Raw genomic sequence first — 55,484 nt, forward strand, 5'->3', positions numbered from 1 at the left:
GCAGCGCAGTGCGCTGCCGGCGTCGTCGTTGTTTCGGCTCAGCCGTTTCGGCTCACCCGATCGCGCTGCCGTGCACAGTCAGCGGCATGATCTCGATCTTCATGTAGGGGAACAGCGGCAGGTTCCACAGGATCTCGTGCAGCTCGTCGGCGGACTCGACGTCGAAGATACTGATGTTGCTGTACTGCCCGACGATTCGCCAGATGTGCCGCCACTTGCCGCGCCGCTGCAGATCCTGGGAGTACGCCTTCTCGGTCGCGATGGTCTCGTCCCGAACGGTCGGGTCGAGGTCACGCGGAATGTCGACGTCCATGCGGACGTGGAAGAGTGCCATTGCCTCGAGTTCCTTCTGTCAGTTCCGGGTCCAGGTCTTCACGGCGTCCATGTTGAGCTCGACGCCGAGTCCCGGCCCCTCGGGCAGGTGAAGCTGCCCGTCGGCGTAGTGCAACGGCTCCTGCAACAGTTCCTCGCTGAACAGCAGTGGCCCGAAAAGTTCGGAACCGTAGTTGATTCCGGGTTCCGCACACGCGAAGTGCAGCGAGGCCGCGGTGCCGATCGGACCCTCGATCGACGTCGCCCCGTGGCAGGCGATGCCGGCCGCCTTGGCGATCGCCACGACCTCCCGGCTGCGGCGGAGTCCGCCGCACTTGGTGGTCTTGAGGGCGATGACGTCGGCGGCCCCGCGCCGGGCGACCTCGAGCGCGTCGTGCGGGGTTCGCACGCTCTCGTCGGCCATGACGGGGATCGGCAGCAGCCGGTTGAGCTCGGCGAGTACCTCGAGCTGCTCACCGGGAGTGGGCTGCTCGATCAGTTCGACCCCGCCGTCGGCGAGCCGGGGCAGGTACCGCAGCGCTGTGAGCCGGTCCCACCGCGCATTGATGTCGACGCGGACGCCCGCCTTGCCCTGCAGCGCCTGTGCGATCTCGACAATCCGCCGGGTGTCGGTCTCGGGATCGAGCGCCCCCATCTTCAGCTTGAAGCTGAAGTTCATTCGGGCATCGAGCTTCCCCGCCGCCTCCTCGATGATCTCCTCGGCCGGCGCTGCACCGAGCGCCCAGGTGACGTCGATGCTGCGGCGGAAGGCTCCGCCGAGCAGCGTGTGCACGGGTACCCCCAGGTTTCGGGCCCAGGCATCGTGCAACGCCACGTCGACGGCGGCCTTCGCGAACCGCGCATCGGCGACTACCCGTTCGAGGTCGAGCATGATGCCGGTGACATCGTCGACCTTGCGTCCCAAAAGGACCGGGGCGAGGTAGCGCTCGACGATCGCCTGCATCGTCTCCACCGATTCGCCGCCCCACCACGGACCGCCCGGGACCACGCCCTCCCCGTATCCGACGACGCCGGACTCGGTGCGGACCGCAACGAGCAGCAGCGGCTGCGCGTCCATCGAGGTGGTGGCGAACTTGTGCGGGCGTACCAGCGGAACGTCGAGGATCGTCGTATCGACGGAGACGATCGTCAGGTCAGTCATCGAGTTACTTTCTCGGGGAACGGGTTTACTGAGCGGCCGGATCGAGGACGAAGTCGTAGGTGACGTGGTTGACTCCGTCGGCACCGGGCTTCGGGTCGAGCATCAGTTCCGGCTTGGTGGCCGTCGCGACGTCGTTGTCCGTCCACTCGCCGCCGGTGAAGTACAGCTGGGTGGTGATGGTCCGCTTGCCCGGCGCCTTGACCATCAGATGCAGGTGCGCGGGCCGCCACGGGTGCCAGCCGGCCTTCTCGATGAACCATCCGGTGGGACCGTCGGTCGGAATCTGGTACGGCGCAGGCGCAATCGTGGTGATCTCGAACCGGCCCTCGGAGTCGACCTCGACGGTTCCACGGAGGTTGCCGTCCGGGATGTGCGGAGCGAAGTGCGAGTAGTAGCCCTGGTCGTCGGCGTGCCACAGCTCCACGGTCGCGCCGGCGAGGCCGGTGCCGTCGAGGCCCCTGACCTGGCCCTCGAAGACGAGCCGGGTGCCGACCTCGTCGGCCCGCATCGGCAACGTGCACTTCGCGGGCAGCGTCGCCGTGTCGGCGACGTAGTAGGGGCCTTCGATGCTGCCCTTGGTGCCGCTCTGGCCCCGGTAGGCGACCTCCTCGACGTTGTGCTCGACGAAGACGTCCAGCCACAACGGCCACTCGCCGTACTGCCCCACGTCGATGAGCCACTGCTTGAGCACGCGGTACTCGGCGTAGGTGATGCCGTGCTTGTCGACGATCTCGGCGAAGGCACCGAGCACGTCCTTGGCGATCGCCGAGAGCCGCTCCGGCGTCGTGTCGGCGCTGACCCGCTCCTTGCTGAACTTCTCGGTGGCTGCGTTGCCCGATCCGGCGGCGGTGGGGCTCGCGGTCGTTGTCATGGGTCCTCCTCGAGGCGGCGATGGCCGACGGTTTCTCAGTGCGCCTGGCGCGGGCTGCGCGCGGGACGCCGTAAACAATGTGTACGCTGTGCGTACTACACTTACGCTGTGCGTACGCTGATACTGTGCGCCCAGTCACAGGCTTTGTCAACCAGCGCCGTGACGCGCACCGAAATACGCAGGCGGAGGACACTTGTGACGGAAAACGATCGCGACTACATCCAGAGCATCGAGCGCGGCTTCGCGGTGCTGCTCGCCTTCGACGCGAACCAGCCCAATCCGACGCTCGCCGAACTGGCGACCGCGACCGACCTGTCCCGGCCCGCCGTCCGACGCATTCTGCTGACCCTGCAGAAGCTCGGCTACGTGAGCGGCCACGACGGGCGCTGGTCGCTGACCCCACGTGTGCTGAGCATCGGCCAGCACTACTCGGCATCGAACGCCCTGATCGACGCCGCGCTACCGCGACTGGTGGAGATCTCCGAGGCCACCCACGAGTCCGCTTCGCTGGGCGTCCTCGACGGGACCGACGTCGTGTACGCGGCCCGCGTCCCGGTGCGGCGGATCATGAGCATCAACGTCTCCGTCGGTACCCGGATCCCCGCGTACGCCACGTCGATGGGGCGGGCGTTGCTCGCGTGGGCGCCGGCCGCAACCGTCGACTGGGTGATCGAGAACTCGTCGTTCGAACGGCTCACCGCGGGCACCGTCACCACCGAACGGGGGCTCCGGGCATGCCTCGAGGCGGTCCGCCGTGAGGGATTCGCGCTCACCGCCGAGGAACTCGAGCAGGGCCTGATATCCCTGGCCGCACCCGTCCGGGACGCCACCGGCGAGGTCGTGGGCGTCGCCGCGTGCTCCACTTCCGCGGGCAGGTCCACACCGGAGCGCTTCCGCACAGACGTCGCTCCCCTGCTGGTGGAGAAGGCGAACGCGCTCAGCGCCGATCTCGGATTCCGCCCCTGAGCGAGTGACCCCCGACGGACCTCCCTCGCCTCCCGCCGACATCCGTCGGACTCGCTGTAGCTCTGTGTCCTCACAACCGGAAACGCCGTCCTGGCCTGTTGCGGGAGAAGGCCGCAGGCGGTGTGACGAGCGGCGATGCCGGGTCCGGACCGGCTGACGGGTCGACCGACCGTCAGACCGGTTCCCCGGCAAGCAGTCTCGTGATCGGAGCCATGTCGAAGTAGTCCCGCCAGGCGACGATCTTGCCGTCCTCGATCTCGAAGACGCCCATGACCGGGAGTTCGACGTGCTTGTCGCCGAGGTCGAAGCGGTCGGTGCGCTCGTTGAGGACGACGCCCCCGTTCGCCGACTGATGGTGGACGGTGAACTCGATCCCGCCGAACGCGGCGACGAAGCCGTGCAGGAAGTCGGCGATGGCCGCGCGTCCGACCAGCGGTTCCATCGGGATGTTGTGGTAGACGGCGTCGTCGCTGAAGTAGGCGGCGATGGTGGCCGGATCGCCCGTCTTCCACTCGGCGCAGAACGCGGTGACGAGCTCGCTGGGACTCTCGAAGTCGGTCATCGAATCTTCCTTTCCGTCAGGTGATCTGGGGCACCCACCGGCCAGTGGAACTTGTGTCGGACGGAGACGGTTCACGGTCGAAAGTTCGAAGTCAAGGGCCTCGGGACAAGTGAGAACGGCATTGCCTGCCTCGCCGTACCCCTGTCTCATCGAGCTCTCACGGCTCGACGCTCTTGCCAGTTGAGGAAGCATCCATCGGGTGAACTCGTTGTAGGTGATTCACACGTCTTGTCTCAGGGTGAGATGTTCACATCCGAAGATTCTCTGCGCCCGACGCGACCGCGCTCGGCGACCGGCCGTCCCACGACCCGTGCAGCTGCCACAATCGACCCGTGACCGCACCGAAGGACGTCGCACCGGACCGTCGTACCGCAGTCCTGCGGACGCCCCGCTTCTGGCTGGCCCCGATTGTCGTCGTCGCCCTGCTGATGTCGCTGCTTGCCGCCCTGTACATGGGCGGCATCCTCGACCCCAAGAAACACCTCCACGACTTCCCGATCGCGATCGTCAACCAGGACGAGGGCGACACCGTCACGACCGCCGAGGGCGACAAGCCGGAGAACTTCGGCAACCAGATCACCGACGCGTTGGTCGCGAACGTGCCCGCCGACAAGGTCGACCTGCAGCAGATCGGGATCGGGCAGGCGCGGTCGAAGCTCGACAGCGGTGAGCTGTACGGCGCGATCGTCATCCCCAGCGACTTCACCAAGCGACTGCTGATCCTGGCGAAGGCCAGCGTCGTCCCCGGCGACGTCGAGAAGCCGGTGATCACCGTGTTCACCAACCCACGGGCGGGCACCTTCGGCGTCGGCCTCGTCACCGCGATCACCGGCCCCGCGCTCGCGACGGTCGACACGAAGGTCGGAGAGCAGCTCACCGCACAGGTCGACGCCCAACTGGGCGGCAACACGCAGGTGTCGGGCGCGGCGCGGCTCAGCCTGGCCGCACCGATCAACGTGCTGACCACGCCGCACAACCCGCTGCCCGACGGCACCGGCAACGGGCTGTCCGCGTTCTACTACGCGCTACTGCTGCTGCTCGCCGGTTTCACAGGCGGCATGATCGTGCACTCACTGATCGACGGCATGCTCGGCTTCGCCCCGACGGAGTTCGGCCCGCGGTACGTGCACAACCCGGCCGTCGAGATCTCCCGATTCCGGACGCTGCTGGTCAAATGGGCCGTGATGCTCGTCCTGGCACCTCTCGTGTCCGGGCTCTACCTGGCCATCAGCACGGCCATCGGGATGCCCGCACCGCACGCCCTGGCGTTGTGGATGTACGGGGCCTTCGCGATCTCCGCCGTCGGCATCACGGCACTGGCCGTGCTGGCCGCGTTCGGCACCGCCGGGCTGCTGGTCAACCTGGTCCTGTTCGTGATCCTGGGCCTGCCGTCGTCCGGCGCCACCATCCCGATCGAGGCGACGCCGACCGTCTACGCCTGGCTTGCCAACTTCGAGCCGATGCACCAGGTGTTCCTCGGCGTGCGGGCGCTGCTCTACCTGGGCGGCGGCGGGTCCGGCGACCTCGGACACGCGGTGCTGATGACCGCGGTGGGACTGCTGATCGGGCTGGTTCTCGGCGTCACCGTGACGACGCTCTACGACCGGAAGGGCTTCCACCGCGGAACCGTGCGACCCGAGACGGCCGCCGTCTGACCCCTCCGCGGTTTCGCACTCGCGGTAGCGACGGATAGACTGCGCAACGGTGTGCGCGTCCGGCACCGCGCCTTCGTAGCTCAGGGGATAGAGCAACCCTCTCCTAAAGGGTAGGTCGCAGGTTCGAATCCTGCCGAGGGCACCGTCACACTGCCGACCTCCGGTCGGGGTGCGCCAGCGAACTAGGATTCAGCGGTGACCGACTCCCTGCCGCCGTGCCCACAGTGTTCCTGCGAATACACCTACGAAATGGGTGCGCTGCTGGTCTGCCCCGAGTGCGCACACGAGTGGACTCCCGTTACCGAGGACGTCGCGTCGACGGGAGACGGGGTGATCAGGGACGCCGTCGGCAACGTCCTCGCGGACGGCGACACCGTCACCGTGGTCAAGAGCCTCAAGGTCAAGGGCAGTCCGACCGGGATCAAGGCCGGCACCAAGGTCCGCAACATCCGTCTGGTCAGCGGCGTGGGCGACCACGACATCGACTGCAAGGTCGACGGCATCGGCCCGATGCAGCTCAAGTCGAGCGTAGTCAAGAAGGCCTGACTCCCGGCTCGCGCCGTCGGTCAGGACTGGGCAGCGGCAGCGATGACGTCGGCCACCACCCCGGGCTGCGAGACCAGGGCCACGTGCGAGGCCTGGACCTCGCTGGTGTGGGCCCCGATCCGACCGGCCATGAACCGTTGCGCGGCAGGCGGAATCACGGTGTCGTTCGCGGAGACCAGGTACCAACTCGGCGTCCCCGACCACGAGACGGGCCCGGACGGCTCGAGATTCGCCCACACCGCGAGCGACTTCTGGTGCGCGAGCATCACCGCCGCCGTCGCGTCGCTGACATCGGGCGCGAAGACCTTGTGGAACGACGCGTCGGCGATGTACGCGTCGAGGTTCTTGCCGCCGATCGCGTGGGCATCGTCGACGATCTTCATCTGCAACGCCGGCGGCACCAGTTGACTGCCCGGGAACCGGATCGGGTCGAGCGCGAGCGCCACGGGCTCACCCTGCGCAGGCGCGAACGCCGCGACGTAGACCAGCGCCTTCACGTTCGGGTTGTGGGTGTTGGTGATGACCGCGCCGCCGTACGAGTGCCCGACGAGCACGACGGGCCCGGAGATTCCGGCGAGCGTCTTCTCGACGGCAGCGGCGTCGTAGGACGGACCGCGCAACGGATTGTCCGGCACCACCACCGGGTAGCCCCGCGCCCGCAGGTCGGCAGCGACGCCGTCCCAGCTCGTGGCGTCGGCGAACGCGCCGTGGACCAGCACGACCGTCGGCAACGGTTTCGCGACCGCCGGGCCGGCCGTCACCATCGCGGCAACGGTGGCAAGTGCCAGCACGACAACGGCGGCCCTGGCGAACCGGATGATTCTCATGACATGTCCCTTCGTCCCCCGAGGAACTTCCCGTCGTCACCGCGCCCGAGACGAGCGCCGACGGAAGGCACAGCACAGGCACAAGCCTAACCAGGTACGAACGGACGCGAGCGCGAATCGGCCCTGTACGGGAAATCGGCGCGCGGGAGGGCCGCCAACCTTGCCTGCCCTCCACCTTCTCGGCAGTATGTCCGAGTGCCTCGCATAGGTCGCAAACCCGTCGCCCTGCTGTCGCTGACCACCGCCGCGGTGCTCACGGCCGGGGGATGTTCCGCCACAGGCGGCGACGCGGATGCCGCACCGCCCCCGACCACGGCGCCCAGTGCCGTCAGCAAGGTGCCGCGATCAGCGGCCGTCGGCGACTGCGGGCCGGACAGCGACTCGACCGTCACGCCTGGCACCCTCACCATCGCCACCGACTCCCCCGCGTACGAGCCGTGGTTCGCCGGCAACGACCCCGCCAACGGCAAGGGATTCGAGGGCGCCGTCGCCATGGCGGTCTACCGGAAGCTGGGATACCGGTCCGACCAGGTGCGCTTCGTCCAGGTGCCGTGGGCGGACGCGATCAAACCCGGCACCAAGAGCTTCGACTTCGACATCAACCAGGTCACCATCGTCGACGAGCGCCGCGACGCCGTCGACTTCTCCTCGCCGTACTACGCGGTGGCCCAGTCGATCGTGGCGATGGCGGGCGCCCCCGCCGCGAGCGCCCGCAACCTCAACGACCTGACCACCTACCGTCTCGGCGCCGCCGCCAACTCGACCAGCCTCGCCGCGATCGCCGGGACCATCCGACCCGTCACCGCGCCGACGGCATTCGCGACGAACGACGAGGCCAAGGCCGCACTGGCCGCGGGCACCATCGACGCACTGGTCGTGGACATTCCGACCGGCTACCAGATCACCAAGGCCGACCTGCCGAACAGTGTTCTCGTCGGCCAGTTCCCACGCCCGAACACCGTCACCGAGTTCTTCGGCCTGGTGCTCGAGAAGAACAGCCCGCTGACCCGGTGCACGTCGGCCGCACTCGACGGGCTGTACACCGACGGCACCCTGGACGAGTTGTCCCAGACCTGGCTGATCGACTCGACCCGGGTACCGATCCTCGCGTAACCGCTCAGGCGTAGAGGCTGACGAACTTCTGCAGCGAACCCTCGATGTCGCCCTTGAGCGCCCGGGCGACGCCGGACCCGATCGGACCGAAGAGCGGCGCCCCGCCGAGTTCGACGTTCAGGCCCACCACGGAACCATCGCCCTTCGGGGCCACCGACAGGGTGAGCTTGACCTTGACCCCGCCCTTGCCGTCGCCCTTCAGGACCAGGCTGCGCGGCGGCTGGTAGTCGGTGATGACCCACTTGACGCGGTTCCGCATGCCCTTGACGGACACCACGGACTCCGCGATGGTCCCGGTGGACAGTCGCGTGGGGATCTCGCAGCGCCAGCCGTCGTGGATCGAGAGCCAGTTGTCGAATTCGTCCAGCGCGCTTGCCTTTTCCCAGGCCTCCTGGGGCGGAAGCGGGACAGCGATCGACACCTCGAGCTTTGCCATTGACGAATGGTAGCGAACCGCCGACGCAAGCGTCCCGCACCTGGGTCGGGGGCACCAGGTGCGGGACACGTTCTGCGGGCGAGGCGGATCTCGCTAGTGCGCCACGGCCTTCTCCACACCGACACCGGTCAGCGAGCGGACCTCCATCTCGGCCTGCTTGGCCGGGTCCTCGAGCTTCCGACGACCGACGTAGGTACCGACGATGCCGAGGACGAAGGCCAGCGGGATCGAGACGATGCCGGGGTTGGCCAGGGGGAACCAGGCGAAGTCGCTACCGGGGAACATCGACGACGGCTTGCCCGAGACCGCGGGCGAGAAGACGATGAGCACCAGGCAGCTGATCAAGCCGCCGTAGATGCTCCACAGCGCGCCGGTGGTGTTGAACCTCTTCCAGAACAGCGAGTACAGCAGGGTCGGCAGGTTCGCCGAGGCGGCGACCGCGAAGGCCAGCGCGACCAGGAACGCGATGTTCTGGCCCATCGCCAGGATCCCGAGCACGATGGCCACCACGCCGATCACCACCACCGTGATCCGCGAGACGCGCACCTGCTCCTCCTCGGAAGCCTTGCCGCGCTTGATGACACTGGCGTAGATGTCGTGGGCGAAGGAGGCCGACGCGGTGATCGCCAGGCCCGCGACGACCGCGAGGATGGTGGCAAATGCGACCGCCGAGATGACCGCGAGGAAGACGGTGCCGCCGAGCTCGAAGGCGAGCAGCGGCGCCGCGGAGTTCTCCTTGCCGGGGGCGGCCAGGATCTCGTCGGGGCCGACCATCTTCGCGGCACCGTAGCCGAGCACGAGGGTGAACAGGTAGAAGGCGCCGATCAGGCCGATCGCCCAGGTCACCGACCGACGGGCCTCCTTCGCGGTGGGCACGGTGTAGAACCGCATCAGCACGTGCGGCAGACCCGCGGTGCCGAGGACCAGAGCGATGCCGAGCGAGACGAAGTCGAGACGCGACATCGAGCTGATGCCGTACTTCGCGCCGGGCGCGAGCAGGTCGCGACCGGCGACCGCGTCGTTCGCCGAGCCGGCGACCGTCTGCTGGGCGTCGGCGAGCAACTGCGAGAAGTTGCCCTTGACGGCCAGCAGCACCAGCACGCACATCACCCCGGCGCCGAGCACCAGCAGCACCGCCTTGACCATCTGCACGTACGTGGTGCCCTTCATGCCGCCGATGAGCACGTAGACGATCATCAGCACGCCGACCACCGCGACGACAAGGGCCTGGCCGGCCTTGTCGTGGATGTCGAGCAGCAGCGCGACGAGTCCGCCGGCGCCGGCCATCTGGGCGAGCAGGTAGAACAACGAGACCACCAGGGTGGACAGGGCCGCGGCCATCCGGACCGGACGCTGCGAGAGCCGGAAGCTGAGCACGTCGGCCATGGTGAATCTGCCCGTGTTGCGTAGCAGTTCGGCCACCAACAGCAGCGCCACCAGCCAGGCGACGAGGAATCCGATCGAGTACAGGAACCCGTCGTAGCCGTAGACCGCAATGGCGCCGGCGATGCCGAGGAAGGACGCCGCCGACAGGTAGTCGCCCGCGATGGCGAAGCCGTTCTGCGGCCCCGAGAACTGGGCGCCGCCGGTGTAGAAGTCGGAGGCCTTCTTCGTGGTGCGGCTCGCCCGGATCACGATGCCCATCGTGATGACGACGAACGCGACGAAGATGGCGATGTTGAGGGCGGGGTTGCCGACATCGGTACCCGATGCCGCGAGGATCTCGGTCACTGCTGCGGTCCTTCCAGATCTTCGCGGATCGCCGAGGACCGCGGGTCCAGCTCGCGGTTCGCGAAACGCACGTACAGCCCGGTGATCACGAATGTGGTCACGAACTGACCGAGACCCAGGATCAGGCCCAGGTTGATGTTGCCGACCACCTTGGTGGCCATGAGGTCACTCGCGTAGACGGCGAGCAGCACGTAGAGGCCGTACCAGGCGAGGAAGAACGCCGTCATCGGGAAAACGAAGCGGCGCAACCTGCTTCGCAGTTCCTGAAACTGCGGGCTGGCCTGCATGTCGATGAAGGCCTGCTCATCCGGCGCAGGCCGTCCCGGTTTCAGGTCTGCTGTGGTCACTGCGGACTCCTCGGTCTCAGGTGGCGGCCAGTGATCCTGACCGTGCTCAGACCGTATTGAGACACCCGTCACAGCAACAGCCTGTGGCGGCGGTCACACGCCGAGAAGTCGATCTGCGCGCCGGACGGTCATCCGGGCACGACGAGCGGCTCCACCGCCCGTGCGCGATCGGTGCCCCTCCCGGGGTGAAGATCACGCACAGCGCGGCGAAGCCGCGACTTCACGGTTCGCGGTCGGCGCCGACGCCGAGCCGCTCGGGCACGTGCATGCGGGTGAAGATCCGGCCGACATCGGCGGGCACCGACGCACGGGTGAGCCGGCTGACGACGACCATCACGGCGAATGCGAGCGGCACGCTGACCGCGGCCGGATAGCCGAGCACCGCCGACGGCCAGTCTCCCCAGCCGCCGCCGGGGAACGCGCCCAGCGCGGTCGCGGTCGCCGCCGCGCCCGACAGCAAGCCGCCAGTGACCAGCCCCGCGGCCGCCCCGGCCGCGGTGAGCCCGCGCCACCAGATACCAAGCACCAGCAGCGGGCACAGCGTCGAGGCCGCCACCGCGAACACCATGCCGACGGTGCGGGACAGGTCAAGCGAGGCCGCGCCGAGTGCGAACAGCAGCGCCACGGCCCCGGCCGCCGCCGCCGCGAGCCGGAAGTCCCGGACCCGCCCGCGCAGCACGTCGGTGCTGAGCACGCCGGCGACGCTGACCAGCAGGCCCGACGAGGTGGCCAGGAATGCCGCGATCACGCCGGCCGCGACCAGACCGGCGAGCAGCTGCCCGCCGATCCCGGACAGCACCGAGCCGGGCAGCAGCAGCACCGCCGCGTCGGACGTGCCGGTGATGAGCAGTTGCGGCACCCACAGCCGGGCGAACACCCCGAGCAGCGTGGGAAACAGGTAGAACAGCCCGAGCAGCGCGATCACCACCAGCGAGGTGGCTCTGGCCGCGCGGCCGTCCGGGTTCGTGTAGAAGCGCACCAGCACATGCGGTAATCCCATGGTGCCCAGGAAGATCCCGATGATCAGCGAGTACACCTGGAACAGCGGGTGCGCGCCGCCGAAGCCCCAGCCCGGTTGCAGCCACTGCTCGCCGGTGGCCGGCGCGCCCGCGACCACCGGCACCGGCGCGCCGGGGTCGAGCACCAGAGCGGTGCCGGCGCCGAGCACGTGCTCGCCGGGGGCGAGGGCGGGGGCGCCGTGCACGGCGGCGCCGTCGAGGGTGCCCCGCAGCTCCACACCCAGCGGCTCGGACACCTGGACGACGACGTCCGTGGTGACGTCGACGGTGGTGCGCTCGCCGACGGTCGGCGGCGCCGGCGACCCGAGCTCGTGGTGGTCGCCGAGCAGGTGCAGCCCGAGCACCACCGCCGGCACCGCGACCGCGGTCAGCTTGAGCCAGTACTGGAAGCCCTGCACGAACGTGATCGAGCGCATCCCGCCGCCGACCACGTTCCCGATCACGATCGCCGCCACCACGACGGCGCCCACCCACGCCGGGGTGCCGAGCAGGATGCCGAGGGCCAGGCCCGCGCCCTGGAACTGCGGGACCATGTACAGCACGCAGATCACCGCCACCACCAGCATGGTGAGCCGGCGCAGCCGGGTCGATCCCAACCGGAACTCGGCGAAGTCCGGCACCGTGTACGCGCCCGAGCGGCGCAGCGGCGCGGCCACGAACAGCAGCAGACCCAGGTAGCCGGCGGTGAAGCCGACCGGGTACCACAGGGCGTCCGCCCCGTACTTGGCGATCAGCCCGGCCACGCCGAGAAACGAAGCCGCCGAGAGGTATTCACCGGAGATCGCGGCCGCGTTCCAGCGCGGCCCCACGCTGCGGGAGGCGACCAGGAAGTCGGAGGTGGTGCGCGCCAGTCGCACGCCGTAGGCGCCGATCGCGACGGTGGCGACCGCCGCGACGAGCAGTCCCGCCACGGTGATCCACGGAATGGGTTGTCCGGACACGGCGTTCGCTCCCCACTCAGTCCTCGGCCAGGTCGGCGAACTCCTGCTCGGTCCGCTCGGCGCGCCGGATGTACCAGCGCCCGACGGCCAGCAGCACCGGATACACCGCGACCCCGAGGACCAGCCACGGCAGCCGGATGCCGAGGACACTCACCTCGGCGAGGCCGGGGAACGCGACCAGCAGCAGGGGCACCGCACCGACGACGGTCGCCGCGACCAGCGCCAGCCGCAAGGCCAGGCCCAGCTGCGCGCGGATCAGCGCCCGCACCAGGGCCTCGCCCACCTCGGTCTGCTCCTGCACCTCCGTCCGGGTGCGCACCTGCCGGGCCCCCCGGCGTTGCGCGAGCACCACCCGCTCCCGCGGGCGCGGTGTCGCGGCGTCGGACCCGCTCATCGCGTGGTCCAGCTCTGCCGGGGCGCGCGCACCAGTCGGTCCTTGAGCTCGCGGGTGTGCCGCCGACTGACCGGCAGCTCCACCGCGGGGCCGTCGCCGACCGCCTTCAGACACACCACGGTGCCGGTGCCCACGCTGCGGATGCCGGTGACCAGCGGTAGCGACACCAGGTACGAGCGGTGCACCCGCAGGAATCCCGCCTCCTGCCAACGCGACTCGAGCGTGGAGATCGGGATCCGCACCAGGTGCGAGCCCGTGGCCGTGTGCAGCCGGGCGTAGTCGCCGTCCGCCTCCACCCACGCCACCGTGGACCGGGGCACCAGGGTGGTCACCCCCGCCAGTTCGACCGGGATCACCTCGTCGGCCTCGGTGTCGGCCGGCGCCGACGCGGACTCCCGACGGCGACGCAACAGGGCGATGCGGCGCACGGATTCGGTGAGCCGCTCCTCGCGCAGCGGCTTGAGCAGGTAGTCGACGGCGCCGAGGTCGAACGCCGCGACGGCGCGGTCGTCGTGGGCGGTGACGAACACGACCGCGGGCGGCTGCGCGAACGCGGCCAGCACGCCGGCCAGGTCGAGCCCGTCGAGCCCGGGCATGTTGATGTCGAGGAACACCGCGTCGATGGCTGCGGCGGCGCCGAGCCTGTCCTTGATGATCCGCAGCGCCGTGGTGGCGTCGGAGGCGGTGAGGATCTCCCCCACCGCGTCCTGCGCGCGCAGCAAATACGCCAGCTCGTCGAGAGCGGGCCGCTCATCGTCGACGGCCAGCACGGTCAGTGGGGCGTCCGGTGTCACAACGCACCTATCGTGCCACGCGCCCCGTATCCGGGACGCGATCGGAAATCCGCCCGCCTCACGCTCGGATGCCCGGCCGGAACTTGGGCACCCTCAGGCTCACCTTTGTGCCTGCGCCGGGCGCGGTCTCGACCACCAGCCCGTAGTCGTCGCCGAACGCGGCCCTCAGTCGATCGTCCACGTTGGCCAGGCCGACGTGCGCGGCCTCGCTCGAGCTGGGGCCGCCCGCGCCGGTGGCGACCGCGTCCAGGGACCCGGACCGCAGCAGCTCCGGATCCATGCCGACGCCGTCGTCCTCCACGCTGATGACGCAGTCGGTGCCCTCGTCGGCGGCGACGATGCTCACCGTGCCGCCCTCCGGCTTGCCCGAGAGTCCGTGCCGCACGGCGTTTTCCACCAGCGGTTGCAGCGAGAGGAAGGGCAGCACCACCCCGAGCACCTCGGGCGCCACCTGCAGCCGCACCTCGAGGGCGTTGCCGAAACGGGCCCGCTCGAGGGTGAGGTAGCGGTCGATGTTGCGCAGCTCGTCGGCCAGCACCGTGAACTCACCCGCCGAGCGGAACGAGTACCGGGTGAAGTCCGCGAACTCGAGGATCAGTTCCCGGGCCCGGTCCGGGTCGGTGCGCACGAACGAGGCCACCGTGTTCAGCGCGTTGTAGATGAAGTGCGGGCTGATCTGTGCCCGCAGCGCCCGCACCTCCGCGCGATCGAGCCGGGCGCGCGAGGCGTCGAGGTCGGCGAGTTCGATCTGGCCGGCCGCGTACCGGGCGACCTCGGTGACGGCGCCGAGCGTGCCCGGCCCGGGCTCACGAGTGGTCACCACCCCGAGCACTCCCACCACCCCGGCCCCCTCGACGAGCACCGGCTGCGCGATCAGCGCGCGGACCTCGGTGGTGCGCAGCTCGCCCGCGGTGACGAGCACCGGGCGCTGCCCGTCGACGGCACGCCGGGCGGCGCTGCGGAACTGCTCGCCCAGCGCCTCGTGCGGGCCGTGCCACGCCAGCAGGGCGCCGTCCGCGGACGCCAGCGCCACCGCATCGGCGCCGGTCAGCGTGCGCAGGTGCGGCGCGGCCTCCGCGGCGGAGTCGGCATCGAGCCCGCGGCGCAACTCCCGCGCCGCAAGCGAGGCCGTGTGCAGGGTCGCGTGCACCGCGCGCTCCTCCGGGGTGGTGAGCACGGGCCGCCGGATCCGCAGCCACGCCGCGGCGGCCCCGAGCGCGGCCACCACTACCACCAGGAGGGCGAGGACGGCGGCGCCGGTCACCGGCCGCCGCCCGCCTCGTCGAGGCGCGCGAGAAGGGTGCGCGGAGCCACCGTCCGGTAGGCGTCCTCGACGATGTCGGCGATCTCGTCCCAGTCTTGCGGCACGTCCAGGTACACCCCGATCCATCCCCGACCGCCCACGTACGGCGGCACGAAGAACCGCTCCGCGTCGCGCGCCACCCAATCCTGTTGCGCCCCGGCGGGAGCGGCCGCCCAGAATCCGACGCGGTCGTCGTGGTGGTGATCCGACAGCGTCACGAACTGCGGCGCCCGGCGCACGAACCAGGCCGGCTCGCCGTGGCTGACCCGCTCGGTGGCCTCGGGAAGGGCCAGGCACAGCGTCCGGAGGCGTTCCAGCGGGCGGGGCTCGGTCATGCCGCACACGCTAACAACGCGAAGCCTGGGGTGACGAGCGTCACGGCGAGATGTCGAAGGCCGGGAATTGATTGCAATGCAGTCACGTTAGTTGAGTCAGTATCACTCAACTTCCGCAGGAGGCTTCGGAATGCCAGCATTCTTCGGGCCCGAGGGTCCCGGCCGTATCGACATCAGCCGGCTCATGAGCCGATCCACCCAGGAGCTCGTGGGCGCTGCCGCACGTTTCGCGGCCGGTCGCGGCGACGCCGAGCTCGACGCGCTGCACGTTCTCCGCGTGATGGCCGAGCAGGATCCCATCCGGGGCCTGATGCAGCGCGCCGGCGCCGAGCCGTCGGCCGTTGCCGAGGCGGCCGAGTCGCGGCTGCCGGAGGGACGCGGTCCCATCGGCTTCGGCGCCTCCCCCGCGCTCAGCGGCGCGCTCAAGTCCGCGCTGCTCGAGGCCCACCAGCTCTCGCAGGCGCTCGGCGAGACGTACATCGACCCGGAGCACCTGTTCGTCGCGTTCGCGGCCGACAAGGAGCACGCGACCGGGCGGCTGCTCGCCCGGCAGGGCCTGACCGCCGAGTCGCTGCAGACCGCCGTCCGCGGCGGGACCGCCGCGCCGGCGCAGGCCTCCGACACCCCGACACTGGACCAGTACGGCATCGACCTCACCGAGCGCGCCCGCTCCGGCGGGATCGACCCGGTGATCGGCCGCGCGCTCGAGATCGAGCAGACCGTCGAGATCCTCTCGCGCCGAACCAAGAACAACCCTGTCCTCATCGGCGAGGCCGGTGTGGGCAAGACCGCGATCGTGGAGGGTCTGGCCCAGCGGATCGTCGACGGGGACGTCCCGGAGCGGCTGCTCGGCAAGCGGGTGGTGCAGCTCGAGATGTCGTCGATGGTCTCCGGCACCCGCTACCGCGGCGACTTCGAGGAGCGCCTGACCACGCTCGTCGACGAGATCACCGCGCACAAGGACCACCTCGTCGTGTTCATCGACGAGATCCACACCATCGCCGGCGCGGGAGCAGGCGCGGACGGTGCCATGGACGCCGGGAACATCCTCAAGCCCAAGCTTGCCCGCGGCGACCTGCACGTCGTCGGGGCGACCACCCTCGACGAGTACCGCAAGTACATCGAGAAGGACTCCGCCCTCGAACGCCGGTTCCAGCCGGTGACCGTGGACGAGCCCAGCCCCGCCGACGCCGTCACCATCCTGTCCGGACTCAAGGGCCGGTACGAGGAGCACCACGGCGTGCGCTACACCGACGAGGCGATCGTCGCGGCCGTCGAACTGTCGGCCCGGTACATCGGCGACCGGCAGCTGCCGGACAAGGCCATCGACCTGATCGACCAGGCCGGTGCCCGCCTGAGCCTGCGCGCGCCGCGCGTGGACACCGAGGCCCTGACGGCACAGCTCGGGCGGCTCGAGCAGGACAAGGAACGGGCCGTCGCGGACGAGGACTACGAGCGGGCGTCCACACTGCGCGACCAGATCGGCTCCGTGCAGCGGCGGATCGACGGCGCGGACGGCGGCGCGGCGGCGGACACACCCACCGTCACCGCCGAGCTGATCGCCGAGGTCGTCTCGCGGGCCACCGGCATCCCGGCGACCCAGATGACCCAGGAGGAGAAGGCCCGGCTGCGCACCCTCGAGGGGGATCTGCACCGGCGGGTGGTCGGCCAGGACGACGCGGTGCGCGCCATCGCCCGGGCCGTCCGGCGCTCCCGTGTCGGCATGGGCGACCCGGACCGTCCGGTGGGCAGCTTCCTGTTCCTCGGCCCGACCGGCGTCGGCAAGACGGAGCTCGCCAAGGCCCTCGCGGCCGCGCTGTTCGGCGACGAGAACAAGATGCTCCGGTTCGACATGAGCGAGTTCGGCGAGCGGCACACCGTGTCCCGACTGGTCGGCGCCCCGCCCGGGTACGTCGGCTACGACGAGGCCGGCCAGCTCACCGAGCAGGTACGGCGCAACCCGTACTCGGTGGTCCTGCTCGACGAGATCGAGAAGGCGCACCCGGACGTGTTCAACACGCTGCTACAGGTGCTCGACGACGGCCGGCTCACCGACGGTCACGGGCGCACAGTCGATTTCACGAACACAGTGCTGATCATGACCAGCAACCTCGGCTCGGACATCATCTCCAGCAAGGGCGGTGCGCTCGGCTTCACCACCGGTGACGCGGCGGCGGCCGAGAAGCCGTTGCGGGACCGGGTGATGGCCCGACTGCGCGAGTCGATGCGGCCCGAGTTCCTCAACCGCATCGACGAGATCGTGACGTTCCGCAAGCTGGACGCCGAGCAACTGCATCGGATCACCGATCTGCTGCTCGAGGACAGCCGAAAGCGTCTGGGCGCCAAGGGCATCGACATCACGTTCAGCGACGAGGCGGTCGACTGGATCGCCGAGCACGGCTACCAGCCGGAGTTCGGTGCGCGCCCGCTGCGCCGGGCCATCTCGAAGGTGGTCGACGACAAGATCGCCGACCTGCTGCTCGACGACCTGCTCGTCGAGGGCGGCACGGTCACGGTCGACGTGGCCGGCGGCGAACTCGACCTGCAGGCCGCGTAGGTCACGCTCCGAGGGCGGGGACACAGGACAGCACCTGCGGCCCCGCCCGTCGTGCGCCGGGAGCCCCGCCGTCCACCGGGGTCCTACCAGCGCTGGCGCTGCACCCGCGCCTCCGCTGCCGCCTCCTCCATGTCCAGGCCCTCGAGCACCCGGCGCAGGACCTCGTCGTCCAGCTCGCCCGCGTCGCGGGCGGCGATCAACGCGCTGCGCTGGGCCTTGAGCACCCGGTTGCGCAACCCGTTGAACAGCGCACTCGCGTCGCGGAGCTTGGCGTCGTGCTCCCCGAGATCCTCCTGCTGCTCGGCGGCGATCCTCGCCTCCGTCGTGCGTCGCGCCCGCTCGGCAAGCTCAGCCAGCTCGGCGGCCGACACCCCGGGCGGCGGGTCGTGCAGCACCTCGAGCAACGCGGCGTCGGCGGCGGACCGCGAGACCTGCCGGGCCAGTGCCGTCTGCTGCGCGGCGAGCAGCTCCTCGTCGGGATCGGCGACGTCGAGCAGCCGGATGAGCGTCGGCAGCGTGGAACCCTGGATGAGCAAAGTTCCGACGGCCACCGTGAAGGCGACCGCCTGGATGACGCCGCGCCCGGGGAACGGGTCGCCCGCCAACGTCGCCAGGGGCACACCGGAAGCGGCCGCCAGCGTCACCACCCCGCGCATACCGGCCCAGGAGATCACCAGGTTCTGCCGCCAGTCGAGCCGGGCGTCCGGGACCGCCACCGGGATGATCGATCGGGTGACCTTGCGCCTGCCCCGGTTGACGAAGATCCAGGCCGGCCGGACCACGATGACGAGTGCCAGGATCGCGAGGCCGTATCCGAACACGTGATGCACGGGCAGCCCTTCGGCGCGCACGTCGTCGATCACGAACTTCAGTTGCAGGCCGATGTAGGCGAAGACGAACGTCTCGAGCAGCAGGTCCACCGTCGGCCACACCGCGCGTTCGTGAATGCGGGTGTCCACCGACTCGTCGCCGACCGTGCGACCGAGGACGAACCCCGCGGTGACCACGGCGAGCACACCGGACGCGTGGATCTCCTCGGCCGCCAGGTAGGCCGCGAAGGGCAGCACCAACCCGAGCACCGTCTCCATCGGCGAGTCCGCAATTCGCGTCCGCACCGCTCGCACCAGGCCGGACAGCAGCAGACCGACCAGAATCCCGCCAACGATCTCGTAGGCGAAGAACAAGATCGGCGAGTCGATCGCGATCTTCTTTCCGGTGACCGCGGCGACGGACAGCGTGAACAGCGTCAACGCGGCCGCGTCGTTGACCAGGCTCTCGCCCTTGAGGATGGCCATCATGCGCGCGGGCAGTCCGAGACGTCGGCCCACCGAGACCGCCGCCACCGCGTCCGGCGGCGCGACCACCGCACCGAGCACGAAGGCCGCTCCGAGCGTGAACTCCGGCACCAGCCAGTTCGCGAAGAACCCGACCGCGACGGTGGTCACCACCACCATCCCGATTCCCAGCCGAAGGATCGGCGCGATATTGCGACGGAAGGTGCTGAAGGAGAAGTCCAGCGCCGCCGAGTACAGCAGGGGTGGCAGCACCGCCCCCAGGATCAGCTCCGGCGGCATCTCCAGCCGAGGTATCCCGGGGATGAAGGAGGCCGCGGCGCCGATCGTCACGAGCACCAGCGGGACCTGGAAACCGAGGCGCTTCGCGAGGCCGGTGACGGCGACACCCGCGATGACGACGAAGAGCAGCCAGGTGAAGTTCATGCCCTAAATGATGTCCGCAGCGTCCAGCGCCAGCACCTCGACCCTGAACTCGCTCGGCACCGGCGGCCGTTCCGGCCGCCAACGATCGCCGGCCACAACGCTCTCGGCCCGATCGTCACGGGATCGGCGCAGGTCATTCGAGGGCGCAGCTCCCGCCCCGACCGGGCAGCCGGTACCGGTTCCGCGCGACCGCTCGGTACGCCGCGTCCTGAAGCTGACGGATCCCCCAGATCCGGTAGACGTACAACGGGATTCGGGTGCCGAGGACGCCGGACAGGGCCGCGTTGATCGCACCCGCGCCGTGGTGGCGACCGCCACGCGAATCCTGCGCCCACGCCTGGTCCAGTGCCTCGTCGGTCGTGACCCCGAAACGGGCGGGCGCGCCGGCCTGTTGCAGCGGCACGACCGCCACCCTGCCACGGCGATCCAGCCGCTCGAGCAGGGCTGCGCACCGCACGCAGAAGCCGCAGTCCCGGTCGTAGAGCAACTCCACGGTGTATCGGGAGGCTGTTCGACGATCGGGCATTGCGACTCCTGGGCTACTCGGCGGGCGCGCTACTGCTTCGGCGGGATGACCTTCTTCGCTGCGTCCTGGACCTTGTCGACGTGGTCCTTGTACTTGCCGCCGGTCTTGTCGTCGACGAAGTCGCCCGCCTTGTCGACGGCGTCCTCGACCTTGTCCGCGTTCTCGGCCGCAAGCTGCTTTCCCTTGCCGAACAGGCCCTTCAACGTGTCTACGAAGCTCATTGCGTCTCCTTTTCCGATGCCGGGCCGGCACCTGTCGTCTTCTCGGGCGGAGCCTCCGGCATGTCGTTCGGGGGTCGGTCCCCCGCACCGGCCCAGTCTCACAGCATCCGGCGGCACCCGCCACAGTTGCGCGCAGCGTGCGACTAAGCCGCGGGCGACTCGGGCAGCGAGAACAATCGGCGCTTGTCGCCGGTGATCAGCCCGGAGACCCACCACCCCAGTTCGACCAGCACGATTCCCACCGCGCCGCACGTGAACGCAACCGTGGTCGCCGCGACGTTCGAGGGGTCCAGCTTGAAGAACTCGCGGGTGAAGGGGACCGAGAACAGCACCAGGTAGCCGGCCGCGGAACCCACGATCAGCACGATCTTCCACCACACGTACGGGCGGGCCACGATCGCCAGCACCCAGAGCGCGATCATGATCAGCGTGATGAGGGCTGTGGTGCTCGCCTGGATCGTCTGCGTCTCGGTCGCGTCCGGACCGGAGTACACCAGCGCGTAGGCGACGAAGGTCGCGATGCCGATGACCAAGCCCGACGGGATCGCGAAACGCATCACGCGCGGCACGAAACCGGTGCGCGCCCGCTCGTTGTTCGGGGCCAGCGACAGGATGAAGGCCGGGATTCCGATCGTGAACCAGGCAGCGATCGTGACGTGCCGAGGGAGGAACGGATACGGCATCGGGTCGAAGTGGAAGATCTGCGACGCCACCCCCGACAGACCGATCAGCAACGCCAGCAGCACCGAGTAGACGGTCTTGGTGAGGAACAGGTTCGAGACCCGCTCGATGTTGCCGATCACCCGGCGGCCCTCGCCGACGACATACGGCAGCGTGGCGAACTTGTTGTCCAGCAGCACGATCTGCGCGACTGCCCGGGTCGCGGGGCTGCCCGACCCCATCGACACCCCGATGTCCGCGTCCTTGAGCGCGAGCACGTCGTTGACGCCGTCGCCGGTCATCGCGACGGTGTGCCCGCGCGACTGCAGCGCGCCGACCATCTCGCGCTTCTGGTCGGGCCGGACCCGGCCGAAGGTGGTGGACTCGTCCAACACGTCGGCCAGTTCGTCGCGGTCGTCCGGCAATTCGCGGGCGTCGACCGCACGGTCGCCGCCCGGCAGGCCGAGCGAGCTGGCCACCGCACCGACCGAGACCGCGTTGTCGCCGGAGATGACCTTGACGGAGACCTTCTGCTCGGCGAAGTACTCGAGGGTCTCGCGGGCGTCGGGGCGCACGCGCTGTTCGAGCACCACCAGCGCTCGGGGTGTGACGTGCCCGGGTGCGCTCGCGTCGTCGACCGACGTGTCGCCGGCGCCGAGCAGCAGCACCCGCAGCCCCTTGGCACCGAGCTCCTCGGCCGTGCGGGCCGCGTCGGACTGCGGGTCGAGCAGCACGTCGGGGGCGCCGAGCACCCAGTTTCCCTTGTCGCCGTAGGAGATTCCGCTCCACTTCTTGGCCGAGGTGAACGGGGCGACGGCGGTGGAGGACCAGCCGGGGTCGTGGTCGATCGACTCCGCGATCGCCAGCACGCTGGCGTTCGGACGCGGGTCGTCGCCCGCCAGCGCGGCCAGCGCGTCGCGGACCTCGGCCTCGTCGCCACCGAGCACCCGCAGCTCCGACAGGCGCATGCCGTTCTCGGTGAGGGTGCCGGTCTTGTCCGCGCACACCACGTCGACTCGGGCCAGGCCCTCGATCGCCGGCAGTTCCTGCACCAGGCACTGCCGGCGGCCGAGCCGAATCACGCCGACCGCGAAGGCGAGCGAGGTCATCAGCACCAGGCCCTCCGGCACCATCGGGACCAGGGCGGCGACCATGCCGTTGAGCGCCGATCCGAGGTTCTGCTGGCTGATGAACAGCTGGTTGTAGATGATCAGCAGTCCCGCCGGGATCATCAGGTAGGTGATGAACTTGAGGATCTTGTCGACGCCGCTGCGGAGCTCCGAGTGGACCAGGGTGAACTTGCTCGCCTCCTCGGCGAGTTTGGCCGCGTAGGCGTCCCTGCCGACCTTGGTCGCCTGGTAGGCGCCGCCGCCCGCCACCACGAAACTGCCCGAAAGCACCTGCGCGCCAGGGGTTTTGTGTACGGGATCGGCCTCGCCGGTGAGCAGCGACTCGTCGACCTCGAGCGCCTCACCCTCGACCACGGTGCCGTCGACCACGATCTGGTCGCCTGCGCCGAGTTCGATGATCTCGTCGAGGACCACCTCGCTCGGGGCGACGGCGACGGCCGTACCGTCTCGCCGGACCTGAGGCTTGGCGGCACTGACGATCGCCAGCTTGTCGAGGGTCTGCTTGGCGCGGACCTCCTGGATGATGCCGATCGCACTGTTCGCGACGATCAGCAGGCCGAACATGCCGTCGATCACCGACCCGGTGGAGAGCACGATGATCAGCAGCACCCCGAGGATCGCGTTGATCCGGGTGAACACGTTGGCCCGGACGATCTCCGTGACGGAGCGGCTCGCCCGGCCCGGCACGTCGTTGGTCTTGCCCTCCGCCTTGCGCTGCGCGACCTGCTTCGCGGTCAGCCCCACCCGCAGGTCCACGTCGGTCACGGGGATGGTGGCAACAGCGCCGGGCTCGGCTGGATTCTCCTCGTTGGCCATGCCCGCCAGGTTATGCCAGTCCGAGCCACCAGCGCCGCTGGGCGTCCGGCCGCAGCAGGTCGATCCGCTGGCCGGGCATCGGGATGCGAACCCGGGTGCCGGACTTCCCCGCGGCCGCGAGAAGCCTCGTCACCGGCTCCACCCACGGGTGAAAGGCCAGGTTGAAGGTGGCCCAGTGCACCGGAACCAGCACCCCGGCGGTGTCGTCGCCCGCCGACAGGTCGGCGTGCATGCGCACGGCCTCCTCCGGGTTCATGTGAATGTCCGGCCAGTGCTCGTCGTACGCGCCGACCGGCAGCAGCGTGAGGTCGAACGGACCGTGCCGCTCGCCTATCTCCGCGAACCGCGGGGAGTAGCCGGTGTCCCCGCCGAAGAACGCGGCGTGTGCGGACCCGCGCATCACCCACGACGCCCACAGGGTGGTGTTGCGCTGCAGTCCCCGGCCCGAGAAGTGCCGGGCCTCGGTGCAGGTGAGTGACAGCCCCCCGAGCGTGACCTGCTCGTCCCAGTCCAGCTCGACGATCCGTTCCTCGGGCACCCGCCAGTGCCGCAGGTGAGCGCCGATCCCGGTGGGCACCACGAACGGGGCCCGCTGCGTGCGCACCAGCGCCTCGACGGTCGCCTTGTCCAGGTGGTCGTAGTGATCGTGCGAGATGACGACGGCGTCCACCGGCGGGAGGTCCGCGACGGCGACGGGAGTCGGGTGCAGCCGGGCCGGGCCGATCAGCCGCGACGGCGACACCCGCCGGCTCCACACCGGGTCTGCCAGCACCCGGAACCCGTCGATCTCGACGAGCACGCTGGAGTGGCCGTACCAGGTCAGCGCCAGTTCTGCCGCCTCGACAGGGGCCAACGGCGTCGCGATCGGGATCGGCCGCCGGGGGCGGCCGAGACGTCCACGGGTCAGGATCGAGGACAACAGGCTCGACTCGGACCCACGCACCACCTGACTGCTGGGGTCCGTGTTGTGGAAGCGCCTGCCGCGATACCGCGCGGAACCGTGCGCGTGCGGCGCGATCGCGGCGGTCGAGGCGCCGATCTGGCCGGGCACGCCCCACGCGGCCCTGGCCAGCGCCGCCACGCCCATCACTGCACCCGCGGCCGCCAGTGCGGCCCGCACGCCCATCTCAGCGACCCCGGAAGTGGGGGGCACGCTTCTGCTGGCGGGCCGCTCGCGCCTCGAGCATGTCGTCACTTCTCCATGCCGCGTGCAGCGCGTCGAGCTGCTCCGAGCTCGGGGCGTCCTGGCTACCGTCGTCGTTGAACACGAGCTTGAGGTGCCGCAACGACAGCGGGGCGAGCGCCGAAATGCGCTTGGCCCAGTCCTGCGCGAGCGGGAGGTCGCCGATCTTGTTGGCCAGCCCGCACCCGAGCGCGTCGGCGGAGCTCAGCTGCTCCGCCCCCAACAGGACGGTGCGCGCCGGTCCGCCGCCCGCGAGCGAGACGAGCCGCTTCACGGTCCACGAGTCCACCGAGATGCCGAGCTTGGCGGCGGGGACCGCGAAGTAGGCCTCGGACGCGACGACCCGCAGGTCCGCGGCGATCGCGAGCTGCGTGCCTGCACCGATCGCCGGGCCGTTGACGGCCGCGATCACCGGCACGGGAGCGGAGTCGACGGTGTGCAGCATTTCGAGCAGGGTGTCGGTGAAGCCGTCGGCATACACGTCGCCGGAGAGATCGGCGCCGGCGCAGAAGACGGATCCACGGCCGGTGAGCACGATCACGCGCGCGTCGGCGTCGACGGCTTCGTCGATCGCGTCGCGCAGCAGCACGCATTGCTCGGTGTCGAGCGCGTTGCGGCGGTCCTCGCGCTGCAATTCGATGGTCACCACGTCACCGTCACGGCTGGTCCCGATCATGGTGTGACCGTACCGTTCACCCCCGGGAGGTTGCCAACATGGAAACGCACGTGGACATCGCGGTCATCGGCGCCGGCCAGGCCGGACTGTCGGCCGGGTACTACCTGCGCCGGCTCGGCGGCGATGCCGGAATCGGCTTCGTCATCCTCGACCACGCCCCGAAGGCTGGCGGTGCCTGGCAGTTCCGCTGGCCCTCATTGACTTTGAGCACCGTCAACCGTGTCCACGACCTCCCCGGCATGCCGTTCACCGACGTGCTCGACGACACCGCCGCCACGCAGGTACACGCCGCCGACGCGGTTCCGCGGTACTTCGCCGAGTACGAACGCCGATTCGAACTACCGGTCCGGCGGCCCGAGCACGTGCGGGTGGTGTGCGATCAGGGCGACCCTGACGGCCCGCTGACCGTCGAGACGGGCGACGGGGCGCTGATCGTGCGCGGCATCGTCAACGCCACCGGAACCTGGGAGCATCCGTTCGTCCCGCGTTATCGCGGCGCCGAACTGTTCCGCGGCCGGCAACTGCACACCCGCGACTACACCTCGGCCGGGGAGTTCGAGGGCCTGCACGTCGTGGTGGTCGGCGGCGGCATCTCCGCGGTGCAGCTTCTCGACGAGATCTCCCGCGTCACCTCGACCACCTGGGTCACCCGCCGCGAACCGCAGTTCCGTGACACCCCCTACACCGCGGAGGAGGGTCGGGCGTCGGTGGCGATCGTCGAGGACCGGGTGCGACGGGGGCTGCCGCCCGGATCGGTGGTCTCGGTGACCGGGCTACCGCTGACCCCGGCGTTGCGGGCCGCGCGCGAACGCGGCGCACTGCGCCGCCTGCCGATGTTCGACGAGATCACCGCCGACGGGGTGCGCTGGGCCGACGGGGGCTTCCAGCGCGCGGACGTGATCCTGTGGTGCACCGGATTCCGTAGCGCCCTGGACCATCTCGCTCCGCTGAGGCTGCGCGGACCCGGCGGCGGCATCACGATGGACGGCCGCCTGGCGACGCGGGTGGCCGCGGACCCACGCGTGCACCTACTCGGGTACGGGCCGTCGGCAAGCACGATCGGCGCGAACCGGGGCGGTCGGGCCGCCGCGGCGGAGCTGATCGAACACCTGAGCCTCGAGTCCCGCTGACCCGGTCACACCCGAGCCAGGCTCCCCCGCCGGATCTCTCGTGGCGTCCAGCCCGTGACCTCGCGAACCGCGCGACCGAACTGGCTGAGTCCGGCGAATCCGCTTCGGCGGGCTATCTGGCCGATCGACAGTCCGGCGTGGTCGGGGTCGGAGAGCAACTCCACCCCGTATCGGACCCGGGTGCCGCGGATCATGCCGTAGACCGTGAGCCCTTCGCCCTCCATCAGCTTGTGCAGGTAGCGGGTGCTCACGTTGATGCCGGCCGCCACACGATCGACGTTGAGCGCGGGATCCGCGAAGTTCTTCTCGATGAATCGGTGCACACGGGCACGGTTGCCCATGGTCATGTCGTGCGGATCGGGTTCGCGATCCGACGGTTGGCGGATCACGGCCAGCGCAATGTCGACGACCGCGTGCTCGATCAGCGACGACTCGATGGCCGAGGTCGGCTCGTGCGCGGTCAACGGCTCGAGCAGGCCTGCCAACGCGACACCGAGCGGGGATCCGGACACGACTGCGCCATCGAGGATTCGCGGGTCGAGAGACTTGGCGGCCAGCAGCGTGCGCGGCAGGTAGACGAACGCCATGTCGCTGTGGTCCGACAGGTCGAGCTCGAAACCCCGCCCGAAGTCCACGTACACGACGTCGCCCGCACGCGCGTGAACCGTTGCCCGATCCTGCTCGAGACCAACGGATCCCGCGCGAACGCAGCCGAGCGCGACGTAGTCGCCCATGGCATCGTCCAGCATGCTCCCGGTACGGCTGCCCGTCACCGCCGTCGACCGCATCCGGTTGACCCGGACATCGCCGAAGTCCGTGGACATCATCGAGGCGCTGAACCTCGCCGGCTCGTCGGCGCTGAACAAGCAGGCGCCCGAGAACACTTCGATCCCCTCCGGACCCGCCATGTCGATTCCACCCCGGAAGCGCTGCGTCAAACGCGAGTCACTCGAACCTGCGTGCAACCGCCCCTGCCTTCCCCCAAGAGTTTCGCTCGACAATAACTCAGCCCGAGCGAGGGTTCCTGTTCCCGGCGCGACGTCGGTCCGCCGCGCCGGTTCGCCCAGGTACCATCCGCCGATGACGCATGAACGCGGCGATGTTGCTCGGTGGCGACGCCCCAGCGTATGGCTGGCAATCGGGCTTCTGGTGGCCTACCTGGTCTTCTATCTTCTTGTGGCACGGCTGATCACGACGATCTTCTCCGACCGGATCGACAAGGACAATGTCCTGTCCTCCGCGTCCAGCATCCTGCTCGGTGTCGCATTGCCGATCGCGATCGGTGCGATCGCGTTGCTCGTCGTGGCCACCCGACTCGGCATGCTCGGGAAGATCTTCGGGCGTCAGCCCATCCGGGGACGCGGCTGGATGTGGATCGGCCCCGGGCTGGTTCTAGCCGCCATCATCGCGCATCTGACTGGGACGGAGTGGAATTCGTGGACCGGTGGGCAGATCGTGGCAATGTTCGTCCTGGGCGCCTGCGTCGGCGTGACGGAGGAGCTGGCCACCCGCGGATTGGCGGTTCAGATCCTGCGCGACGCCAGACACGGTGAGCGGTTCGTCGCCGTCGTCTCCTCGTTGTTGTTCGCACTGATGCACACGGTGAACCTCATCTCCGGAATGGCGCTGTCCACGGTTGGCGCAACAGTCGTCTACACCTTCGCCTTCGGCATGTGCATGTACCTCGCCATGCGAGTGACCGGCACGATCTGGGCGGCAATCGTTCTCCATGCCCTCACCGACCCGACGACGTTCCTTTCCTCCGGTGGGCTGGACAAGGCGGTGGGCAGCACGAGCGCGGGCGGTGCGATCGCCGCCCTCGTGACGATCGCGCTCATCGCCTTCGGCGCCGTCGCGGCCTTCCTCGTCCGAGGCACGGTCCGAACACCCGAGGATTCGCCCGCTGCCTGATTCGCCGGGTCAGTGGACGGGAGCGACCGAGCCCGCGGTCGGGCCGTCGGCGAGCGCACGCAGGGCGGGCCGTATCCGCGCGCCGATGCGCGGCTCCGGAGTGCCTGCCAGTTCGAGCGCCGGGTTGCCCCACGGCGTGCGCGTGGAGTCGCGGTGCTCGAATTCCCAGCCCAGCGTCGAGTTCAGTCCGCCGGCAAGGGCATGGTGGTACTCGTCCCAGCCGTACTGCTGCCAGTCGAGGAACCGCTCGGGCACCAACGGTCGCCACAACGCGTCGTGCAGGGCGGGCGCCTTGGCCGGCACATACACGCGGGTGTGGACCGTGCGCCGCTCACTGGAGATGTCGGAGTCGGCGAGCGCGACGAGACCGACTGCGGGACACCACTCGACTCCGGTGCCTACGTCGAGTCGAACCACCGTCGCATGCCGTTCCCACATGACGAGCGCTCGGTCGATGGCCGCGCGGTGCGCGGCGACGACTGCGTCGAGACACTCCGGTCCCCCGGCGAATGCCGCGGCCTGCACGGACATCATCGGCGAGAACGAGATCTCGAATCCGACAACCTGCGTCGAGGTGCGGTTTCCAGCACCGGCGGCGAACAGCCACTCCACCGACTTCCGGTCCGGCGGACGGGCGAACACCATTCCGCCGCTGGACGCCCCCGCCCATTGCAGACGGGTGATCTCACCGGCCCACAGCGATGGAATCGAATTCGCATGCGCGACAACCCACGTCATAGCAGAGATTGTCGCACTCCAATTCACCGAGCGCCGCTCGAGATTCGAAGTCGCGAAGCACCGTGCGCGATTCGTCGAATCCGTGTTCACAGATCGCGCACCGCTCAGACCAGGGAGGTCCCCACGAACCAGCCGAGCGCTCCGAGGAAAATCACGACCAGCACCGAGATCGCCACGAACACCCGAACATCCACCGCGGAGCGACCTCCGTCCGAACTGAACGCCGTCTCGCTGCGGGGCGCCCCGGCTCGGGCGGCGGCCTCCGTCTCCGCCGCGGCTCGGGCGGCATCCTCCGTCTCCGCCGCGGCCCGCGCGACGACGTACTCGAGGGTGCGTACGACGAGATCAGCACTGGACGAACCGCAAGATCCCGCCCCAGCGGTGAGTTCGTCGAACGCGGCGCTCAGGACCCGAACGTCCTCCTGCTGAGCGGCATCCGGATGCCGACCCGAAAACGCCAGGTAGGCGACCCCGTCCACGCTGATTCGGATCCGATTCGGATCATCCAGGGAGACAACCCGTTCGGGATGCCGATGTGCACCCTCGACCCCGCGGGCCAGGGGCAGAAGTGCCTCCGCGGCTCCGGCGACACTCGGTCCGCTCGCCGCGACCTCCGCGAGTGAGCGACTCGGCAACCACTCGGACACCACGACCGCGCACGACTGCACGGCCGTCATGTCCAGGATCGGCGCCAGGGCCTCGGACCTCACCCGCCCCAACCAGACGGTGCCCGCGAAACAGTCCGCGACGGCCGCAGCGACATCGGGCCCGCGACTTCGGAGGTCGAGCACCGTCAGCGCGACCTCCTGTCCCGTCGCCAGGTCGTGGGCGTGCCAGAACTCGGTGTCCGACCTCGCGGCAGAGGACTCGAGCAACCGGTACCGCCCGGCCGCGAACAGTGCGCCCGGCACGCGTTCCGGCGTCGGGGGCATCGGCTTCGGCCGCGTGATCGAGTTCGACGGGATCGGCGGCGTCCGCTTCTGGTTCCGACGTCGGTGGTCAGTGCGCATGCGCAGCACCCCGCGTCATGCACCCGATTCTCGCACTCGCGGTCCCCGCCCGCCGGGCGACGACGGCCGGGGCGATCACCGTGCGCGAATTGTGCAATCCCCGTGCGCGGATCGCCCGGCCCCCGGCGGGCACGTCTCAGGGCTCGGGCACCACCACGCCGACCGGACCGACCCCGATGCACAGCGCCAGCCCCGGGTCGAGGCTGCGCACGACCAGCCGGTCACCGCCGCCCACGAGGCGAACGAACACGCTGTTGGGTCCGCGCCGGACCGGCACCGTCACCGGATCACCGTCCCGCATGGCCACGTCGATCCGGCCGTCCTCGCTCGCGTAGTAGTTCAGCTGCGCCGTCCACTCCCAGTTCGACATCGGCCCGTCCAGCGGCAGTTCCGACCCCTCGGCGGTGACACGGTGACCGCAGCCGGGCACCGGGCCGTCGGTGATCGCGCGGGTCCAGGTGACCTCCGCATCGACGACCGCGCCCGCGTCGTCGATCATCCGGAGTTCGGGCGTGGATTCGGCGAAGGCTGGCCGGTCCGGCAGCGGCGCGAACACCCGGCCGGCCAGGTTGTGCGGGTGGGCGACCGGAAGCAACACCCAGATCGAGACGGGCTGTTCGAGCAGCGGGACGTCGCGGTGCGCGGCGAGGGAGGACCGCACCGTGGCCAGGTACTCGACCGTCGGATTGTCCTCCCAGCTCCTACTGAACGTCGCCGTCGACCACAGGCAACTCGCACCGAACGTCACCGCGAGCCCGGCCGCGACGGCGCGACGAGCGTTGGCGGGAGGGCCGGCCCCGGCCGCCCAGCGGTCACGCACGGGGGCGCGCAGTACCAGCGCCACCGCGATCGCGATCACGACTGAGCTGTCCGCCAGATAGCGCAGCGTCTGCCCGAGTTCGTAGGTGGTGCCCGGCCCCGATCTGGCGATCACCATCGCCGCCTCGGACGCAAGCACGTACGCGATCGCCGCAGGCCACACGCACCCGACGCGGCGCTTCCACACCACGCTGCCGACGACGACCACGACCGCCGTCGCCACCCCAACTGCGACCACCACCGTCGGCGGATCCGCCCACGGCGGGCTCGGCGGCCAGCGATCCCACACCCACGGCCCGCCGAGCATCGTCGGGAACAGGCCCCTCGTGGTCGTGTGGGTCAGCAGCTCGGACGTCATCTCCGAGTCGTGCACGGCGACCGTCGGGTTCACCGCGAACCGGTACACCGCCGCCCAGACGGCGAGCACCACCGCGGCCGGGCCCCACAGCGCGGCGCCACGGACCAGGGTCCCGCGCACCGGCCGTCGACGGCCGTCGACCCGGCGCAACAGCACGACCACCGCGAAGGCCACGAACGGGACGAGAACGGACTTCTCGAAGAACAGCAGCGACCCGGCGAACACCGCCGTCCCGCTCACCGCATAGCGGCGCCGGCCGGTGCGACACAGCACCACCGCATCCGCGGCAACCCAGGCCAGGCCCGCTTGCAACGGCAACGCGTTCAGCCCCGCCGCCCACCACGCGAACGAGGGCAGCGTCAGCGGCGAGAACAGGTACAGGCCCAGCGGGACCAGCAGGGCAGGTCTGCGGCCGAGCAGGGCCGTCAGCAGTCGCAGCACGGCCAGCGAGGCGAGCGCCTGCAGCAGCACCAGCATCACTGCGGGCACCGCCCACTGGTACGGGGCCAGCCGGGTCGCGACACCCGCCACGAGGAAGGCCGCAGGCATGAAGTGCCCGTCGTGGTCGTAGAGGAGGAACTCCGGCGACAACAACGGCAACGCCGCCGAGCGGCCGGTCAGGATCAGGTCGTCCCAGTAGAAGTAGCCCCGCGCCGCGACGACGCCGCGCACCACCAACTGGATCGCGATCAGTGCGACCGCGAACTGCAGCACGCGGGCGCCGGTCGGTCGCCACCACGGCTCGGTGCCCGAGTCCGGCGCTCCGGCCGACGTCACGACGTCGGGCGGACCTGCAGCTGGGGCTCGCATATGGACAAACCCTAGCCCGCGCGGCCGAGGCCGCAGGTCAGCCGAGACGCAGCGCGTCAGCTCACCCGCGACGCAGCGCGTCAGTTCACCCGCGACGCAGCGCGTCAGTTCACCCGCGACGCAGCGCGTCCACGACCAATCGAGGCGGCGGGTTCACGTGCGCGACGCCGTCGACGACCACGGTCGGCACCGTCTCGTTCCCGTCCGCGACGGATCGCACGAACGCCGCGGCATCCGGGTCCTTCCAGATGTCGATCTCACGCGGATGCAGGCCGCGCAGCCGCAGCGTCGCCCGCAGCCTCATGCAGAACGGACAGCCAGGCCGCCAGTACACGGTCACTTCTGCGGGAGCGCTCACCGCCTCAGTCTCCGCGCTGACCGAGAGCCGCGCTAGTTTCGAACCGATGACTACCCGGAACGCGCTCCGCTGGTGGCCGCCGGTCGGCGTGCTCGCCATGATCGTGCTCGGCCTCGCCGTCGGCCGCGGCTCCACCCCGCTCGACGCGGCGTTCCTGGACGGCGCCACCGAAGTGACCGGGTCCCGGCCGACGTGGCTGCTGGCGTTCACCGACTGGTGGCTGCTGGGACCGGTACTCGCGGCTGCGCTGGCGCTCGCGCTGTGGCGAAGGCAGTGGCGGCTCGCGGCGGTCGTCGCGCTGTGCCCGTGGCTGGTCCTGGCGATCACCCAGGCGCTCAAGCGGCTGTTCGACCGCCGTAACGGCCCCTACCTGGAGTACCCGAGCGGGCACACCACGATGGTCGTGGTCGTGGCCGGAATGGCGCTACTCGTCGTCGGGGTCCGGTGGTGGGCGGTGACGATCGCGGCGGTGGTGTGCGCCCTCGGCATGCTCGGCCTGGTCACCAACGGCTACCACTTCGTCACCGACACGATCGGCGCGGCCCTGCTCACCACCGCGCTGGTGTGCCTGGCCGCCCGGGTGGCCGGCCTGGTGCCGGCGCGACCACCCGACGACGGGCGCGGCGAGGAATCGGGCGACTAGCCGAGATCGAACTCGTCGGGGTTCGGACCGAGCCGGTTGCCCACGTCGAGTCCCGCGATCGCGGCGAGGTCGTCTGCGTCGAGCTCGAAGTCGAATACCGTGAAGTTCTGACGAATCCGGTACGGCGTCACGGACTTCGGGATCACCACGGTGCCGAGCTGCAGGTGCCAGCGCAGCACCACCTGGGCGGTGGACCGCTGGTGCTTCTCGGCGATGCGTCCGAGGACGGGGTCGTCGAGCAGCCCCCTGCCCTGTCCCAGCGGCGACCAGGCCTCGGTGACGATGCCGCGCTCGGCGTGGAAGGCCCGCAGCTCGGGCTGGGCGAAGTCGGGATGCACCTCGACCTGGTTGATCACCGGCGAGACCCCGGTCTCGTCGACGATCCGGGTCAGCTGCGGCGGCTGGAAGTTCGAGACGCCGATGGACCGCACCCGACCGTCGGCCTTCAGCTCGGCGAACGCCCGCCAAATGGTGATGTAGTCCTCGCGCACGGCCCGCGGCCAGTGGATCAGGTACAGGTCGAGGTAGTCCAGGCCGAGCCTGTTGAGCGAAGCCTCGAACTCGAAGAAGACCGCGTCCCGCGTCCACGGCTGCGCGGTGCCGTTCCAGATCTTGGTGGTGACGAACAGCTCGTCGCGGGCGATGCCCGAATCCGCGATCGCCCGGCCGGTGCCCGCCTCGTTGCCGTAGATGGCGGCGGTGTCGATGCTCCTGTACCCGATGCTCAATGCACTGGTCACCGAGGTGTAACTCTCGTCGTCCGGCACCTGCCACACCCCGAACCCGAGCTGGGGGATGCTGTTGCCGTCGCTGAGGGACACGGTCGGTACTGGGCTCACAGAGGTCATGCAACCAGACAACCGATCCCACCGCAGACTTGTTCCTGGCACCTCCTGAGAGAATCGACCCATGACCGCCACCCTGCACGCCGACGGGCTGTCCGCATCCCGCGGCGAGCGCCTCCTCTTCTCCGACCTCGACCTGGTCGTCGCACCGGGCGACGTCGTCGGCCTCGTCGGCGTGAACGGGGCGGGCAAGTCCACCCTGCTGTCGATCCTGTCCGGTCACAGCACCGCCGACATCGAGGGCTCGGTCACGCTCAGCCCGCCACACGCGACCGTCGGCCACCTCACCCAGGAACCCGAACGCCTGACCGGCGAGACCGTCGAGGACTTCCTCGGCAGGCGCACCGGAGTCACCGAGGCGGAGACGGAGATGAACGCGGCCGCGGAGTCGCTCGGCGAGGAGGGCGGGGACGACCGGTACTCGCACGCCCTCGAGCGCTGGCTCGCGCTCGGCGGGGCCGACCTGGCCGAGCGCGCGGAGAAGGTGCTCGCCGACCTGGGCCTCGACGTCGGGCTGACGGCCGAGATGACCGCACTCTCCGGCGGCCAGGCGGCGCGCGCGGGCCTGGCCTCGCTGCTGCTGTCGCGCTACGACATGCTGCTCCTCGACGAGCCGACCAACGACCTGGACCTCGACGGGCTCGAGCGGCTCGAGCGCTTCGTCGCGGAGGCACGCGCCGGCATCGTGGTGGTCAGCCACGACCGAGAGTTCCTGGCGCGCACGGTGACCGGGATCGTCGAACTCGACCTGGCGCAGCAGCAGATCTCGGTCTACGACGGCAGCTACGACTCGTACCTCGCCGAGCGTGCCATCGCCCGCCAGCACGCGCGGGACCGCTACGAGGAGTACGCCGACACCAAGGCGGGCCTCGAGGATCGCGCGCAGATGCAACGCAACTGGCTCGAGCACGGCGTCCGCAACGCACGCCGTAAGGCCAAGGGCTCGGACTCCGACAAGATGGGACGCAAGGCGCGTGCCGAGTCCACCGAGAAGCAGGCCGCGAAGGCACGGCAGACGCAGCGCCGGATCGAGCGCCTCGAGGTGGTCGAGGAGCCGCGCAAGGAGTGGGAACTGCGCATGCAGATTGCCGACGCCCCGCGCAGCGGCAGCGTGGTCGCCACGCTCGGCGGCGCGGTGGTTCAACGTGAAACGTTCCGCCTCGGACCCGTCACCACCCAGATCGACTGGGGCGACCGAATTCTCGTCACGGGCCCGAACGGATCGGGCAAGACCACCCTGCTCCGGGTCCTGCTCGGCAAGCTGACACCCGACGAGGGCACCGCGGCACTCGGGTCGGGCGTCGCGGTCGGCGAGGTGGACCAGGCACGCGGCCTCTTCGAGGGCGACGAGGCGTTGGCGGCGGCGTTCGGCGCGCAGGTGCCGGACTGGCCGGACGCCGAGGTGCGCACCCTGCTGGCGAAGTTCGGACTGCGCGGTGCGCACGTGCTGCGGCCGGCGAACTCGCTGTCCCCCGGCGAAAGGACAAGGGCGGCACTCGCTCTGCTGCAGGCACGCGGGGTGAACCTGCTGGTGCTCGACGAGCCGACCAACCACCTGGACCTGCCCGCAATCGAGCAGCTCGAACGAGCGATGGACGAGTACGAGGGCACCCTGCTGCTGGTCACCCACGACCGCCGGATGCTGGACACGATGCGCAGCACCCGGCGGTGGCGGATGGAGTCGGGCAGCCTCAGCGAAGACTGAGCAGCGCCTGCCCCAGGTACTCCCCCTCCCGGCACCCGGGCGGGATCGCGAACACCGCGGACCCGATCGGAATCGTCCAGCGGTTGAACATGTCCGAATCCGAGAGCCGCTGCTGCACGGGTGTGAACTGCGCCTCGACGTCGGCCTGGTAGGCGACGAAGATCAGCCCCGAGTCGGAGATCTCCGCACCGGACGGGGCCTCGTCGTAGTTGTACGCGCGCCGATGGAAACGCTGCCGCGGATCCGCCGACCGGGACCTGGCGATGTGCGAGAACTCCGAGATCACCGTCAACCCACCCGGTCCGGCAGCGGCGAAGTCCGGCTCGTCGTGTTCGGCGGTCCCCGTCAGCGGCGCGCCGTCGGAAAGCCTGCGGCCCATGACGATTTCACGTCCCGGAAGGTCCAGTTCGTCCCACGCGTCCAGATCCATCCGGATCCGCCGGATCACCATCGAGGTGCCCCCGGCCAGCCACGGCTGCTCGGCGCCCTCGCACCACACCAGTGCGTCGAAGTCCGCGGAGCCCGCGGCGGGATTGACCGTGCCGTCCACCTGTCCCATCAGGTTGCGCATCGTGGTGCCCTCGGGTTCGGTGCCCCGGGCCCGCCGGAAACCGCGCTGGGTCCACCGCACGGTCGCCGTCGCCCTCGCCCCCTTGAGCAGCACGCGCAGCGCGTGGGCGAGGGCCACCGGGTCGTCGGCACCGACCTGCAACAGCAGGTCGCCGTCGCTCCAGCGCTCCTCGAGTCGGTCGATCGCGAACGGCGGCAACGGCTTCAGCCAAGCCGGCGCCGAGCCCTCGAGCCCGGCGGCACGCAGCAACCCCGGACCGAACCCGACCGTGACGGTGAGCCGGGCGGGGGCCGTCGCGAGTTCCGGCTCGGTGTCGGCGAGCACCGCGCGACCCGAGGTCAGCCGCGCGGCGTCGTCGGTCCACACACGCATCAGCCGCACCAGAGCGGCTCGGTCGGTGCCCGGCCGCAGGTCGAACGCCACGAAGGTGGTGTGCGCCTGCGGCGCGGTCGCGATCCCCGCCTGATGGGCACCGTGAAAGTCCACGGTGCCCGGCGCCGCGGTGGCCGCAGCCCGACCCGTGACCGCGCCGGCGCCCCACCCGAGCGCGGCACCGCCCGCGGCGACGGCGCCCGCGCCGAGCAGCCGCCGCCGGCTCAGCTCAGCCACCGTGCGACTCCGAGTACTCCTCCTTGGCCCCCGCGAAGTCACGGACCTGTGCGGTGAACTCGACGGTGCTGCCGTCCGCGAAACGCATCGTCAGCGGGACGTCGGCGCCGGCCCGGACCGGGCCGGGGAGCTCGAAGAACATGATGTGATCCGCGCCGGGCGCGAGCGTGTGCGAGCCGTTCGCGGGGATGGTGAAGCCGCCGTCCTTCTGCCGCATCTTCATGGCGCCGCTGCCGTCCGAGGCCATCTCGTGGAGCTCGACGCGCGGGGATACCGGGCTGCTGACCTCGGTGAGCGTCACGTCCGAGCCGGAACCGTTGGCGAGGGTACCGAATGCCGCAGTCATCCCGCTGTCGGCCGCCTTCACCCAGGAGTCGGTGAAGGTGATCGCCTGCGCCTGCGGGGCGTCGTCGCCGCCGCTCGAGCAGCCGGCGAGCGCGAGGGCGGTCGCCGCTGCCAGGCCGGCGGATACGAGGCGGAATCGGGTGGTCGTGGTCATGGGGTGTCGTTCCTTCGTCTAGGTGGTGCGCGGGGGCGTGCGCGCACGGCGGAGCGCACGGACGGATCCGCGTCGGCCGCGGGACGGCCGGACGGCCGTGCCCGCGAGGTGAGGTGGGGTGTCGGTCAGACGAAGTCGGGCGGGCCGCGGCGTGGCTCGGTACCGCGGCCCACCGCGGCGAGCACCGGATGGCGGTCGGCGACGGGCAACCATGTGCGTGGCAACTCGACCGCCGGGACCCGCGCGAGCAGCGCGGCGGCGACTGCGCGCAGGGCGGCCTCGACGCGCGGACCGATCCGCTCGGCCGCGACGATGAGCGCGGCGCAGACCGCGATGGAGACGAGATGGGCGGCGACCATCAGCTGCCCCGGCGAACCTGCCGGCGATGCTCCGGGGTGGTGTCCACCCGCGATCGACAGACACAGGTGCGCCCCGACCTGGCCGGCCGCGAGGACCGGGACCAGCGGCGCCGCTCCGCGACGCAGCACCGGAATCGCGACGGTCGCGCTGGACAGGACCGCGGCGACGCCGACGAGCAGCAGCAGGGCCGAGCTGGTGGGCAGTCCGCCACCGGCTGTTCCGTGCGCGGCGACAGCCACGGCCACGGTCACCGCGCCGACGGACGTGCAGCGGACTCGACGAGCGAGCTGCTCCCCCGGCGCGACAGGCATGACCAGACGCTACTACGCAGCGTCGTATGCATCGACACGGCCCCGATCGAGACATAGCGGACAGGCGAACAACTTGACGAACTGTTGTGTTTTTACAACACTCTGGTGCATGAGTCCGGTACGGCGGGGCGAGTCGCGGCCCATCTTCAACCGCATCGCGGTGCTGCGAGCCGAACGCTCACTGAGCCGGGCGAGGCTGGCGGAGCTGATCGAGGTGAACCCGCAGACCGTCGGCGCCCTCGAACGCGGCGACCACTACCCCAGCCTCGACCTCGCCATGCGGATCTGCGAGGTGTTCGCCCTGCCCGTCGAGGCCGTGTTCTCACGTACCGCGTTCACCCCCTTGTCCACCGAGCTCTACCGCCGCGAACCCCGACAGGAGGGCGACGATCATGGCTGAGAGCACCATCGTCGAGCGCTACCAGGCCCGCCGGACCCGACGATTCCTCGCGGACTCCGAGAAATGGGGCCGGATGCTGCCGGCCTGGCGCACCCAGCGCCGCCGCCGCGCCCTGGTCCTGGCGCTCGGTGCGACGTTCGCGTTCATGGCGGCGGTCGGGGTGCTGTGCCACTTCTTCGACCGCGCGCCGATTCTCTGGTTGCCGGCCTGTCTGCTGTTCTTCCCGATCTGGACGTCGCTGCAGATCGTCTCCGGCCGCCTCGGCGATGCGCCGACCACCACCCTGGACGAGTGGGAGGTGCAGCAGCAGAACGCCGCCCGGTCCGCGGGCCTGACCATCACCCAGTTCCTCGTGATGATCCCGGTGTTCTATCTCGTCGTCGGCAGCGTGGCCACCGACGGCGACGGCGCCCGGATCGCCTACGCCGGCGGCCTGCTCACCCTGACGACCCTGATGATCGGCGGCTGCTCGCCCGCGATGATCCTCGCCTGGACCCGACCCGACCCCGACACCGACGACTACCTTCAGGAGGCCGCATGACCGCGAACACCCTTGCCCTGGAACGAGTCTCCAAACGCTACGGCGACGTCGTCGCCCTCGACGACCTCAGCTTCGAGGTGCAGCCCGGCGAGATCTTCGGCTTCGTCGGCTCCAACGGCGCGGGCAAGACCACCACCATGCGCATCGTGCTCGGCGTGCTGGCCGCGGACGCCGGTGAGGTCCGGCTCGGCGGCCGTCCGATCGACCTCGACGTCCGTCGCACGATCGGCTACATGCCCGAGGAACGCGGGCTGTATCCGAAGATGAAGGTCGGCGCCCAGTTGTCGTACCTAGCCGAGCTGCACGGACTTTCGCGTTCCGATGCCCGAGCCGCGGTCACCCGGTGGACGGAGCGGCTGGGCATTGCCGAGCGCCTCGGCGACACCGTGGACTCACTCAGCCTCGGCAACCAGCAACGCGTGCAGCTGGCCGCCGCACTGGTGCACGACCCGGCGGTGCTCGTCCTCGACGAGCCCTTCTCCGGACTCGATCCGGTGGCCGTCGACGTGATGAGCGAGGTCCTCGCAGAGAAGGCGGCCACCGGCGTCCCGGTGATCTTCTCCAGCCACCAGCTCGATCTGGTGCAACGCCTGTGCCACCGCGTCGGCATCATCTCCCGCGGACACATGCGCGCGGTCGGCACCGTGGACGAACTCCGCGGCACCGGGCCGCAACAGCTCGTGGTGCACGCGCCCGGCGCGGCGGCCGATTGGGCGGACCGCCTGGTCGGCGTGCGCACCGTCGATCGCCGGGACGGACGCACCGTGCTCGAAATCGACGCCGCGACCGACGACCAGGCGGTTCTGGCCGCGGCCCTGAAAACCGGTCCGGTGCACGAGTTCTCCCTTCGCAGGCCGACCCTGACCGAACTGTTCCGAGAGGTCGTGACCGCGTGAGCACCCCCACCGCGTTGAGCAACGCCCGCGCCGTCTCGCTGGTCGCGCGGCGCGAGTTCCTCACCCAGGTCCGGAAGAAGAGCTTCCTGATCAGCAACGTGATCGTGCTGGTCGCGATCATCGGCGGCATCGTCGCGTACTCCCTCTTCTCCGGCGGCGGCGACGAGAACCGCGACACCGTCGGACTCGTCGGCGACCAGTCACTGTCCGCCCTGCTGGTCACGGCAGGCGAACAGACCGGCACGCTCGTCGAGGTGTCGGCCGTGCCCGACGAGGCGACCGCCCGCAGCCGCGTCGAGTCCGGCGACCTCGACGTCGCCCTGATCCCGCACCCCGACGGTTCCGCGACGGCCGTCACCGACTCCGAGATCGACACCGGACTGCGCACCGTTCTCGACGCGGCGGTGGCCGGGCAGGCCCAGCAGTCGACGTTGGCCGCGCAGGGCGTGGACACCGCCGCGCTCCGCGAGGACACCGCCGCCGCCGTGGTCACCGTCGACGCGATCAACCCGCCGGATCCCGAACGGGGACAACGCATCGCCCTGTCCATCGCCGCAGTGGTGGTGCTGTACATGCAGATTCTCGCGTTCGGCATGTACGTGGCGATGGGCGTCGTCGAGGAGAAGTCCAGCCGGGTGGTCGAGCTGCTGCTCTCCACCCTGCGACCGCTGCAGCTGTTGTGGGGCAAGATCATCGGCATCGGAGCGGTCGGCCTGCTGCAGCTCACCGCGTACGGCATCGCCGGCGTCGGCACCGGTCTGGCGACCGGGGCACTCACCGTGACCGGCGCCGCTCTGGGCACCGTCGCGAGCACCCTCGGCTGGTTCGTCCTCGGGTTCGCGTTCTTCGCGGTCCTCTACGCGGCGGCCGGCTCGATGGTCTCGCGGCAGGAGGACGTCAACTCCACCGCGATGCCGCTGACCCTGCTGATCATGGCGATGTTCTTCACCGCGTTCTCCGCGGTGAGCAACCCGGACGGCACGCTGAGCAACGTGCTCAGCTGGATCCCACCGTTCTCGGCGGTGCTGATGCCGCTGCGGATCGCGGCCGGCGTCACCGGGCCGGGGCAGGTACTCGGCACCATCGTGATCATGCTGGCCGTCACCGTCACGCTCTCGGCGGTCGCGGCAAAGATCTACCAGCGCTCTATTCTGCGGGTGGGCAAGACGGTGTCCTGGAAGGAGGCCTTCGGACGGTCGTAGCACCGGCGCCGAGGGCTATGGTCAGGCGCATGACCGCGCGACTGTCTGCCCACGGGATCCTCGGCCTGGTACTCGACGCCGACAGCTACGTCTCCTGGGACCGACCGCCGATCGAGGTGGACGCAGGCCCGGCGTACCGCACGGACCTCGACGCGGCGAAGGCGAAGACCGGCCTGGACGAGTCTGTGATCACCGGCGAGGGCACCGTGCGCGGGCGCCGGGTCGCGGTGATCGCCTGCGAGTTCGGATTTCTCGCCGGGTCCATCGGCGTGGCCGCCGCGGAACGGATCGTGAGCGCCGTCGAGCGCGCCACCGCCGAGGGCCTGCCGCTGCTGGCCTCGCCGACCTCCGGCGGCACCCGCATGCAGGAGGGCACCGTCGCCTTCGTGCAGATGGTGAAGATCGCCGCGGCGATCACCGTGCACAAGGCCGCTCACCTGCCGTACCTGGTCTACCTGCGCAACCCGACCACGGGCGGGGTGTTCGCGTCCTGGGGGTCGCTCGGGCACGTGACCGTCGCCGAACCCGGCGCACTGGTCGGATTCCTCGGCCCGCGCGTCTACCAGGCGCTGTACGGCGAGAAGTTCCCGGACGGCGTGCAGACCGCCGAGAACCTGTACGCGAAGGGCGTCATCGACGGCGTCGTGGAGCCGAAGTGGTTGCGGCACCTGCTTCATCGCGCACTGCGGGTGATGACCGGCGAGGCCGACGCGTGGGTGGACGAGCATCCCGAACCCGCCGAGATCCCGGATGTACCTGCCTGGCAGTCGGTGATGCTGTCCCGGCGGGCCGACCGTCCTGGCATCCGTCAGCTGCTGAGATATGCCGCCACGGAGCAGGTTCCGCTCAGCGGCACCGGCCAGGGCGAGGCCGACAAGACCGTACTGGTCTCGCTGGCCCGGTTCCGCGGCGCACCCTGCGTGCTGTTCGGACAGGACCGCAGCGGCCAGTCCGCCCAGCACACGATGGGCCCGGGGGCGCTGCGCGAAGCTCGGCGCGCGATGAAACTCGCTCAGGAGCTGGGCATCCCGCTGGTGCTCGTCATCGACACCCTCGGTGCCTCGCTGTCGAAGGAGGCCGAGGAACGCGGGCTCGCGCCCGAGATCGCCCGCTGCCTCGCCGATCTCGTCACCCTCGACACCGCGACCGTCTCGGTACTGCTCGGCCAGGGCACCGGCGGCGGCGCGCTGGCCCTGCTGCCCGCGGACCGGGTGCTCTGCGCGCAGAACGGCTGGCTCGCCCCGCTGCCACCGGAGGGCGCCAGCGCGATCGTGCACCGCGACACCACCCACGCCCCGCGAATGGCTGCGGCCCAAGGCATCCGGTCCCTCGACCTGCTTCGCGACGGCGTGGTCGACGCGATCATCCCGGAACTGCCCGATGCCGCGGACGAGCCGATCGCCTTCTCCAAACGGGTCGGCGAGGCCGTTGCGCGTGAGCTGGCCGCACTGGTCGGCACGACCGCCGAGCAGCGGTACACGGACCGGATCGCCAGGTACCGCAACCTCGGGTTGCCCGGATGAACACCGTGACCGTGAACACCGCGCCCTCGGCCGAGGGCTACGACCGAGCCGCACTGGGCCGGTTCGAGCTGTTCCTGGTCGCTGCGGTGGCCACGGTACTGATCACCCGGGCGTTCCTCGCGGCCACCGGCTACCCGCAGATCGGCGGGAGCGGCGGGCTGCACATCGCGCACGTGCTGTGGGGCGGACTGCTGATGGCCGCCGCGATCGTCGCGGTGCTGATCGGCGACGGCAGCCGGGTACGGACCGGCGCCGCGCTCGCCGGCGGAATCGGCTTCGGCCTGTTCATCGACGAGGTCGGCAAGTTCGTCACCGCCGACGTCGACTACTTCTTCCAGCCCGCCGTCGCGATCATGTACGTGGTCTTCGTGCTGTTCTACCTCGTGGTGCGAGAAGTGGTGCTCCGGCGGGCGATGTCCGATCGGCGACGCCTCGCGACAGGCGTGCGGGCGCTCACCGATCTCACCCTCGAGCAGCTCGACGACATCCGCTACCAGTCCGCCCTGCGTGCCCTCGACGAGGTGCGCGACCCAGCCCTGGCCGAGTTGGCGGACTCGATCCGGAGCGGACTGCTCTCGCAGCCGCCCCCGACCGGTGGCGTGGAGTCGAGGATCACCCGCGCGATCGATACCCTCACGCAGCGGACCGCCGCTGTGCTCGGGCATCGCGCAGTGCGCCGATCGGTCCTCGCGCTGTTCGTGCTGCAGGCAGTGGTGTCCGTGGTGTCGGTGATCGTCGCGATGGTCGCCGACGTCCCGGGCGATGCCGAGGCCGACGACGTCTCCGATCTGCTGGTCCAGCTGTCGAGCACGGTCACCGGCGCGCTGGTGGTTGTCGGGGTGTGGTGCCTGTTGCGGCATCACTACATGCTGGCGCTGCGGCTGCTTCGGGCCTCCGTCGTGGTCGGGCTACTGCTGACGCAGGTGTTCCTCTTCGCGCAGGAGGAGTTCGGCGCCCTCCTCGGTTTCGCCGCCTCGCTGCTCCTGCTCGCCGCCCTGAGTATCGCCATTCGAAGCGAGCAGGCGAAGGTTCCGGCGCCCGCCTGAGGGGAGCGTCGGTCATCGACTCGCGAGATTGTGTCGTCGGTTCACAGAGTATTGCGGTGACGGTTGTGGATCGCAGGCAGACGCCCTTCAGCGGCCGGCTTCACGGGACGTAGAGCGCTTTGGTCGACCCTATGCCGGAGTCCTGGGCGCGAGCGTGACGAAGGATCGACGGAGGAGTTCCACAGCGTCCATGGTCTCGTCAGGCTCGGCCCAGGTGGTCAGCGCAACATCAAAGCAGACCAGCGACGCCTGCACCAGTGTCCGTGCTCGCAGTACCGCGAGATCACCGGCGAGTCGCTCCTGCACGAGCGGCGTGAGCAGACTTGCCCACTGCAGATGCTTTTCGAGGTTGCGAGCGCGTAGGGACGCTGCGCTCGTCAGAACACGCATGACCCTCTTGCTTCGTTGCTCGTCCCTATTCGGTTGAGCCAGCAGGGCTTCGAAGGACATACGCAGAGAATCCCAAACAGGTTCACCTACCGGCCGCGCGGCGAAGGCGTCGCGGACGAATTCGCCCCAGGGAACGAGGTCGCCGATGACGGCGTCTTCCTTTGCCGGGAAGTAGCGGTGGAAGCTGCGGGCAGAAATCCCCACCTCGGCGGCGATCTGCTCGACGGTGACCGCATCGAAGCCCTGCTGGGCGAACAGGTCGACCGCGACCTCGGCGATCCGTGTGCGCACGGCCTCACGAGTGATGTCGCGCAGACCCGGTGTCGATGAACTTCCCACAAGGGGAGCGTACAGTGCCGAATGTGTCATTGGCTGACACTTTTGACCCACTCTGACAACCCGAAGGGCGTCATCATGGACACTCGCAATCTCGGCCGGCAGGGCCTGAACGCCGCAGCTCTCGGCTACGGGGCGATGGGCACCGCCACGGGTTACGGCCCCACCGACGACACCGAGTCGATTGCCGCAATCCGAAAGGCACACGAGCTCGGCGTGACGATGTTCGACACCGCCGAGATGTACGGCTGGGGCGAAGGCGAGAAACTGCTCGGTCAGGCGCTGGCACCGATCCGTGACGACGTCCTCATCGCGACGAAGTTCGGCCTCACCCGCTCCTTCGGATCCGACTCGCGCCCCGAGCACATCCGCCAGGTCGTCGAGGCCAGCCTGCGAAATCTCCGCGTCGACACGATCGACATGCTCTACCAGCACCGCCCCGACCCGAACGTCCCGATCGAAGACGTGATCGGCACGATGAAGGAGTTCGTCGAGGCAGGCAAGGTCAAGTACCTGGGGCTGTCAGAAGCGGACGAGGCCACCATCCGTGCCGCGCACGCGGTGCACCCGATCTCGGCGCTGCAGTCCGAGTACTCGATCTTCGCGCGCGACGCCGAACTCCTGTTCCCGACCCTCGAGGAACTCGGGATCGGCTTCGTCGCCTACTCGCCGCTGGCCCGAGGCTTCCTCAGTGGCGCGGTGGTTGCCCGTGAACACTACGACGCCAACGACTTCCGTCAGCATGTCCCGTGGTGGGCGCCGGAGTACTTCGACGCCAACGCCGCCATCGTCGACGAGTTGACTGCACTCGCCGACCGCAAGGACGCCACCCTTGCGCAGCTGTCACTGGCCTGGCTGCTGACCCGCAGGGACTACATCGTCCCGATCCCGGGATCCCGCAACCCGCAACGCGTCGACCAGAACGCCACCGCCGTCGAACTCGGCCTGACTCCCGAAGATCTTGCCGCCATCGAGCTGATCGCCCCCACAGGCGGCGTCGGCGGCCGCATGTAGGTAGCCGCACCCCTCGATCGAACGGCCCTCCGATCGATGGATGCGCACCATGCTCGAATGTGTGCCCGCTTGACTGCGCACACCGGAATCCACGTCAAGGCGGATCGGCATCAGTCAGCGCTGTCGGCCAGGATCTGCTCGAGCTCGACAACGCGCACAGGGAACCGGTTGCGGCTCGGCGCAGCCGCGACGGCGATGACGGCAGTCGCGTCGTCATGAATTTCGGGTGCGTAACCATGGAGAGGGCATCGCTCGCCGATCGGGGACCGCTCACCCGAACGAACATTGTTGAGTGGCAATAACGGAACCATTGAACTCGAACATACGTTCGAGTATGGTTACGCCATGGACATCGTCGAGATGCTCACCGCACCCCGCAACGTAGAGGCGTGGCGACTCGACGAGTCCACGCTGCTGTCGTTGGTGCCGGAACTGTCGGTGCGGTTGCGGCAGCTCGATGCGCTGCGTGTGCGGTTGGTCCACGAGATTCACGAGCGTGGTGCCACCCTCGCTGTCGGCGCGACCTCCACTCAGGAATGGTTGTCCGGGGCCGCGAAACTTACCCCCTCGCAAGCGAAGCGCATCGTCGTCGCCGGACAGAGCCTGACCCGCCGACCGGAGGTCGCGGGCGCGTTCGCCGACGGCGTCCTCGACGTCGAGCAGGTACATACCATCACCGGGTTGCTCGATCAGATCCCTGACCTCACAGCAGGAATCGCGCCCGAATGCCTCGGCGGCGTCTACGAGGATCCGGCAGCCGAATGCGCGAAGCAGTGCACCGACTACCTGCTCGCGACCGGCGCCACCGACAATGCCAACGACACCACAGTCCGCACGGCAGCACTGAAGACGATGCTCACCCCCGAGGACGACGGGCCGCCACCCGACGACGAAAACGACCAACTCAACGAACTCTTCGCCTCCCCTACCACCGGCGGACGGGTTCGTATCAAGGGACACTTCGACAAGACGACCGGCGAACAGTTGATGACGGCCCTGTCGGCTTTGTCCAGGCCGCAACCCGGACGCAACACCACCAGTGGTGACCCACAAGCCGATCCACGCTCCGCACCGCAACGACGGGCCGACGCCTTCGGTGACATCGTCCGCCGCTACCTCGACACCGCCGCCGCCCCCGGCGAAGGCGGTGAACGACCCCACCTGACAGTGTTCGTCGGACTCGACAACCTCGCCCGAGCCACCCGAAACACCGGCAATGGCAACGACAACGAGGCGGCCTCCAGCACCGCCGACGCCGGTCGGCAGTCGTTCTTTCGCCGCGGCCCAGCCTGGATGCCTTGGCTCGGACCGATCAGCGACCGCCTCGCCGCGCTCATCTCTTGCGACGCATCGATCACGCCGATCGTGATGGACGCCGAGGGCAACCCCCTCGACGTCGGACGAACGACTCGCACCATTCCTCGCCGACTACGCCGTGCCCTCGACGCCCGCGACTGCGGATGCGCTTTCCCCGGCTGTGGCCGCCCCGCCGCCTGGACCGACGGTCACCATATTCACCATTGGTCGAACGGCGGCGAAACGAAACTCTCGAACCTGGTGCTGCTCTGCCGTTTCCACCACCGCCTGATCCACAAGGGCGACTGGAGCGTGTTCATCGGCGACGACAACCACCCTTGGTTCGTACCGCCTGCCTGGATCGACCTCGAGCGAAGACCCGTCCCAGCACACAATCGAAGACAGCCGCCTATAGCGAGCTGACAACCAGAACGCACCGACCCGGACCACGACCCCTCTCACTGGGGCCGCGGTTCGGGGCGGTCGCGGGCCTGGGTCTTGTGTGGACTTGGCTACAGTCAGCTGCCGCCCGCAGCCACCGCAGGCACGATGACCGCCGCCATGACCGCCGCGTTCACCGCCTCGACCGCCTTGCGTACCGCGGCGCCCGCCCATTCGTCCGCGGCGATCGCCTTGGCCCGCTTACGAATCGCCTTGCGATCGGCCTCGGGGAAGACCTTGTGCGCCGCGTCCACCGCCGACAGCAGCGAGATCAACGCGGCGGTCCGCGACTCCGGCGCGACACCGTCGAGCAGCACGGCGCGCAGGCCCTCGCGTACCGCCTGCTCGTGGGACGCGTCCATCGCCGGCCAGGTCTTGACCGGGAAGATGCCGAGCAGCTTGCCCTTGCTCTGGTGCACCCAACCCCGCTCGACGATGCGACCGAGCACCGCCTCGCGCAAGCCCTTGTCCAGCTTCTCGATCGCCCGCTCCGGCTTCATCGGCTTCGACCCCCGCAGCTGCGACACCGCGTGCGCCAGGATCGGGTCCGTCGGGACCGCACGGTCCCGGAGCACCAGCCGGCCCTTCTTCACCTCGCCGCCCGCACCCGCCGGTTCGACCACCCCGTCCAGAGCCAGGTCGAGCAACACCGCACCGGCCAGGACCCGGGGCAGCGTCGCGCCGTCCACCACCGGCTTTCCCGTGTCGTCGTCGAGCAGGAGCAGGAGCAGGTCCTCGGCGAGCAGAGTCATGACTCCACCGTACGACGCCGGCACGTGTCCCCGCGTCCGCCAGGCAACGACGTGGGCCGCCCGTCACCGCCGGCGACCGTTCACCGACGGATCGGCACCGCACACCGACGGGCAGGTGGCGTCGGCCGCACATTCGCGCTGCACTATCCGCGGGTTCGCCTAGGGTGTAGTGCGCGTCACAGGCGCACGAGTACCGGGAGAGGACAGCAGCCGATGAGTGCAGTCGAGCAGGCCACGGGCGCATACGCCGAGGCCTTCCGTGAGAGCGTCGAACAGCCGGAACGATTCTGGCTGGGGGCCGCCGACGCCGTCGACTGGGTCGACGCGCCGACCCGCGCCCTCGACGACTCCGCGGCGCCGATGTACCGGTGGTTCCCGGGCGCCCGGATGAACACCTGCTTCAACGCCCTCGACCGCCACGTGGCGGCCGGCCGCGGCGAGCAGGCCGCGCTGATCTACGACTCCGCCATGCTCGGCACCACCCGCACCTACAGCTACGCCGAACTCCTGCTCGAGGTGTCGAGGTTCGCGGGTGTCCTCGCCGCACAAGGCATCTCCGCGGGCGATCGGGTGGTCGTCTACATGCCGATGATCCCCGAGGCGGCTGTCGCGATGCTCGCCTGCGCGCGGATCGGCGCCGTCCACTCGGTGGTGTTCGGCGGGTTCGCCGCCGCGGAACTCGCGGCCCGCATCGACGACGCGCAGCCGAAGGCGTTGGTCACCGCGTCCGGCGGGCTCGAGCCGGGACGCACCATCGAGTACCTGCCGCTGGTCGAGCGCGCGCTGGGCCTGACCGACAGCCCCCCGACCACCGTCATCGTGAAGAACCGCGACAAAATCCCCGGCGCGGCATCGGATTTCGAGGGCTGGCTGGACTGGGACGCCGCCGTCGCGGAGGCCGAGCCCGCCGACTGCGTTCCGGTGGCGGCGACCGACCCGCTCTACATCCTCTACACCTCCGGCACCACCGGCAAGCCCAAGGGCGTGGTCCGCGACAACGGCGGGCACGCGGTGGCGCTGGCGTGGTCGATGCGCAACATCTACGACATCGGCCCCGGCCAGGTCATGTGGACCGCCTCCGATGTCGGCTGGGTGGTCGGACACTCGTACATCGTGTACGCGCCGCTGCTCGTCGGCGCGACGACGGTGATGTACGAGGGCAAGCCGGTCGGTACTCCCGACGCAGGCGCGTTCTGGCGGGTGATCGCCGAGCACAAGGTGCGGGCCCTGTTCACCGCGCCAACCGCGATCCGCGCCATCCGCAAGGAGGACCCGGACGCGACAGAGCTCGCCCGCTACGACATCTCCTCGATGACCACCCTGTTCGCCGCGGGTGAGCGGCTCGACCCCGACACCTACGAGTGGGCGACCCGCGAGCTCGGTGTGCCGGTGATCGACCACTGGTGGCAGACCGAGACCGGGTGGGCGATCTGCGCGAACCTGCGCGGACTCGACCCGATGCCGATCAAGGCGGGCTCCCCCACCGTGCCGGTCCCCGGATACCGCGTGCAGGTGGTGGACGGCGAGGGGAACCAGGTCGACGCCGGTACCGAGGGCAACATCGTGATCGCCCTCCCACTGCCGCCGGGCACCCTCGCCGGGCTGTGGCGCGACGAGGAGCGCTACGTCAAGTCCTACCTGGCGACCTTCCCCGACTACTACCTGACCGGCGACTCCGGCTACATCGACGCCGACGGCTACGTCTTCGTGCTCGGGCGCAGCGACGACGTGATCAACGTTGCCGGACACCGCCTCTCGACCGGGTCGATGGAGGCCGTGGTCGCGCAGCACGCCGCCGTCGCCGAGTGCGCGGTCGTCGGCATCAAGGACGACCTCAAGGGCCAGCGCCCCAGCGGCTACGTGGTTCTCAAGGCCGGCGCCGACATCGACCACGAGATGCTGCGCACCGAACTGGTGGCGATGGTGCGCGACCAGATCGGCGCGGTCGCGACGTTCCGCGACGTGACGGTCGTGCAGGCGCTGCCGAAGACCCGCTCGGGGAAGATCCTGCGGAAGACGATGCGCCAGATCGCCGACCACGAGGACTACACGGTGCCCTCGACCATCGAGGATCCGGCGGTGCTCGACGCGCTCACCCGGCTCCTCGGCGGGTCGAACTCCTGACGTCGGCGCCCGGTGCGAGAAGTGCGCATACGCGACGTCCCGGGCGCCGATTCGGACAAACTGATCCGGCCGGCGAAACGCTCAGGACATCCACAGGACGGACTCGAGTGATTCCCAGGATGCGGTCCTAGCTTTCCGCGCATGAGTACCCACACCTCCCGTTCTGTCCGTGGCGAGCGACGCGGGCGCAGCCTCGGAATCGCACTCCTGGTCGCCGGTCTCGCAGCGGCGGGCGCCCTCCTGCTGCCGGGGCTGGCATCCGCCGACACGACCTCGCCGGCCCAGCCGCTGCTGCAGACCAGTTGCAGCTTCGCTCAGGTCGACGCCGCCCTGCAGGCCAACGCCCCCAAGCTCGCCGAGCGCCTCGACAAGCACCCGAAGCTCGAGGCGAAACTGACCGAACTGCTCGCCAAGCCCGCCGACCAGCGTCAGCAGGCAGTCGACGACTTCGCCGCCAAGCACCCGAAGCTGGCCCAGCGTCTCGAGCAGGCACGCACCGGTCCGAACGCTGACAAGATCAACGCCAAGATCGCCGCCGTCGCCGACACCTGCCACAACTACTGACAGCCCGCGGGCTCGGTGCCGGTCGCCCCGAGCCCGCGGACCGGCGTGCAGGGACCCACCGCCTCACCGCGGGTCGTTCGTCCGGCCGAGCTGATGGCGCAGCACCGACTCGACGTCGGGGTGCCGGAACCGGTAGCCGGCGAGCGCGAGCCGAGTCGGGACGACCCGCTGATCGGCCTCCGCCAGCTCGCGGGCTCCCCGCTCACCGAGCATCAGACGCGGTCCGAACCCCGGGACCGGCAGGATCGCGGGCCGGTGCAGGACCTGCGCGAGAACCCGCGTGTAGTCGGCGTTGCGGACCGCTGCGGGGGCCACGGCGTTGACCGGCCCGTGGAGCGACCCGTCGAACAGGGCCCGGTGGTACACGTCGACCAGATCGTCGAGCCCGATCCACGAGAGCCACTGACGGCCGTCCCCGATCCGCCCGCCCAGGCCCGCCGCGAACAGCAGGCGGAGCAGCGCGAGGGTCCCGCCGCGGGCGGACTGCACGACGCCGGTGCGGACCCGGACGACCCGCAGGCCGGCCTCCTCCGCCGGATCTGTGGCCGCCTCCCAGTCGGCCACCACGTCGGCGAGAAACCCCTCGCCACGGGCACTGTCCTCGGACAGCAGTTCGTCGCCGCGGTCGAACCCGTAGTACCCGACGGCCGAGGCGGACACGAAGGTCCGCGGACCGCCGTCCGTGCGGCCCGCGAGGTCCGCCAGCGATCGGGTCGGTCCGACGCGACTGTCCCGGATCGCCCGCATGTGCGCCCCGGTGAAGCGCCCGGCGATCGACTCCCCCGCCAGGTGCACGACCGCGTCGACGCCCGCCAACAGGTCCGGGGCGGGGTCGGCGGGATCCCAGCGACGTTCGTCCGGGGTTCGCGGCGCGCGGCGGACCAGGCGGATCACCCGGTGCCCACCGGTGCTCAGGAAGGCGGTCAACGCCGAGCCGACGAGACCGGATGCGCCGGTGACCGCCACCACGGCAGGCCGGACACCCCGCTCGCTCGCCCACCGGTGCTCGGCCAGGTCGCCGGCGAGCTGGCGATGCCGGTAGGCGAAGGTCGACCGCAGCAGGAACTCCGGCACCGGCGTCTGGACCCGGTCCGTCACCCGGGTCGAGCCCGCGGTCACCTCGGTGAAGTCGTGAATGTGACTCCAGGACAACGTGGCTCGGACCGGCAGGGACGCGAGCCCCTCGGCGGCGAGCTCGTCGACGAAGCGGTGGGGCGGGTCGTAGGCGGCCGCGTCGTGCCGGGCGACCCATCGGAGCCCGCCGGGCAGTGCGAGCACCGCACGGCCGGTGGCCAGCGAGTCCGCTTCGGAGACGAGCCGCAGCGGCTGCCACGGCGGTGACAGCCGGGTGAAGGCGCCCGGCCTGCTGTGCCAGGCGAAGACCTCGGCCCGGGGCGTGTCCACGACGCTCGAGTACACGATGCCCATCGCTCGACCCTAGCCCCGTTTCAGCTCGCCGTAGCGGGCCAGCGCCTCCCCGCGCTCGACGGCGTGATCCACGATCGGGTCCGGGTAGCCCGCGGGACGACCGTCGTCCAAGGTGTGCACCCGCCGTCCGGCGATGCCGCGCAGTTCCGGCACCCAGCGGCGCACGTAGTCCCCGTCGGGGTCGAACTTCTGTCCCTGGCTGATGGGGTTGAACACCCGAAAGTACGGTGCCGCATCGGTTCCCGATCCGGCGGTCCACTGCCAGCCGTGCTGGTTCGAGGCCAGGTCACCGTCGATCAACTGCCGCATGAAGTACCTCGCCCCACGCCACCACGGCAGGTGCAGATCCTTCACCAGGAAGGACGCGACGATCATCCGGACCCGATTGTGCATCCACCCCTCGGCCAGCAGCTGACGCATGCCGGCATCGACGATCGGGTACCCGGTCCGGCCGGCGCACCAGGCCGCCCACGCCGATTCCGCTGACGGCCCGCTGTCGTAGCGCATCGCGTCGAACCGCTGGTCGTAGTTGCGCCTGGCGCTCTCGGGACGGTGGTGCAGCACGTCCGCGTAGAAGTCCCGCCAGGCCAGCTGCCGCCGGAACGCCTCCGGTCCGCGGCCGGGCCGGTCCGCGAGGTCGGCGAGCATCGTGCGGGGATGAATGCACCCGTACTTGAGGTGCACCGACATGCGGCTCGTGACGTCGAGATCGGGTCGGTCCCGTCCCGTGTCGTAATCGGCCAGGTCGTCCTCGCCGAACTCCGCCCACCGGTCGAGCGCCGCCCGCTCCCCCACCTGCAGGCCGGCGGCATCGGGCCGCGGAATCGGCACCCGGATCGACAGCTTCGGTTCCATCCAGGGGACGGTGCGCGCGGAGGTGTCCGCGGGCGCCCGCCACCCGTGGTCGAGCCAGCGCCCGAAGTACGGGGTGAAGACCCGGTACGGCCCGCCGTCGGCCTTCCTGACCCGCCCCGGGGACACCGCGTAGGGCGATCCGGTCCGGACCAGGTCGACCTCGCGCGCCACCCCGTCGTCGCGCGCACGCCCGTACGGTCCGAAGTCCGCGCTCACGTGCACCGAGCCGGCCCCCAGGTCCCTCGCCGCCTGCGGCACCACCACGCGCGGGTCGCCGCGGACCACGCACAGCCTGCCGCCCAGGTCGTCGTCCAGTGCCGCCAGCGCGCGGTAGAGGACGTCGCGACGGGCCGGGCCGGACGGGCGCAGCAGCGCGTCGTCGAGCACGAAGAGCCCGAGCACCTCGCCCCCGCCTGCCGCGGCCGCGGTCAGCGTCGGAAGATCACCGGTCCGCAGGTCGCGACGGAACCAGACGATTGCGGGGCCCGCGCTGGATGACGACACCCATCGATACTCGCATCCGGGCACAATGGCGGGGTGACCGAACCCGCCACCGCCACAGTCCTGGTCGTCGACGACGACCAGGACGTGCTCGCGTCCCTGCGGCGCGGCCTGCGCCTGTCCGGTTTCACCGTCCTCACCGCCGCCGACGGCGCGCAGGCACTGACGGTGGTCTCCGAGCGCTCCCCCGACGCCGTGGTGCTCGACATGAACATGCCCGTCCTCGACGGCGCCAGCGTCGTCACGGCCCTGCGCGCGATGGGCAACGACATCCCGATCTGCGTCCTCAGCGCCCGCTCCTCCGTCGACGACCGGGTCGCCGGACTCGAGGCGGGCGCCGACGACTACCTCGTCAAGCCCTTCGTCCTCGCCGAACTGGTCGCCCGCATCCGCGCCATGATGCGCAGGCGCACCGCCCCCGCCACCGCACCCGCGCCGGCCGGGAGCATCGGGGTCGGCGACCTGTCGGTGGACCTGCTCGGCCGTCGCGCCAACCTCGACGGGGTCGAAATCGAGCTCACCAAAAGGGAATTCGAGCTGCTCGCGGTCCTCGTGCGCAACGCCGGAGTGGTTCTGACCCGCGAGCGCCTGCTCGAACTCGTCTGGGGATACGACTTCGTCGCCGACACCAACGTGGTCGACGTGTTCGTCGGATACCTGCGGCGCAAGCTCGAGGCGCACGGCCATCCACGGATCCTGCACACCGTCCGCGGGGTCGGCTTCGTGCTCCGGGGCGCCGCGTGAGCCGTCGGCGCTCCCATTCGCTGCGGGCCCGCGTCGCCGCCGCCACCGCCCTCGGCGCGGCCATCATCGCCGCACTGCTCGGCATCTTCATCTCGGTGGCGATCTCCCGGAACAACGTCAGCCAGTTGGACCGTCGACTCGACACCGCCTCGAGCGTGCTGATCGCGAACGTCGCGTCGGCCACCTCGTTCCTGCCGACCTTCGGGGACGCGGGCGCGTTCGCGGTGACCATCCGCTCCGGCGATTCCCTCGTCGTCAGCACGCCCACCCAGCTCCCCCCGCTCGAGCCCGGCGCCGCGACGGTCAGCGTGGACGGCGTCGACTACCGGGTCGACACCACCCCGATCCCGCGGTCGACGCTGCTGCTCTCGCTGGCGGTCCCGGCATCCGAGGCAAACGACGTGACCACCGACCAGCGGCAGTGGGTGATCGTCGCCGGTCTGCTCGCCGTCGCCGCCGCGACCGGCCTCGGCTGGATCTTCGGCGGTCGCGCGGTGCGTCCGATCGTCACGCTCACCAACCAGATCGGCAGCGACTCACCGGAAGCCGCGAAGGTGTCGGGGGTCCGAGAGGCCGAGGAACTGGCCGACGCCATCGAGCTGATGCTCGGCCGGATCGCGGACGCGCAGTCCCGCACCGCCGCCGCCCTCGACACCGCCCGCGACTTCGCCGCCGTCTCCGCCCACGAACTGCGCACCCCGCTGACCGCGATGCGCACCGACATCGAGGTGCTCACCACCCTCGAACTCGACGCCACCCAGCGGGCCGAGATCCTCGCCGACCTGGCCCGCACCCAGGGCCGGGTGGAGGCGACCCTGTCCGCGCTCGAGCGGCTCGCGTCGGGCGAGCTCTCCAGCGAGAAGGACCACGTCAGCACCGATCTCGTGGAACTGTGCGACCTCGCCGCCCAGGACGCGATGCGTCAACTCCCCGGCGTCACCGTGCGGGTGGAGTCCGGTCCCTCGCTCCTGATCCGCGGCCTGCCCGCCGGCCTCCGGCTGGCGCTCGACAATGCCATCGCCAATGCGGTCCGCCACGGCGGGGCGTCCACCGTGGTGCTCGCCGCCCGGCGCGCCGACCCGGAGACCGTGCTGGTCACCGTCGACGACGACGGCCGCGGCATCCCCGAGGCCGAGCGCGAGGACGTCTTCGAGCGTTTCTACCGCGGCTCGTCCGCGGCCCGCGGCGGCTCCGGTCTGGGCCTGGCCCTGGTCGCCCAGCAGGCCCAACTGCACGGTGGCCGAGCCCATTTCGAGGTGAGCCCGCTCGGCGGTGCCCGGCTGGTCCTCGAATTCGCCGACCGGGCCTGAGCCCGGATCGCGAAAGGCCCCGGATCGCAGTGCGACACGGGGCCTTTCGATGAGTTCTGGTCGTCAGACGCCCAGCAGGTCGATGACGAAGACCAGGGTCTTGCCGCCGAGCGGGTGGCCCGAGCCGGCCGGACCGTACGCGAGCTCCGGCGGAACCGTCAGCTTGCGGCGACCGCCGACCTTCATGCCGGGGATGCCCTCCTGCCAGCCCGGAATCAACCGGCCGAGCGGGAACTTCACGGACTCGCCGCGCTGGAACGAGGAGTCGAACACCTTGTTCGTGTCGTACTCCACGCCGTGGTAGTGCACGTCGACGACTCCGCCGGGCTGCGCCTCCGCGCCGTCACCGACGGTGATGTCCTCGATGACCAGCTCGGCCGGGGCCGGTCCGGTCGCGGGCTCGATCTCCGGCGCGGCAGGCGGAACGACCACGTCGAGCAGGTCGATCACGAATACCAGCGTCTTGCCCGACAACTGGTGTCCGGCACCGGCCGGACCGTAGGCGAGCTCCGGCGGGATGGTCAGCTGTCGGCGACCGCCGACCTTCATCCCCGGGATGCCCTCCTGCCACCCGGCGATCAGGCCGGCCAGCGGGAAGGTGATGGACTCGCCGCGGCTCCACGAGGAGTCGAACTCCTCGCCG

At 70.1% G+C, this 55,484-nt stretch carries 54 protein-coding genes, 1 tRNA gene and 1 pseudogene (1 of these 56 running past the window's edge); 22 read left to right on the forward strand and 34 right to left on the reverse strand.

The window, feature by feature from the left end; all coding sequences use genetic code 11:
• Positions 1 to 52: 52 nt before the first annotated feature.
• Genes catC through catA form a run of 3 tightly spaced genes read right to left on the reverse strand, consistent with a single transcriptional unit; the run spans position 53 to position 2,345 of the window.
• Entirely contained in the window at positions 53 to 334 is a 282-nt protein-coding gene (gene catC / locus ACFXGJ_RS02720) for a muconolactone Delta-isomerase (protein WP_378616223.1), read from the reverse strand.
• An 18-nt stretch (positions 335 to 352) separates the two neighbouring features.
• A complete protein-coding gene (locus ACFXGJ_RS02725) occupies positions 353 to 1,474 on the reverse strand; it encodes a muconate/chloromuconate family cycloisomerase (protein WP_378616225.1) in 1,122 nt (373 codons plus the stop codon).
• A 25-nt stretch (positions 1,475 to 1,499) separates the two neighbouring features.
• On the reverse strand, positions 1,500 to 2,345 hold the full coding sequence (gene catA / locus ACFXGJ_RS02730) for a catechol 1,2-dioxygenase (RefSeq protein WP_378616227.1): 846 nt from the start codon (positions 2,343 to 2,345) through the stop codon (positions 1,500 to 1,502).
• A gap of 195 nt (positions 2,346 to 2,540) precedes the next feature.
• Between catA and ACFXGJ_RS02735 the strand changes: the two genes are divergently transcribed.
• A complete protein-coding gene (locus ACFXGJ_RS02735) occupies positions 2,541 to 3,311 on the forward strand; it encodes an IclR family transcriptional regulator C-terminal domain-containing protein (RefSeq protein WP_378616229.1) in 771 nt (256 codons plus the stop codon).
• A gap of 172 nt (positions 3,312 to 3,483) precedes the next feature.
• On the opposite strand, the gene ACFXGJ_RS02740 is transcribed toward ACFXGJ_RS02735, so the two are convergent.
• Positions 3,484 to 3,873: a limonene-1,2-epoxide hydrolase family protein gene (locus ACFXGJ_RS02740; protein ID WP_378616231.1), complete on the reverse strand. Its 390-nt coding sequence runs from the start codon at positions 3,871 to 3,873 to the stop codon at positions 3,484 to 3,486.
• A gap of 332 nt (positions 3,874 to 4,205) precedes the next feature.
• On the opposite strand from ACFXGJ_RS02740, the gene ACFXGJ_RS02745 reads away from it, so the two are divergent.
• From ACFXGJ_RS02745 to ACFXGJ_RS02755, 3 genes are all read left to right on the forward strand, one after another.
• Positions 4,206 to 5,528, forward strand: coding sequence for a YhgE/Pip domain-containing protein (locus tag ACFXGJ_RS02745; protein WP_378616233.1), 1,323 nt, complete (start codon positions 4,206 to 4,208; stop codon positions 5,526 to 5,528).
• Between the two features lie 69 nt (positions 5,529 to 5,597).
• A tRNA-Arg gene (locus ACFXGJ_RS02750) sits at positions 5,598 to 5,670 on the forward strand.
• Positions 5,671 to 5,723: 53 nt separating this feature from the next.
• Positions 5,724 to 6,074, forward strand: coding sequence for a zinc ribbon domain-containing protein YjdM (locus ACFXGJ_RS02755; RefSeq protein WP_378616235.1), 351 nt, complete (start codon positions 5,724 to 5,726; stop codon positions 6,072 to 6,074).
• A gap of 20 nt (positions 6,075 to 6,094) precedes the next feature.
• Here ACFXGJ_RS02755 and ACFXGJ_RS02760 read toward each other — a convergent pair whose 3' ends face one another.
• On the reverse strand, positions 6,095 to 6,901 hold the full coding sequence (locus ACFXGJ_RS02760) for an alpha/beta fold hydrolase (RefSeq protein ID WP_378616237.1): 807 nt from the start codon (positions 6,899 to 6,901) through the stop codon (positions 6,095 to 6,097).
• Positions 6,902 to 7,096: 195 nt separating this feature from the next.
• Here ACFXGJ_RS02760 and ACFXGJ_RS02765 point away from each other — a divergent pair, with 195 nt between their 5' ends.
• Positions 7,097 to 8,014 carry a transporter substrate-binding domain-containing protein gene (locus ACFXGJ_RS02765; RefSeq protein WP_378616239.1) on the forward strand — a complete coding sequence of 306 codons (918 nt, stop codon included), beginning with the start codon at positions 7,097 to 7,099 and terminating at the stop codon, positions 8,012 to 8,014.
• Between the two features lie 4 nt (positions 8,015 to 8,018).
• On the opposite strand, the gene ACFXGJ_RS02770 is transcribed toward ACFXGJ_RS02765, so the two are convergent.
• The 8 genes from ACFXGJ_RS02770 to ACFXGJ_RS02805 all read right to left on the reverse strand — a co-directional run bounded on the left by ACFXGJ_RS02770 (position 8,019) and on the right by ACFXGJ_RS02805 (position 15,314).
• Complete coding sequence (locus tag ACFXGJ_RS02770) at positions 8,019 to 8,450, reverse strand: SRPBCC family protein (RefSeq protein ID WP_378616241.1); 432 nt, start codon at positions 8,448 to 8,450, stop codon at positions 8,019 to 8,021.
• 93 nt (positions 8,451 to 8,543) lie between these two features.
• On the reverse strand, positions 8,544 to 10,181 hold the full coding sequence (locus tag ACFXGJ_RS02775; protein WP_378616243.1) for a cation acetate symporter: 1,638 nt from the start codon (positions 10,179 to 10,181) through the stop codon (positions 8,544 to 8,546).
• On the reverse strand, positions 10,178 to 10,528 hold the full coding sequence (locus ACFXGJ_RS02780; protein ID WP_378616245.1) for a DUF485 domain-containing protein: 351 nt from the start codon (positions 10,526 to 10,528) through the stop codon (positions 10,178 to 10,180). The genes ACFXGJ_RS02775 and ACFXGJ_RS02780 overlap by 4 nt, the downstream gene beginning before the upstream one ends.
• A gap of 220 nt (positions 10,529 to 10,748) precedes the next feature.
• Positions 10,749 to 12,488: a cation acetate symporter gene (locus ACFXGJ_RS02785; RefSeq protein WP_378616247.1), complete on the reverse strand. Its 1,740-nt coding sequence runs from the start codon at positions 12,486 to 12,488 to the stop codon at positions 10,749 to 10,751.
• A 16-nt stretch (positions 12,489 to 12,504) separates the two neighbouring features.
• Positions 12,505 to 12,882, reverse strand: a complete 378-nt coding sequence (locus ACFXGJ_RS02790; RefSeq protein WP_378616249.1) for a hypothetical protein — start codon at positions 12,880 to 12,882, stop codon at positions 12,505 to 12,507.
• On the reverse strand, positions 12,879 to 13,676 hold the full coding sequence (locus tag ACFXGJ_RS02795) for a LytR/AlgR family response regulator transcription factor (protein ID WP_378616251.1): 798 nt from the start codon (positions 13,674 to 13,676) through the stop codon (positions 12,879 to 12,881). The genes ACFXGJ_RS02790 and ACFXGJ_RS02795 overlap by 4 nt, the downstream gene beginning before the upstream one ends.
• 58 nt (positions 13,677 to 13,734) lie before the next feature.
• Positions 13,735 to 14,940, reverse strand: a complete 1,206-nt coding sequence (locus tag ACFXGJ_RS02800; protein ID WP_378616253.1) for a sensor histidine kinase — start codon at positions 14,938 to 14,940, stop codon at positions 13,735 to 13,737.
• Positions 14,937 to 15,314 carry an MmcQ/YjbR family DNA-binding protein gene (locus ACFXGJ_RS02805; protein WP_378616255.1) on the reverse strand — a complete coding sequence of 126 codons (378 nt, stop codon included), beginning with the start codon at positions 15,312 to 15,314 and terminating at the stop codon, positions 14,937 to 14,939. The genes ACFXGJ_RS02800 and ACFXGJ_RS02805 overlap by 4 nt, the downstream gene beginning before the upstream one ends.
• A gap of 130 nt (positions 15,315 to 15,444) precedes the next feature.
• Here ACFXGJ_RS02805 and ACFXGJ_RS02810 point away from each other — a divergent pair, with 130 nt between their 5' ends.
• Positions 15,445 to 17,871: an ATP-dependent Clp protease ATP-binding subunit gene (locus ACFXGJ_RS02810; protein WP_378616257.1), complete on the forward strand. Its 2,427-nt coding sequence runs from the start codon at positions 15,445 to 15,447 to the stop codon at positions 17,869 to 17,871.
• 83 nt (positions 17,872 to 17,954) lie between these two features.
• Here the strand turns inward: ACFXGJ_RS02810 and ACFXGJ_RS02815 are convergent, their stop codons facing one another.
• The 6 genes from ACFXGJ_RS02815 to ACFXGJ_RS02840 form a co-directional block, all read right to left on the reverse strand.
• Positions 17,955 to 19,589 (reverse strand): Na+/H+ antiporter, encoded by a 1,635-nt coding sequence (locus tag ACFXGJ_RS02815; protein WP_378616259.1) that lies wholly within the window; start codon positions 19,587 to 19,589, stop codon positions 17,955 to 17,957.
• 133 nt (positions 19,590 to 19,722) lie between these two features.
• The gene (locus tag ACFXGJ_RS02820; protein WP_378616261.1) at positions 19,723 to 20,115 is read right to left on the reverse strand and encodes a thiol-disulfide oxidoreductase DCC family protein; all 393 of its coding nucleotides are present in this window, start codon (positions 20,113 to 20,115) and stop codon (positions 19,723 to 19,725) included.
• A gap of 29 nt (positions 20,116 to 20,144) precedes the next feature.
• Complete coding sequence (locus ACFXGJ_RS02825) at positions 20,145 to 20,336, reverse strand: antitoxin (RefSeq protein WP_378616263.1); 192 nt, start codon at positions 20,334 to 20,336, stop codon at positions 20,145 to 20,147.
• Between the two features lie 143 nt (positions 20,337 to 20,479).
• Positions 20,480 to 22,942: a cation-translocating P-type ATPase gene (locus ACFXGJ_RS02830; RefSeq protein ID WP_378616265.1), complete on the reverse strand. Its 2,463-nt coding sequence runs from the start codon at positions 22,940 to 22,942 to the stop codon at positions 20,480 to 20,482.
• 10 nt (positions 22,943 to 22,952) lie between these two features.
• On the reverse strand, positions 22,953 to 24,068 hold the full coding sequence (locus ACFXGJ_RS02835) for an MBL fold metallo-hydrolase (RefSeq protein WP_378616382.1): 1,116 nt from the start codon (positions 24,066 to 24,068) through the stop codon (positions 22,953 to 22,955).
• A gap of 1 nt (position 24,069) precedes the next feature.
• Positions 24,070 to 24,801, reverse strand: a complete 732-nt coding sequence (locus ACFXGJ_RS02840) for an enoyl-CoA hydratase (protein ID WP_378616267.1) — start codon at positions 24,799 to 24,801, stop codon at positions 24,070 to 24,072.
• Between the two features lie 38 nt (positions 24,802 to 24,839).
• Between ACFXGJ_RS02840 and ACFXGJ_RS02845 the strand changes: the two genes are divergently transcribed.
• Complete coding sequence (locus ACFXGJ_RS02845; protein WP_378616269.1) at positions 24,840 to 25,931, forward strand: NAD(P)-binding domain-containing protein; 1,092 nt, start codon at positions 24,840 to 24,842, stop codon at positions 25,929 to 25,931.
• Positions 25,932 to 25,936: 5 nt separating this feature from the next.
• On the opposite strand, the gene ACFXGJ_RS02850 is transcribed toward ACFXGJ_RS02845, so the two are convergent.
• Positions 25,937 to 26,758, reverse strand: a complete 822-nt coding sequence (locus tag ACFXGJ_RS02850) for a helix-turn-helix domain-containing protein (RefSeq protein ID WP_378616271.1) — start codon at positions 26,756 to 26,758, stop codon at positions 25,937 to 25,939.
• On the opposite strand from ACFXGJ_RS02850, the gene ACFXGJ_RS02855 reads away from it, so the two are divergent.
• Complete coding sequence (locus tag ACFXGJ_RS02855; protein ID WP_378616273.1) at positions 26,748 to 27,842, forward strand: CPBP family intramembrane glutamic endopeptidase; 1,095 nt, start codon at positions 26,748 to 26,750, stop codon at positions 27,840 to 27,842. The genes ACFXGJ_RS02850 and ACFXGJ_RS02855 overlap by 11 nt on opposite strands.
• 9 nt (positions 27,843 to 27,851) lie before the next feature.
• Here ACFXGJ_RS02855 and ACFXGJ_RS02860 read toward each other — a convergent pair whose 3' ends face one another.
• The 4 genes from ACFXGJ_RS02860 to ACFXGJ_RS02875 form a co-directional block, all read right to left on the reverse strand.
• Positions 27,852 to 28,580, reverse strand: coding sequence for a relaxase domain-containing protein (locus ACFXGJ_RS02860; RefSeq protein ID WP_378616275.1), 729 nt, complete (start codon positions 28,578 to 28,580; stop codon positions 27,852 to 27,854).
• 104 nt (positions 28,581 to 28,684) lie between these two features.
• Positions 28,685 to 29,590 carry a hypothetical protein gene (locus tag ACFXGJ_RS02865; protein ID WP_378616276.1) on the reverse strand — a complete coding sequence of 302 codons (906 nt, stop codon included), beginning with the start codon at positions 29,588 to 29,590 and terminating at the stop codon, positions 28,685 to 28,687.
• Positions 29,591 to 29,726: 136 nt separating this feature from the next.
• Positions 29,727 to 31,577, reverse strand: a complete 1,851-nt coding sequence (locus ACFXGJ_RS02870; protein WP_378616277.1) for a hypothetical protein — start codon at positions 31,575 to 31,577, stop codon at positions 29,727 to 29,729.
• A 109-nt stretch (positions 31,578 to 31,686) separates the two neighbouring features.
• Entirely contained in the window at positions 31,687 to 31,935 is a 249-nt protein-coding gene (locus ACFXGJ_RS02875; protein ID WP_378616279.1) for a glutaredoxin domain-containing protein, read from the reverse strand.
• Positions 31,936 to 31,981: 46 nt separating this feature from the next.
• Between ACFXGJ_RS02875 and ACFXGJ_RS02880 the strand changes: the two genes are divergently transcribed.
• Positions 31,982 to 32,578 carry a phosphatase PAP2 family protein gene (locus ACFXGJ_RS02880; RefSeq protein ID WP_378616281.1) on the forward strand — a complete coding sequence of 199 codons (597 nt, stop codon included), beginning with the start codon at positions 31,982 to 31,984 and terminating at the stop codon, positions 32,576 to 32,578.
• Here ACFXGJ_RS02880 and ACFXGJ_RS02885 read toward each other — a convergent pair.
• Positions 32,575 to 33,426, reverse strand: coding sequence for an aldo/keto reductase (locus ACFXGJ_RS02885; RefSeq protein WP_378616283.1), 852 nt, complete (start codon positions 33,424 to 33,426; stop codon positions 32,575 to 32,577). The two genes, ACFXGJ_RS02880 and ACFXGJ_RS02885, sit on opposite strands and share 4 nt — an antisense overlap.
• A 61-nt stretch (positions 33,427 to 33,487) precedes the next feature.
• Between ACFXGJ_RS02885 and ACFXGJ_RS02890 the strand changes: the two genes are divergently transcribed.
• On the forward strand, positions 33,488 to 35,128 hold the full coding sequence (locus ACFXGJ_RS02890) for an ABC-F family ATP-binding cassette domain-containing protein (protein ID WP_378616285.1): 1,641 nt from the start codon (positions 33,488 to 33,490) through the stop codon (positions 35,126 to 35,128).
• Here the strand turns inward: ACFXGJ_RS02890 and ACFXGJ_RS02895 are convergent.
• The 3 genes from ACFXGJ_RS02895 to ACFXGJ_RS02905 all read right to left on the reverse strand — a co-directional run bounded on the left by ACFXGJ_RS02895 (position 35,115) and on the right by ACFXGJ_RS02905 (position 37,478).
• Positions 35,115 to 36,308 (reverse strand): Dyp-type peroxidase, encoded by a 1,194-nt coding sequence (locus ACFXGJ_RS02895; protein WP_378616287.1) that lies wholly within the window; start codon positions 36,306 to 36,308, stop codon positions 35,115 to 35,117. The genes ACFXGJ_RS02890 and ACFXGJ_RS02895 overlap by 14 nt on opposite strands.
• Entirely contained in the window at positions 36,301 to 36,807 is a 507-nt protein-coding gene (locus ACFXGJ_RS02900) for a copper chaperone PCu(A)C (RefSeq protein ID WP_378616289.1), read from the reverse strand. The genes ACFXGJ_RS02895 and ACFXGJ_RS02900 overlap by 8 nt, the downstream gene beginning before the upstream one ends.
• Positions 36,808 to 36,932: 125 nt before the next feature.
• Positions 36,933 to 37,478, reverse strand: coding sequence for a hypothetical protein (locus ACFXGJ_RS02905; RefSeq protein ID WP_378616291.1), 546 nt, complete (start codon positions 37,476 to 37,478; stop codon positions 36,933 to 36,935).
• Positions 37,479 to 37,587: 109 nt separating this feature from the next.
• Here ACFXGJ_RS02905 and ACFXGJ_RS02910 point away from each other — a divergent pair, with 109 nt between their 5' ends.
• The 6 genes from ACFXGJ_RS02910 to ACFXGJ_RS02935 are packed head-to-tail and all read left to right on the forward strand — an operon-like array spanning position 37,588 to position 43,086.
• Entirely contained in the window at positions 37,588 to 37,878 is a 291-nt protein-coding gene (locus ACFXGJ_RS02910; RefSeq protein ID WP_378616293.1) for a helix-turn-helix transcriptional regulator, read from the forward strand.
• Positions 37,871 to 38,419, forward strand: coding sequence for a hypothetical protein (locus ACFXGJ_RS02915; RefSeq protein WP_378616295.1), 549 nt, complete (start codon positions 37,871 to 37,873; stop codon positions 38,417 to 38,419). Before ACFXGJ_RS02910 ends, ACFXGJ_RS02915 begins: the two co-directional genes overlap by 8 nt.
• Positions 38,416 to 39,315 (forward strand): ABC transporter ATP-binding protein, encoded by a 900-nt coding sequence (locus tag ACFXGJ_RS02920; protein ID WP_378616297.1) that lies wholly within the window; start codon positions 38,416 to 38,418, stop codon positions 39,313 to 39,315. Before ACFXGJ_RS02915 ends, ACFXGJ_RS02920 begins: the two co-directional genes overlap by 4 nt.
• Entirely contained in the window at positions 39,312 to 40,517 is a 1,206-nt protein-coding gene (locus ACFXGJ_RS02925; RefSeq protein WP_378616299.1) for an ABC transporter permease, read from the forward strand. Before ACFXGJ_RS02920 ends, ACFXGJ_RS02925 begins: the two co-directional genes overlap by 4 nt.
• A 29-nt stretch (positions 40,518 to 40,546) precedes the next feature.
• Positions 40,547 to 42,040 carry a carboxyl transferase domain-containing protein gene (locus ACFXGJ_RS02930; RefSeq protein WP_378616301.1) on the forward strand — a complete coding sequence of 498 codons (1,494 nt, stop codon included), beginning with the start codon at positions 40,547 to 40,549 and terminating at the stop codon, positions 42,038 to 42,040.
• The gene (locus ACFXGJ_RS02935) at positions 42,037 to 43,086 is read left to right on the forward strand and encodes a hypothetical protein (protein ID WP_378616303.1); all 1,050 of its coding nucleotides are present in this window, start codon (positions 42,037 to 42,039) and stop codon (positions 43,084 to 43,086) included. Before ACFXGJ_RS02930 ends, ACFXGJ_RS02935 begins: the two co-directional genes overlap by 4 nt.
• 129 nt (positions 43,087 to 43,215) lie before the next feature.
• Here the strand turns inward: ACFXGJ_RS02935 and ACFXGJ_RS02940 are convergent, their stop codons facing one another.
• Positions 43,216 to 43,815, reverse strand: coding sequence for a TetR family transcriptional regulator (locus ACFXGJ_RS02940; protein ID WP_378616305.1), 600 nt, complete (start codon positions 43,813 to 43,815; stop codon positions 43,216 to 43,218).
• 75 nt (positions 43,816 to 43,890) lie between these two features.
• Between ACFXGJ_RS02940 and ACFXGJ_RS02945 the strand changes: the two genes are divergently transcribed.
• Complete coding sequence (locus ACFXGJ_RS02945; protein WP_378616307.1) at positions 43,891 to 44,826, forward strand: aldo/keto reductase; 936 nt, start codon at positions 43,891 to 43,893, stop codon at positions 44,824 to 44,826.
• Positions 44,827 to 45,171: 345 nt separating this feature from the next.
• Positions 45,172 to 46,545, forward strand: a complete 1,374-nt coding sequence (locus ACFXGJ_RS02950; protein ID WP_378616309.1) for a DUF222 domain-containing protein — start codon at positions 45,172 to 45,174, stop codon at positions 46,543 to 46,545.
• A gap of 95 nt (positions 46,546 to 46,640) precedes the next feature.
• On the opposite strand, the gene ACFXGJ_RS02955 is transcribed toward ACFXGJ_RS02950, so the two are convergent.
• Positions 46,641 to 47,315, reverse strand: a complete 675-nt coding sequence (locus tag ACFXGJ_RS02955) for a GPP34 family phosphoprotein (RefSeq protein ID WP_378616311.1) — start codon at positions 47,313 to 47,315, stop codon at positions 46,641 to 46,643.
• 213 nt (positions 47,316 to 47,528) lie between these two features.
• Here ACFXGJ_RS02955 and ACFXGJ_RS02960 point away from each other — a divergent pair, with 213 nt between their 5' ends.
• A complete protein-coding gene (locus ACFXGJ_RS02960; RefSeq protein WP_378616313.1) occupies positions 47,529 to 49,439 on the forward strand; it encodes a propionyl-CoA synthetase in 1,911 nt (636 codons plus the stop codon).
• A 141-nt stretch (positions 49,440 to 49,580) separates the two neighbouring features.
• Entirely contained in the window at positions 49,581 to 50,003 is a 423-nt protein-coding gene (locus ACFXGJ_RS02965; protein WP_378616315.1) for a hemophore-related protein, read from the forward strand.
• A 63-nt stretch (positions 50,004 to 50,066) separates the two neighbouring features.
• Here ACFXGJ_RS02965 and ACFXGJ_RS02970 read toward each other — a convergent pair whose 3' ends face one another.
• Positions 50,067 to 51,431, reverse strand: a complete 1,365-nt coding sequence (locus ACFXGJ_RS02970) for a TIGR01777 family oxidoreductase (RefSeq protein ID WP_378616317.1) — start codon at positions 51,429 to 51,431, stop codon at positions 50,067 to 50,069.
• Positions 51,432 to 51,440: 9 nt separating this feature from the next.
• The gene (locus ACFXGJ_RS02975; protein ID WP_378616319.1) at positions 51,441 to 52,790 is read right to left on the reverse strand and encodes a cryptochrome/photolyase family protein; all 1,350 of its coding nucleotides are present in this window, start codon (positions 52,788 to 52,790) and stop codon (positions 51,441 to 51,443) included.
• 33 nt (positions 52,791 to 52,823) lie between these two features.
• On the opposite strand from ACFXGJ_RS02975, the gene ACFXGJ_RS02980 reads away from it, so the two are divergent.
• Positions 52,824 to 53,531: a response regulator transcription factor gene (locus ACFXGJ_RS02980; RefSeq protein ID WP_378616321.1), complete on the forward strand. Its 708-nt coding sequence runs from the start codon at positions 52,824 to 52,826 to the stop codon at positions 53,529 to 53,531.
• Positions 53,528 to 54,841 carry a sensor histidine kinase gene (locus ACFXGJ_RS02985; RefSeq protein WP_378616323.1) on the forward strand — a complete coding sequence of 438 codons (1,314 nt, stop codon included), beginning with the start codon at positions 53,528 to 53,530 and terminating at the stop codon, positions 54,839 to 54,841. The genes ACFXGJ_RS02980 and ACFXGJ_RS02985 overlap by 4 nt, the downstream gene beginning before the upstream one ends.
• 63 nt (positions 54,842 to 54,904) lie before the next feature.
• On the opposite strand, the gene ACFXGJ_RS02990 is transcribed toward ACFXGJ_RS02985, so the two are convergent.
• Positions 54,905 to 55,273, reverse strand: coding sequence for an FKBP-type peptidyl-prolyl cis-trans isomerase (locus ACFXGJ_RS02990; protein WP_378616384.1), 369 nt, complete (start codon positions 55,271 to 55,273; stop codon positions 54,905 to 54,907).
• Positions 55,274 to 55,276: 3 nt separating this feature from the next.
• A pseudogene (locus ACFXGJ_RS02995) lies at positions 55,277 to 55,484 on the reverse strand (FKBP-type peptidyl-prolyl cis-trans isomerase) (its annotated part continues 146 nt past the right edge of the window); the annotation flags it as partial.

The organism is Rhodococcus sp. NPDC059234, from assembly GCF_042754225.1.
GTDB lineage: Bacteria > Actinomycetota > Actinomycetes > Mycobacteriales > Mycobacteriaceae > Rhodococcus_G.

Excerpts from the sequence above, each read along its gene's own strand:
- catC (WP_378616223.1), bottom strand. The coding sequence starts at position 334 with ATGGCACTCTTCCACGTCCGCATGGACGTCGACATTCCGCGTGACCTC.
- ACFXGJ_RS02725 (WP_378616225.1), bottom strand. The coding sequence starts at position 1,474 with ATGACTGACCTGACGATCGTCTCCGTCGATACGACGATCCTCGACGTT.
- catA (WP_378616227.1), bottom strand. The coding sequence starts at position 2,345 with ATGACAACGACCGCGAGCCCCACCGCCGCCGGATCGGGCAACGCAGCC.
- ACFXGJ_RS02740 (WP_378616231.1), bottom strand. The coding sequence starts at position 3,873 with ATGACCGACTTCGAGAGTCCCAGCGAGCTCGTCACCGCGTTCTGCGCC.
- ACFXGJ_RS02760 (WP_378616237.1), bottom strand. The coding sequence starts at position 6,901 with ATGAGAATCATCCGGTTCGCCAGGGCCGCCGTTGTCGTGCTGGCACTT.
- ACFXGJ_RS02770 (WP_378616241.1), bottom strand. The coding sequence starts at position 8,450 with ATGGCAAAGCTCGAGGTGTCGATCGCTGTCCCGCTTCCGCCCCAGGAG.
- ACFXGJ_RS02790 (WP_378616249.1), bottom strand. The coding sequence starts at position 12,882 with ATGAGCGGGTCCGACGCCGCGACACCGCGCCCGCGGGAGCGGGTGGTG.
- ACFXGJ_RS02805 (WP_378616255.1), bottom strand. The coding sequence starts at position 15,314 with ATGACCGAGCCCCGCCCGCTGGAACGCCTCCGGACGCTGTGCCTGGCC.
- ACFXGJ_RS02810 (WP_378616257.1), top strand. The coding sequence starts at position 15,445 with ATGCCAGCATTCTTCGGGCCCGAGGGTCCCGGCCGTATCGACATCAGC.
- ACFXGJ_RS02815 (WP_378616259.1), bottom strand. The coding sequence starts at position 19,589 with ATGAACTTCACCTGGCTGCTCTTCGTCGTCATCGCGGGTGTCGCCGTC.
- ACFXGJ_RS02820 (WP_378616261.1), bottom strand. The coding sequence starts at position 20,115 with ATGCCCGATCGTCGAACAGCCTCCCGATACACCGTGGAGTTGCTCTAC.
- ACFXGJ_RS02825 (WP_378616263.1), bottom strand. The coding sequence starts at position 20,336 with ATGAGCTTCGTAGACACGTTGAAGGGCCTGTTCGGCAAGGGAAAGCAG.
- ACFXGJ_RS02830 (WP_378616265.1), bottom strand. The coding sequence starts at position 22,942 with ATGGCCAACGAGGAGAATCCAGCCGAGCCCGGCGCTGTTGCCACCATC.
- ACFXGJ_RS02835 (WP_378616382.1), bottom strand. The coding sequence starts at position 24,068 with ATGGGCGTGCGGGCCGCACTGGCGGCCGCGGGTGCAGTGATGGGCGTG.
- ACFXGJ_RS02840 (WP_378616267.1), bottom strand. The coding sequence starts at position 24,801 with ATGATCGGGACCAGCCGTGACGGTGACGTGGTGACCATCGAATTGCAG.
- ACFXGJ_RS02845 (WP_378616269.1), top strand. The coding sequence starts at position 24,840 with ATGGAAACGCACGTGGACATCGCGGTCATCGGCGCCGGCCAGGCCGGA.
- ACFXGJ_RS02850 (WP_378616271.1), bottom strand. The coding sequence starts at position 26,758 with ATGATGTCCACGGACTTCGGCGATGTCCGGGTCAACCGGATGCGGTCG.
- ACFXGJ_RS02860 (WP_378616275.1), bottom strand. The coding sequence starts at position 28,580 with ATGACGTGGGTTGTCGCGCATGCGAATTCGATTCCATCGCTGTGGGCC.
- ACFXGJ_RS02865 (WP_378616276.1), bottom strand. The coding sequence starts at position 29,590 with ATGCGCACTGACCACCGACGTCGGAACCAGAAGCGGACGCCGCCGATC.
- ACFXGJ_RS02870 (WP_378616277.1), bottom strand. The coding sequence starts at position 31,577 with ATGCGAGCCCCAGCTGCAGGTCCGCCCGACGTCGTGACGTCGGCCGGA.
- ACFXGJ_RS02880 (WP_378616281.1), top strand. The coding sequence starts at position 31,982 with ATGACTACCCGGAACGCGCTCCGCTGGTGGCCGCCGGTCGGCGTGCTC.
- ACFXGJ_RS02885 (WP_378616283.1), bottom strand. The coding sequence starts at position 33,426 with ATGACCTCTGTGAGCCCAGTACCGACCGTGTCCCTCAGCGACGGCAAC.
- ACFXGJ_RS02890 (WP_378616285.1), top strand. The coding sequence starts at position 33,488 with ATGACCGCCACCCTGCACGCCGACGGGCTGTCCGCATCCCGCGGCGAG.
- ACFXGJ_RS02900 (WP_378616289.1), bottom strand. The coding sequence starts at position 36,807 with ATGACCACGACCACCCGATTCCGCCTCGTATCCGCCGGCCTGGCAGCG.
- ACFXGJ_RS02905 (WP_378616291.1), bottom strand. The coding sequence starts at position 37,478 with ATGCCTGTCGCGCCGGGGGAGCAGCTCGCTCGTCGAGTCCGCTGCACG.
- ACFXGJ_RS02910 (WP_378616293.1), top strand. The coding sequence starts at position 37,588 with ATGAGTCCGGTACGGCGGGGCGAGTCGCGGCCCATCTTCAACCGCATC.
- ACFXGJ_RS02915 (WP_378616295.1), top strand. The coding sequence starts at position 37,871 with ATGGCTGAGAGCACCATCGTCGAGCGCTACCAGGCCCGCCGGACCCGA.
- ACFXGJ_RS02920 (WP_378616297.1), top strand. The coding sequence starts at position 38,416 with ATGACCGCGAACACCCTTGCCCTGGAACGAGTCTCCAAACGCTACGGC.
- ACFXGJ_RS02930 (WP_378616301.1), top strand. The coding sequence starts at position 40,547 with ATGACCGCGCGACTGTCTGCCCACGGGATCCTCGGCCTGGTACTCGAC.
- ACFXGJ_RS02935 (WP_378616303.1), top strand. The coding sequence starts at position 42,037 with ATGAACACCGTGACCGTGAACACCGCGCCCTCGGCCGAGGGCTACGAC.
- ACFXGJ_RS02945 (WP_378616307.1), top strand. The coding sequence starts at position 43,891 with ATGGACACTCGCAATCTCGGCCGGCAGGGCCTGAACGCCGCAGCTCTC.
- ACFXGJ_RS02950 (WP_378616309.1), top strand. The coding sequence starts at position 45,172 with ATGGACATCGTCGAGATGCTCACCGCACCCCGCAACGTAGAGGCGTGG.
- ACFXGJ_RS02955 (WP_378616311.1), bottom strand. The coding sequence starts at position 47,315 with ATGACTCTGCTCGCCGAGGACCTGCTCCTGCTCCTGCTCGACGACGAC.
- ACFXGJ_RS02960 (WP_378616313.1), top strand. The coding sequence starts at position 47,529 with ATGAGTGCAGTCGAGCAGGCCACGGGCGCATACGCCGAGGCCTTCCGT.
- ACFXGJ_RS02965 (WP_378616315.1), top strand. The coding sequence starts at position 49,581 with ATGAGTACCCACACCTCCCGTTCTGTCCGTGGCGAGCGACGCGGGCGC.
- ACFXGJ_RS02970 (WP_378616317.1), bottom strand. The coding sequence starts at position 51,431 with ATGGGCATCGTGTACTCGAGCGTCGTGGACACGCCCCGGGCCGAGGTC.